60 protein-coding genes (2 of these 60 only partly in view) are annotated in these 55,697 nt (G+C 67.4%); 21 read left to right on the top strand and 39 right to left on the bottom strand.

What is annotated here, in order from left to right:
- From gap to WDU93_RS07970, 7 genes are all read right to left on the bottom strand, one after another.
- A protein-coding gene (gene gap / locus WDU93_RS08000; protein WP_337319348.1) for a type I glyceraldehyde-3-phosphate dehydrogenase crosses the window boundary here: on the bottom strand, positions 1–468 show its 5' portion. 537 nt of this gene lie to the left of the window's left edge; the window shows 468 of its 1,005 coding nt (coding positions 1–468); its start codon is at positions 466–468; its stop codon lies off the left edge, out of view.
- A 102-nt stretch (positions 469–570) separates the two neighbouring features.
- On the bottom strand, positions 571–1,197 hold the full coding sequence (locus tag WDU93_RS07995; protein ID WP_337319346.1) for a superoxide dismutase: 627 nt from the start codon (positions 1,195–1,197) through the stop codon (positions 571–573).
- Positions 1,198–1,347: 150 nt separating this feature from the next.
- Positions 1,348–2,340, bottom strand: a complete 993-nt coding sequence (gene whiA / locus WDU93_RS07990; protein WP_337319344.1) for a DNA-binding protein WhiA — start codon at positions 2,338–2,340, stop codon at positions 1,348–1,350.
- Positions 2,341–2,407: 67 nt separating this feature from the next.
- A complete protein-coding gene (gene rapZ / locus WDU93_RS07985) occupies positions 2,408–3,280 on the bottom strand; it encodes an RNase adapter RapZ (RefSeq protein ID WP_337319342.1) in 873 nt (290 codons plus the stop codon).
- A gap of 26 nt (positions 3,281–3,306) precedes the next feature.
- A complete protein-coding gene (gene uvrC / locus WDU93_RS07980) occupies positions 3,307–5,244 on the bottom strand; it encodes an excinuclease ABC subunit UvrC (protein WP_337319341.1) in 1,938 nt (645 codons plus the stop codon).
- Complete coding sequence (uvrA, locus tag WDU93_RS07975; protein WP_337319338.1) at positions 5,244–8,132, bottom strand: excinuclease ABC subunit UvrA; 2,889 nt, start codon at positions 8,130–8,132, stop codon at positions 5,244–5,246. Before uvrA ends, uvrC begins: the two co-directional genes overlap by 1 nt.
- A gap of 59 nt (positions 8,133–8,191) precedes the next feature.
- Complete coding sequence (locus WDU93_RS07970) at positions 8,192–8,638, bottom strand: MarR family winged helix-turn-helix transcriptional regulator (RefSeq protein ID WP_337319336.1); 447 nt, start codon at positions 8,636–8,638, stop codon at positions 8,192–8,194.
- A 44-nt stretch (positions 8,639–8,682) separates the two neighbouring features.
- Here WDU93_RS07970 and WDU93_RS07965 point away from each other — a divergent pair, with 44 nt between their 5' ends.
- Positions 8,683–8,925 (top strand): hypothetical protein, encoded by a 243-nt coding sequence (locus WDU93_RS07965; protein ID WP_337319334.1) that lies wholly within the window; start codon positions 8,683–8,685, stop codon positions 8,923–8,925.
- A gap of 5 nt (positions 8,926–8,930) precedes the next feature.
- On the opposite strand, the gene WDU93_RS07960 is transcribed toward WDU93_RS07965, so the two are convergent.
- The gene (locus WDU93_RS07960) at positions 8,931–9,266 is read right to left on the bottom strand and encodes a TfoX/Sxy family protein (RefSeq protein ID WP_337319332.1); all 336 of its coding nucleotides are present in this window, start codon (positions 9,264–9,266) and stop codon (positions 8,931–8,933) included.
- A 23-nt stretch (positions 9,267–9,289) separates the two neighbouring features.
- Positions 9,290–11,368, bottom strand: a complete 2,079-nt coding sequence (gene uvrB / locus WDU93_RS07955) for an excinuclease ABC subunit UvrB (protein WP_337319330.1) — start codon at positions 11,366–11,368, stop codon at positions 9,290–9,292.
- A gap of 66 nt (positions 11,369–11,434) precedes the next feature.
- Here uvrB and WDU93_RS07950 point away from each other — a divergent pair, with 66 nt between their 5' ends.
- Complete coding sequence (locus WDU93_RS07950) at positions 11,435–12,040, top strand: DUF4126 domain-containing protein (RefSeq protein WP_337319328.1); 606 nt, start codon at positions 11,435–11,437, stop codon at positions 12,038–12,040.
- Between the two features lie 6 nt (positions 12,041–12,046).
- Here WDU93_RS07950 and coaE read toward each other — a convergent pair whose 3' ends face one another.
- A complete protein-coding gene (gene coaE, locus WDU93_RS07945; RefSeq protein WP_337319326.1) occupies positions 12,047–12,649 on the bottom strand; it encodes a dephospho-CoA kinase in 603 nt (200 codons plus the stop codon).
- Between the two features lie 57 nt (positions 12,650–12,706).
- On the opposite strand from coaE, the gene WDU93_RS07940 reads away from it, so the two are divergent.
- The 4 genes from WDU93_RS07940 to moaA are packed head-to-tail and all read left to right on the top strand — an operon-like array spanning position 12,707 to position 15,311.
- Complete coding sequence (locus tag WDU93_RS07940; protein ID WP_337319325.1) at positions 12,707–13,378, top strand: helix-turn-helix domain-containing protein; 672 nt, start codon at positions 12,707–12,709, stop codon at positions 13,376–13,378.
- Positions 13,379–13,420: 42 nt separating this feature from the next.
- Positions 13,421–13,897 (top strand): MogA/MoaB family molybdenum cofactor biosynthesis protein, encoded by a 477-nt coding sequence (locus tag WDU93_RS07935; protein WP_337319323.1) that lies wholly within the window; start codon positions 13,421–13,423, stop codon positions 13,895–13,897.
- Positions 13,894–14,307: a molybdenum cofactor biosynthesis protein MoaE gene (locus WDU93_RS07930; protein WP_337319321.1), complete on the top strand. Its 414-nt coding sequence runs from the start codon at positions 13,894–13,896 to the stop codon at positions 14,305–14,307. Before WDU93_RS07935 ends, WDU93_RS07930 begins: the two co-directional genes overlap by 4 nt.
- Positions 14,304–15,311: a GTP 3',8-cyclase MoaA gene (gene moaA / locus WDU93_RS07925; RefSeq protein ID WP_337319319.1), complete on the top strand. Its 1,008-nt coding sequence runs from the start codon at positions 14,304–14,306 to the stop codon at positions 15,309–15,311. Before WDU93_RS07930 ends, moaA begins: the two co-directional genes overlap by 4 nt.
- A gap of 3 nt (positions 15,312–15,314) precedes the next feature.
- On the opposite strand, the gene WDU93_RS07920 is transcribed toward moaA, so the two are convergent.
- From WDU93_RS07920 to WDU93_RS07895, 6 genes are read right to left on the bottom strand one after another with little or no spacing between them, the layout of a single operon-like run.
- Entirely contained in the window at positions 15,315–15,551 is a 237-nt protein-coding gene (locus WDU93_RS07920) for a MoaD/ThiS family protein (RefSeq protein ID WP_337319317.1), read from the bottom strand.
- Complete coding sequence (locus tag WDU93_RS07915) at positions 15,548–15,784, bottom strand: DUF6457 domain-containing protein (RefSeq protein ID WP_337319315.1); 237 nt, start codon at positions 15,782–15,784, stop codon at positions 15,548–15,550. The genes WDU93_RS07920 and WDU93_RS07915 overlap by 4 nt, the downstream gene beginning before the upstream one ends.
- Positions 15,777–16,397, bottom strand: coding sequence for a molybdenum cofactor guanylyltransferase (mobA, locus tag WDU93_RS07910; protein WP_337319314.1), 621 nt, complete (start codon positions 16,395–16,397; stop codon positions 15,777–15,779). Before mobA ends, WDU93_RS07915 begins: the two co-directional genes overlap by 8 nt.
- The gene (moaC, locus tag WDU93_RS07905; RefSeq protein WP_337319312.1) at positions 16,394–16,858 is read right to left on the bottom strand and encodes a cyclic pyranopterin monophosphate synthase MoaC; all 465 of its coding nucleotides are present in this window, start codon (positions 16,856–16,858) and stop codon (positions 16,394–16,396) included. The genes mobA and moaC overlap by 4 nt, the downstream gene beginning before the upstream one ends.
- Entirely contained in the window at positions 16,855–18,087 is a 1,233-nt protein-coding gene (locus WDU93_RS07900) for a molybdopterin molybdotransferase MoeA (RefSeq protein WP_337319310.1), read from the bottom strand. Before WDU93_RS07900 ends, moaC begins: the two co-directional genes overlap by 4 nt.
- Positions 18,084–19,187, bottom strand: coding sequence for a ThiF family adenylyltransferase (locus WDU93_RS07895; RefSeq protein WP_337319308.1), 1,104 nt, complete (start codon positions 19,185–19,187; stop codon positions 18,084–18,086). The genes WDU93_RS07900 and WDU93_RS07895 overlap by 4 nt, the downstream gene beginning before the upstream one ends.
- Before the next feature lie 128 nt (positions 19,188–19,315).
- Between WDU93_RS07895 and WDU93_RS07890 the strand changes: the two genes are divergently transcribed.
- Genes WDU93_RS07890 through WDU93_RS07875 form a run of 4 tightly spaced genes read left to right on the top strand, consistent with a single transcriptional unit; the run spans position 19,316 to position 22,395 of the window.
- Positions 19,316–19,723 (top strand): TOBE domain-containing protein, encoded by a 408-nt coding sequence (locus tag WDU93_RS07890; protein WP_337319306.1) that lies wholly within the window; start codon positions 19,316–19,318, stop codon positions 19,721–19,723.
- Positions 19,724–19,748: 25 nt separating this feature from the next.
- Positions 19,749–20,537 carry a molybdate ABC transporter substrate-binding protein gene (modA, locus tag WDU93_RS07885; protein WP_337319304.1) on the top strand — a complete coding sequence of 263 codons (789 nt, stop codon included), beginning with the start codon at positions 19,749–19,751 and terminating at the stop codon, positions 20,535–20,537.
- Positions 20,534–21,322: an ABC transporter permease gene (locus WDU93_RS07880; RefSeq protein WP_337319303.1), complete on the top strand. Its 789-nt coding sequence runs from the start codon at positions 20,534–20,536 to the stop codon at positions 21,320–21,322. Before modA ends, WDU93_RS07880 begins: the two co-directional genes overlap by 4 nt.
- Positions 21,319–22,395, top strand: coding sequence for an ABC transporter ATP-binding protein (locus WDU93_RS07875; protein ID WP_337319301.1), 1,077 nt, complete (start codon positions 21,319–21,321; stop codon positions 22,393–22,395). The genes WDU93_RS07880 and WDU93_RS07875 overlap by 4 nt, the downstream gene beginning before the upstream one ends.
- A gap of 66 nt (positions 22,396–22,461) precedes the next feature.
- Here the strand turns inward: WDU93_RS07875 and rpsA are convergent, their stop codons facing one another.
- Complete coding sequence (rpsA, locus tag WDU93_RS07870) at positions 22,462–23,916, bottom strand: 30S ribosomal protein S1 (protein ID WP_337319299.1); 1,455 nt, start codon at positions 23,914–23,916, stop codon at positions 22,462–22,464.
- A 224-nt stretch (positions 23,917–24,140) separates the two neighbouring features.
- On the opposite strand from rpsA, the gene WDU93_RS07865 reads away from it, so the two are divergent.
- From WDU93_RS07865 to WDU93_RS07855, 3 genes are all read left to right on the top strand, one after another.
- Positions 24,141–24,686: a hypothetical protein gene (locus WDU93_RS07865; RefSeq protein WP_337319297.1), complete on the top strand. Its 546-nt coding sequence runs from the start codon at positions 24,141–24,143 to the stop codon at positions 24,684–24,686.
- 53 nt (positions 24,687–24,739) lie between these two features.
- Positions 24,740–25,531, top strand: coding sequence for a hypothetical protein (locus WDU93_RS07860; RefSeq protein ID WP_337319295.1), 792 nt, complete (start codon positions 24,740–24,742; stop codon positions 25,529–25,531).
- A 173-nt stretch (positions 25,532–25,704) separates the two neighbouring features.
- Complete coding sequence (locus tag WDU93_RS07855; RefSeq protein ID WP_337319293.1) at positions 25,705–26,628, top strand: 5'-3' exonuclease; 924 nt, start codon at positions 25,705–25,707, stop codon at positions 26,626–26,628.
- A gap of 6 nt (positions 26,629–26,634) precedes the next feature.
- On the opposite strand, the gene WDU93_RS07850 is transcribed toward WDU93_RS07855, so the two are convergent.
- Positions 26,635–27,624 (bottom strand): PHP domain-containing protein, encoded by a 990-nt coding sequence (locus WDU93_RS07850; RefSeq protein WP_337319291.1) that lies wholly within the window; start codon positions 27,622–27,624, stop codon positions 26,635–26,637.
- Between the two features lie 6 nt (positions 27,625–27,630).
- Positions 27,631–28,695, bottom strand: coding sequence for an anthranilate phosphoribosyltransferase (trpD, locus tag WDU93_RS07845; RefSeq protein ID WP_337319289.1), 1,065 nt, complete (start codon positions 28,693–28,695; stop codon positions 27,631–27,633).
- A gap of 210 nt (positions 28,696–28,905) precedes the next feature.
- Here trpD and ctaE point away from each other — a divergent pair, with 210 nt between their 5' ends.
- From ctaE to WDU93_RS07815, 6 genes are all read left to right on the top strand, one after another.
- The gene (ctaE, locus tag WDU93_RS07840) at positions 28,906–29,559 is read left to right on the top strand and encodes an aa3-type cytochrome oxidase subunit III (protein ID WP_474199793.1); all 654 of its coding nucleotides are present in this window, start codon (positions 28,906–28,908) and stop codon (positions 29,557–29,559) included.
- Positions 29,560–29,579: 20 nt separating this feature from the next.
- Positions 29,580–30,386, top strand: a complete 807-nt coding sequence (gene qcrC / locus WDU93_RS07835; RefSeq protein ID WP_337319287.1) for a cytochrome bc1 complex diheme cytochrome c subunit — start codon at positions 29,580–29,582, stop codon at positions 30,384–30,386.
- 36 nt (positions 30,387–30,422) lie between these two features.
- Positions 30,423–31,499 (top strand): cytochrome bc1 complex Rieske iron-sulfur subunit, encoded by a 1,077-nt coding sequence (qcrA, locus tag WDU93_RS07830; RefSeq protein ID WP_337319285.1) that lies wholly within the window; start codon positions 30,423–30,425, stop codon positions 31,497–31,499.
- Positions 31,496–33,304 carry a cytochrome bc1 complex cytochrome b subunit gene (qcrB, locus tag WDU93_RS07825; protein ID WP_337319283.1) on the top strand — a complete coding sequence of 603 codons (1,809 nt, stop codon included), beginning with the start codon at positions 31,496–31,498 and terminating at the stop codon, positions 33,302–33,304. Before qcrA ends, qcrB begins: the two co-directional genes overlap by 4 nt.
- A 75-nt stretch (positions 33,305–33,379) precedes the next feature.
- Complete coding sequence (locus tag WDU93_RS07820) at positions 33,380–33,787, top strand: Rid family hydrolase (protein ID WP_337319280.1); 408 nt, start codon at positions 33,380–33,382, stop codon at positions 33,785–33,787.
- Positions 33,788–33,869: 82 nt separating this feature from the next.
- Entirely contained in the window at positions 33,870–34,289 is a 420-nt protein-coding gene (locus WDU93_RS07815; protein WP_337319278.1) for a rhodanese-like domain-containing protein, read from the top strand.
- Between the two features lie 61 nt (positions 34,290–34,350).
- Here the strand turns inward: WDU93_RS07815 and WDU93_RS07810 are convergent, their stop codons facing one another.
- The 5 genes from WDU93_RS07810 to WDU93_RS07790 all read right to left on the bottom strand — a co-directional run bounded on the left by WDU93_RS07810 (position 34,351) and on the right by WDU93_RS07790 (position 39,382).
- Positions 34,351–34,785: a cytochrome c oxidase subunit 4 gene (locus tag WDU93_RS07810; RefSeq protein WP_337319276.1), complete on the bottom strand. Its 435-nt coding sequence runs from the start codon at positions 34,783–34,785 to the stop codon at positions 34,351–34,353.
- A 3-nt stretch (positions 34,786–34,788) separates the two neighbouring features.
- Positions 34,789–36,501: an aa3-type cytochrome oxidase subunit I gene (gene ctaD / locus WDU93_RS07805; protein ID WP_337319274.1), complete on the bottom strand. Its 1,713-nt coding sequence runs from the start codon at positions 36,499–36,501 to the stop codon at positions 34,789–34,791.
- 3 nt (positions 36,502–36,504) lie between these two features.
- On the bottom strand, positions 36,505–37,404 hold the full coding sequence (ctaC, locus tag WDU93_RS07800; protein WP_337319272.1) for an aa3-type cytochrome oxidase subunit II: 900 nt from the start codon (positions 37,402–37,404) through the stop codon (positions 36,505–36,507).
- A gap of 90 nt (positions 37,405–37,494) precedes the next feature.
- Positions 37,495–37,863, bottom strand: coding sequence for an iron-sulfur cluster insertion protein ErpA (gene erpA, locus WDU93_RS07795; RefSeq protein ID WP_337319271.1), 369 nt, complete (start codon positions 37,861–37,863; stop codon positions 37,495–37,497).
- 103 nt (positions 37,864–37,966) lie between these two features.
- Complete coding sequence (locus WDU93_RS07790) at positions 37,967–39,382, bottom strand: dipeptidase (RefSeq protein ID WP_337319269.1); 1,416 nt, start codon at positions 39,380–39,382, stop codon at positions 37,967–37,969.
- Positions 39,383–39,426: 44 nt separating this feature from the next.
- Between WDU93_RS07790 and WDU93_RS07785 the strand changes: the two genes are divergently transcribed.
- Positions 39,427–39,990, top strand: a complete 564-nt coding sequence (locus tag WDU93_RS07785; RefSeq protein WP_337319267.1) for a DUF3043 domain-containing protein — start codon at positions 39,427–39,429, stop codon at positions 39,988–39,990.
- Between the two features lie 27 nt (positions 39,991–40,017).
- On the opposite strand, the gene WDU93_RS07780 is transcribed toward WDU93_RS07785, so the two are convergent.
- From WDU93_RS07780 to dnaE, 5 genes are all read right to left on the bottom strand, one after another.
- Positions 40,018–41,046, bottom strand: coding sequence for a quinone-dependent dihydroorotate dehydrogenase (locus WDU93_RS07780; RefSeq protein ID WP_337319265.1), 1,029 nt, complete (start codon positions 41,044–41,046; stop codon positions 40,018–40,020).
- A gap of 10 nt (positions 41,047–41,056) precedes the next feature.
- A complete protein-coding gene (gene nrdR, locus WDU93_RS07775; protein ID WP_337319264.1) occupies positions 41,057–41,542 on the bottom strand; it encodes a transcriptional regulator NrdR in 486 nt (161 codons plus the stop codon).
- A gap of 6 nt (positions 41,543–41,548) precedes the next feature.
- Positions 41,549–42,886 (bottom strand): histidinol dehydrogenase, encoded by a 1,338-nt coding sequence (gene hisD / locus WDU93_RS07770; RefSeq protein ID WP_337319262.1) that lies wholly within the window; start codon positions 42,884–42,886, stop codon positions 41,549–41,551.
- A gap of 4 nt (positions 42,887–42,890) precedes the next feature.
- Entirely contained in the window at positions 42,891–44,222 is a 1,332-nt protein-coding gene (locus WDU93_RS07765; protein WP_337319259.1) for a hypothetical protein, read from the bottom strand.
- An 81-nt stretch (positions 44,223–44,303) separates the two neighbouring features.
- Entirely contained in the window at positions 44,304–47,822 is a 3,519-nt protein-coding gene (gene dnaE, locus WDU93_RS07760) for a DNA polymerase III subunit alpha (RefSeq protein ID WP_337319257.1), read from the bottom strand.
- Positions 47,823–47,875: 53 nt separating this feature from the next.
- On the opposite strand from dnaE, the gene WDU93_RS07755 reads away from it, so the two are divergent.
- The gene (locus WDU93_RS07755) at positions 47,876–48,358 is read left to right on the top strand and encodes an NUDIX hydrolase (RefSeq protein WP_337319255.1); all 483 of its coding nucleotides are present in this window, start codon (positions 47,876–47,878) and stop codon (positions 48,356–48,358) included.
- Between the two features lie 116 nt (positions 48,359–48,474).
- Here the strand turns inward: WDU93_RS07755 and WDU93_RS07750 are convergent, their stop codons facing one another.
- From WDU93_RS07750 to murC, 10 genes are all read right to left on the bottom strand, one after another.
- Entirely contained in the window at positions 48,475–49,056 is a 582-nt protein-coding gene (locus WDU93_RS07750; protein WP_337319253.1) for a GNAT family N-acetyltransferase, read from the bottom strand.
- Between the two features lie 144 nt (positions 49,057–49,200).
- Complete coding sequence (locus WDU93_RS07745; RefSeq protein ID WP_337319251.1) at positions 49,201–50,121, bottom strand: RluA family pseudouridine synthase; 921 nt, start codon at positions 50,119–50,121, stop codon at positions 49,201–49,203.
- A 2-nt stretch (positions 50,122–50,123) separates the two neighbouring features.
- The gene (locus WDU93_RS07740; RefSeq protein ID WP_420064049.1) at positions 50,124–50,627 is read right to left on the bottom strand and encodes a signal peptidase II; all 504 of its coding nucleotides are present in this window, start codon (positions 50,625–50,627) and stop codon (positions 50,124–50,126) included.
- Positions 50,628–50,723: 96 nt separating this feature from the next.
- The gene (locus WDU93_RS07735) at positions 50,724–51,293 is read right to left on the bottom strand and encodes a DivIVA domain-containing protein (protein ID WP_337319249.1); all 570 of its coding nucleotides are present in this window, start codon (positions 51,291–51,293) and stop codon (positions 50,724–50,726) included.
- A 142-nt stretch (positions 51,294–51,435) separates the two neighbouring features.
- Positions 51,436–51,735, bottom strand: coding sequence for a YggT family protein (locus WDU93_RS07730; protein ID WP_337319247.1), 300 nt, complete (start codon positions 51,733–51,735; stop codon positions 51,436–51,438).
- 5 nt (positions 51,736–51,740) lie between these two features.
- A complete protein-coding gene (locus tag WDU93_RS07725; protein ID WP_337319245.1) occupies positions 51,741–52,220 on the bottom strand; it encodes a cell division protein SepF in 480 nt (159 codons plus the stop codon).
- Positions 52,221–52,262: 42 nt separating this feature from the next.
- Positions 52,263–52,940: a YggS family pyridoxal phosphate-dependent enzyme gene (locus WDU93_RS07720; RefSeq protein ID WP_337319243.1), complete on the bottom strand. Its 678-nt coding sequence runs from the start codon at positions 52,938–52,940 to the stop codon at positions 52,263–52,265.
- Positions 52,937–54,073: a cell division protein FtsZ gene (ftsZ, locus tag WDU93_RS07715; RefSeq protein ID WP_337319241.1), complete on the bottom strand. Its 1,137-nt coding sequence runs from the start codon at positions 54,071–54,073 to the stop codon at positions 52,937–52,939. The genes WDU93_RS07720 and ftsZ overlap by 4 nt, the downstream gene beginning before the upstream one ends.
- Positions 54,074–54,258: 185 nt before the next feature.
- Entirely contained in the window at positions 54,259–55,188 is a 930-nt protein-coding gene (locus tag WDU93_RS07710) for a cell division protein FtsQ/DivIB (RefSeq protein WP_337319239.1), read from the bottom strand.
- 127 nt (positions 55,189–55,315) lie between these two features.
- On the bottom strand, positions 55,316–55,697 hold the 3' end of the coding sequence (gene murC / locus WDU93_RS07705) for a UDP-N-acetylmuramate--L-alanine ligase (RefSeq protein ID WP_337319237.1). The gene runs 1,019 nt beyond the window's last position; only the last 382 of its 1,401 coding nucleotides appear in the window; its start codon lies beyond the right edge, outside the window; it ends in the stop codon at positions 55,316–55,318.

Below are 55,697 nucleotides of genomic sequence, written 5' to 3'. Positions count from 1 at the left end.
GTTCGTGGTGCACGAGGCGTTCGAGATGATGTTGTCGGTCTCGGGGTTGTAGGTGTCCTCGTTCACGCCCATGACGATGGTGACGTCGTCACCGGTCGCGGGAGCCGAGATGAGAACCTTCTTGGCGCCGGCCTCGAGGTGCTTCTTGGCGAGCTCCGCCTTGGTGAAGAAGCCGGTCGACTCGATGACGATGTCGACACCCAGCTCGCCCCAGGGCAGGTTGGCGGGGTCGCGCTCGGCGAAGGCCGCGATGCGGTGGCCGTTGACCGTGATGCTCTCGTCGTCGTACGTCACGTCGGCGTCAAGACGGCCGGTGATCGAGTCGTACTTCAGCAGATGTGCCAGCGTCTTGTTGTCCGTGAGGTCGTTGACAGCGACGATGTCGATGTCTGCGCCCTGCGCGAGTGCCGCGCGGAAGTAGTTGCGTCCGATTCGGCCGAAGCCGTTGATACCGATCTTGACAGACACTCAGGTCTCCTGTTTCTCGTGCGCTATTGCGCTTTCTGTTCAGAGAAGGCGTGGACATCGGCGTCCCGACGGGCATTTCGCCCATCGGGACGCCCGTCTTGGTTACGAGAGTACCAGCAGGCCTGCCGTCTTCTCACGAGCCGCTTCGAAGCGCTGCGCGACGTTCTCCCAGTTGGCGATGTTCCACGCGGCCTTGACGTAATCGGCCTTCACGTTCAGGTAGTCGAGGTAGAACGCGTGCTCCCACATGTCGAGCTGGAACAGCGGCACCGTGCCCTGCGCGGTGTTGCCCTGCTGGTCGAACAGCTGCTGCGTGAGCAGGCGCTGACCGATCGGGTCCCAGCTGAGCACAGCCCAGCCGGAGCCCTGGATCCCCATGGCGACGGCGGCGAACTGTGCCTGGAACTTCTCGAAGGAGCCGAAGTACTCCTCGATCGCGGTCTTCAGCTCACCCTCGGGCTGGCCGCCGCCCTCGGGCGAGAGGTTGGTCCAGAAGATGGAGTGGTTGACGTGCCCGCCGAGGTTGAACGCGAGGTCCTTCTCGAGCTTGTTCACGTTGGCCAGGTTGCCGCTCTCCCGTGCCTCGGCGAGAGCCTCGACTGCGGCGTTGGCGCCGGCGACGTATGCCGCGTGGTGCTTGTCATGGTGCAGTTCCATGATCTTGCCACTGATGTGCGGTTCCAGAGCCGCGAAGTCGTAGGGGAGGTCGGGGAGCGTGTAAATCGCCATGTCGAATTCATCCAATCCGCGCCGCGCCGCGGCGCTTGCCGATCCTCTGCGTCGCCGTGGTGCGCCGCAGAGCGGACGTCTCTCATCCTAGTGAGGTGAACGTCGCCGGGCGGAGGAACCTTCCCGTGTGACAGAACCCGCGCGCGTCGCTCAGTCGTCGAGACCTGCAGGCACCGCGGCCTCGGTGCCGGGGATGCCGTCTTGCTGCGCGCGCTTGTCAGCCATAGCCAGCAGGCGGCGGATGCGGCCGGCGACAGCGTCCTTGGTCAGCGGCGGTTCGGCGTGGTGACCGAGCTCGTCCAGGCTGGCGTCGCGGTGCGCGAGACGCAGGTTGCCCGCCATACGCAGGTGATCGGGGACGTCATCACCGAGGATCTCGAGAGCACGTTCGACACGGGCGCACGCGGCGACGGCGGCTTGCGCTGACCGGCGGAGGTTCGCGTCATCGAAGTTCACCAGGCGGTTCACGCCGGCGCGCACTTCGCGGCGCTGACGCATCTCTTCCCAGGCGGCGGCGGTACGGCGCGCACCCATGATACCGAGGATCTGGCGGATCGACTCGCCCTCACGCACGACGACGCGCGGCATGCCGCGCACCTCGCGTGCCTTGGCGGTGACACCCAGACGGTGTGCGGCGCCGACGAGGGCCATTGCGGCCTCGCCCGAAGGGCAGGCGATCTCGAGCATGGCCGAGCGGCCGGGCTCGCTGAGCGATCCGGCGGCGAGGAAGGCGCCGCGCCAGATGCCGGCGAGCTCTTCCGGGTTGCCGGTGGTCAGGCGGTTGGGCAGACCGCGCACCGGGCGGCGGCGCGGGTCGAGCAGCCCGGTCTGGCGCGCAAGGGTCTCACCTGCGGCGATGACGCGGACGGCCCAGCGCGCTCCATCGTTCGGGCCGCCGGCGTGGGCGCTGCTGGCCTTCACCTGCGCGATCTCGGGGCGCACACCGTAGATCTCCGCGAGATCGCGGGCGACACGGCGGGCGAGGGTCTCTGCATCCACCTCCGCCTCGACGGCGACACGGCCGGCGATCGAGTGCAATCCGCCGGCGAACCGAAGAATCGTCGTCACCTCCGCGACACGCACCTGCGGCGGTGCATTTCGGATGCTGACGAGTTCGGCCTTGACGTCGGTGGTGAGTGCCACGAGTCTCCTTCACGCTTGCGCGCCGGATCGCGACGCAAGGGAATAGCCTACAAGGCTCAGCCGGTTTCTACTCGCGCCCGAGGTCGCGATGGCGCACGTTCACGGCCACGCCGGGCTCTGCCGACAGGCGCTTGGCGAGCTCGATCGCCGTGGCGACCGAGCGATGTTTGCCACCCGTGCAGCCGATCGCGACAGTGGAGTGGCTCTTGTTCTCGCGCTGGTAGCCGGCCAGGACCGGCCGCAGAGCTGCCGCGTAGGCGTCGAGGAACTCCTCCGCGCCGTCACGGGAGAGGACGTAATCGCTCACAGCCGCATCCTGACCGGTGAGGCTGCGCAGGTCTTCGTTCCAGAACGGGTTGGGCAGGAACCGCATATCAGCCACGAGGTCGACGTCGGTGGGCAGCCCGTACTTGAAGCCGAAGCTCATCAGCGTGAGCCGGTGCCTGGCGTCCCCTGCCTCGGTGAACAGATCGGTGACCTGGGTCACCAGCTGGTGGATGTTGAGATTCGAGGTGTCGATCACCAGGTCCGCGGACTCGCGGATGACCGCGAGTCGCGACCGCTCGGTACGGATACCGTCGAGCAGCGTGCCGTCGGCCTGCAGCGGGTGCGGCCTGCGCACCGACTCGAACCGTCGCACGAGCACGTCGTCGGAGGCATCGAGGAAGAGCACCTTGACCGAGCCTCGGCGGCGCAGCGCCTTGGCGACGCCGGGAAAGTCGTCGAACAGACCGCGACCACGCACGTCGACCACGGCGGCGACCTTGGGCAGGTTGCTGCCGCCCATGTCGGTGAGGTCGAGCAGAGGCGGCAGGATCTGCGGCGGAAGGTTGTCGACCACGTACCAGCCGAGGTCTTCCAGCGCGTTCGCGGCGGTGCTGCGCCCGGCCCCCGACATTCCCGTGACGATCAAGAACTCGCCCTTGTCGGCGGCGGCCATGGTGTCTCCCTCCGTGGATCTCCAGCCTAGCGAGTGCTGCCGTCCCCCGGCGTCGCCAGGTGCGCATGGATGGCAGTCGCGAGGGCGGGGCCGATGCCCGCGACCTCGGTGATCTGATCGGGCGTCGCTCCGCGCAGAGCCGCGACCGAACCGAAGTGCTTGAGCAGGGCCTTGATGCGGGATTCCCCGAGACCGGGCACCTCAGAGAGCACGGTCGTGATGTCACGCTTGCGGCGTCGCCGCTGGTGGGTGATGGCGAACCGGTGTGCCTCATCGCGCAGGCGCTGCACGAGGTACAGCGCCTCGCTGGTGCGCGGCAGGATGACCGGATAGGGGTCGCCCGGAACCCAGAGCTCTTCAAGACGCTTGGCGATGCCGCACAGCGCAATCTCGGGGTGACCGCTGTCGCGCAGCGCACGCGCCGCTGCCTCGACCTGCGGCTGGCCGCCGTCGACCACCAGCAGCTGCGGACGGTAGGCGAACCGGGGGCGGCGGCGCGGGGTGCTCACCTCACCGTCGTCCGTGGGATCCGAGTCCCCTTCGCCCTCAGCATCTGTCTCGCTGTCGCCGCCGGCGACGGGATCTGCGTCGAGGTATGCGAGGCGGCGCATGAGCACCTGATACATCGAGTCGGTGTCGTCGGTGGTCTCGGCGATGTTGAACGACCGGTACTGGTCTTTGCGCGGCAGCCCGTCTTCGAAGACGACCATGGAGGCGACGACGTTGGTGCCACCGAAATGCGAGATGTCGAAGCACTCGATGCGCAGCGGCGCCTCATCAAGCCCGAGGGCCTCCTGCAACTCGGTGAGCGCGAGGGTGCGGGCGGTGTAGTCGCTGGTGCGGCGGGTCTTGTGTCGCAGCAGCGCCTGCTGCGCGTTCAGCGTGGCCGTGCGCATGAGCTCTGCTCGCTGTCCGCGTTGCGCGACCGCGACCTCGACCTTGCGTCCGCGGCGCTCGCGGAGCCACACCTCGAGTTCGTCGGCGTCGTCGGGAAGGGTCGGCACCAGCACCCGACGCGGCACGTCGACGCCGTCACCGTAGGCGCGCTGGAGCACCTGGTCGACGAGTTCGGGCCCGGAGATGTCCAGTTCCTTGTCGATCGTCGTCGCGCGGACACCGCGCACCCGCCCACCGCGGATGACGAAGTGCTGCACCGCGGCGGCCAACTCGTCTTCGGCGATGCCGAACAGGTCGGCATCCTCATCGGAGGGCAGCACGAGCGCGCTCTTGCTGAGCACTGCGTCGATCGCCTGCAGTTTGTCGCGGAAGCGCGCGGCCGACTCGTAGTCCATCGCCGCCGAGGCGGACTTCATGCTCTGCGTCAGCTCGCGGCGGAAGCGCTCGTCGCCGCCCGCCATGAAGGCGATGAAATCGTCGACCATGGCCCGGTGCTCGGCGATGGTCACCTTCATCGAGCAGGGTCCGCCGCATTTGCCGATCTGACCGGGGAAGCAGGGCCGCCCGGTCGCCATGGCGCGCTTGTAACTGGCGTCGCTGCAGGTGCGGATGGGGAACGCCTTGACCATGAGATCGATGGTCTCGTGCACGGCCCACACCTTCGGGTAGGGGCCGAAGTAACGCGCACCCGGAATCTTGCGATTGCGCGTGACCATGACTCGCGGCGCCTCGTCGGCGAGGGTGATGGCCATGAACGGGTAGGACTTGTCGTCCTTGTAGCGGACGTTGAACGGCGGATCGAACTCCTTGATCCACATGTACTCGAGCTGCAGCGAATCGACGTCGGTCGGGACGACCGTCCATTCGACCGAGGCCGCCGTGGTGACCATGCGGCGGGTGCGCTCGTGCAGCGTTCGCAGGGGCGCGAAGTAGTTCGACAGCCGCTGCCGCAGGTTCTTTGCCTTGCCCACGTAGAGCACCCGGCCGTCGGCGTCGCGGAACCGGTAGACGCCGGGGTCGGTGGGAATCTCTCCGGTGCGCGGCTTATATGGCAGCACGTCGGCCATCAGCTGGCCTTGCGTGCGGCTCGGCCTCCGCCGAGGATCTCGGCAAGGAACTGCCCCGTGTGGCTGTCCTCGACCGCGGCGATCTGCTCCGGGGTGCCGGTGGCGATGATCTCGCCGCCCCCCGATCCGCCTTCGGGTCCGAGATCGATGACCCAATCGGCCGACTTGATCACGTCGAGGTTGTGCTCGATGACGATCACCGTGTTGCCCTTGTCGACCAGGCCGCCCAGCACCTCGAGCAGCTTGCGCACGTCTTCGAAGTGCAGACCCGTGGTCGGCTCGTCGAGGACGTAGATGCTGCGCCCGTTGCTGCGTCGCTGGAGTTCGGTGGCGAGTTTGACGCGCTGCGCCTCGCCGCCGGAGAGCGTGGTCGCCGACTGTCCGAGACGCACGTACCCCAGGCCCACGTCGACGAGCGTGCGGAGGTAGCGGTGAATGGCCTGGATCGGCTCGAAGAACTCCGCTGCCTCTTCGATCGGCATCTCGAGCACCTCGGCGATGTTCTTGCCCTTGTAGTGCACGGCGAGCGTGTCGCGGTTGTACCGCTTGCCGTGGCAGACCTCGCAGTCGACGTAGACGTCGGGCAGGAAGTTCATCTCGATCTTGATCGTGCCGTCGCCGGAGCACGCCTCGCAGCGGCCACCCTTGACGTTGAAGCTGAACCGCCCGGGCAGGTAGCCGCGCACCTTCGCCTCGGGGGTCTCGCTGAACAGGGTGCGGATGCGGTCGAACACGCCGGTGTAGGTGGCCGGGTTCGAGCGCGGCGTGCGACCGATCGGTGCCTGATCGACATGCACGACCTTGTCGAGGTTGTCGAGACCCGTGACCCTCGTGTGCTTGCCCGGCACCGTGCGGGCGCCGTTGAGCCTGGCGGCGAGCACCTGGTACAGGATGTCGTTCACGAGCGACGACTTGCCGGACCCACTCACACCGGTGACGGCCGTGAGGACCCCGAGCGGGAAGTCGGCCGTGACGTTCTTGAGGTTGTTCGCCCGTGCACCGACGACGCTGAGCATGCGCTTGCGGTCGATCTTGCGACGCTTCTTCGGTGTCGCGATCTCGCGGCGCCCGGAGAGGTATTCGCCGGTCATCGAGGCTTCGTCGGCGAGCAGCGCAGAGTAGGGCCCGGAGTGGACGACCTCTCCCCCGCCGACGCCAGCGCCCGGTCCGATGTCGACGACCCAGTCGGCCGCCTCAATGGTCTCTTCATCGTGTTCGACGACGATGAGGGTGTTGCCGAGGTCGCGCAGGGTGAGCAGCGTTTCGATCAGGCGCCGGTTGTCGCGCTGGTGCAGACCGATCGACGGCTCATCGAGCACGTAGAGCACGCCGGTGAGCCCGGAACCGATCTGCGTGGCCAGTCGGATGCGCTGGGCTTCGCCGCCCGAGAGCGAGCCGGCGGAACGGCTGAGGTTGAGATAGTTCAGGCCGACCTGCAGCAGGAAGTCCAGACGCAGGCGGATCTCTCGGAGCACCTGCGCGGCGATCTTCGCCTCGCGGTCGGTGAGCACGAGCTCCTCCATGAAGTCGCGGGCATCGGCGAGACTCAGGTGCGACACCTCGGCAATCGAGTGCCCGTGCACGAGCACCGCGAGCACCTCCGGCTTGAGCCGGTCACCGTTGCACACGGGGCAGGGCACCTCGCGCAGGTACTCTCCCCAGCGGTTGCGCTGGTTGTCGGATTCTGCCTGCAGGTACTGGCGCTCGATGTAGGGCACGACACCCTCGAAGCCCGAGGCGTACCGCATCTCACGGCCATAGCGGTTCTTCCACTTGACCGTGACCTTGTAGTTCTCGCCACGCAGCACGGCCTCGCGCACGTCGGAGTGCAGTTCACGCCACGGAGTGTCGAGCGAGAAGTCGAGGTCACGCGAGAGGCCCTCGAGCAGTCGCTCGTAGTACTGGAAGAGCCCCTTGCCCTGGGTCGTCCACGGCAGGATGACGCCCTCACGAATCGACAGGTCTTCATCACCGAGCATCAGGTCGACGTCGACCGACATGCGGGTGCCGAGCCCTGAACATGCGGGGCAGGCGCCGAACGGCGCGTTGAACGAGAAAGTGCGCGGCTCGACCTCGGTCAGCGTGATCGCGTGACCGTTCGGGCATGCGAGCTTCTCGGAGAAGGACTGCCATGCGGCATCCCCCTCTTCATCGACGAAGTTGACCTGCACGACGCCACCCGCGAGACCCAGCGCAGTCTCGACCGAGTCGGTGACCCGGCCGAGGATGTCGGGCGACGCCACCAGGCGGTCGACGACGACGGCGATGTCGTGCTTGTAGCTCTTCTTGAGCGCCGGCGGCTCGGAGAGCTGGATCAGCTCGCCGTCGACGATTGCCCGCGAGTATCCCTTTGCTCCGAGCTCTCGGAACAGGTCGACGAACTCGCCCTTCTTCTGTGTGACGACGGGAGCGACGATCTGATAGCGGGTGCGCTCGGGCAGTTCCATGAGCTGATCGGCGATCTGCTGCACCGTCTGACGCTGGATCTTGGCGCCACACACTGGACAATGCGGAACACCGATTCGCGCCCACAGCAGACGCATGTAGTCGTAGATCTCGGTGATCGTGCCCACCGTCGAGCGCGGATTGCGGTTGGTCGACTTCTGGTCGATCGAGACTGCCGGGCTGAGTCCCTCGATGAAGTCGACGTCAGGACGGTCGACCTGCCCGAGGAACTGTCGCGCGTAGGCGCTCAGCGACTCGACATACCGACGCTGCCCCTCGGCGAAGATCGTGTCGAACGCGAGGCTGGACTTGCCAGAGCCGGATAGCCCGGTGAAGACGACGAGCGAGTCGCGCGGGATGTCGATGTCGACGTTCTTGAGGTTGTGCACGCGGGCACCGCGAACACTGAGCTTGCCGGGCGTGGCGACGGGAACAATAGGCACCCGTCAAGTCTAAGAGGGGCCACCGACATCGGCTCTGTGAGGGCCGATGCCCGAGCGCCTTAGCGTGCCGCCGGAGCGCGACCCGCGAACGGAGCGAGCCCGTCACGCAGCGTCGCCACGGACTCGAGGTCCATGCCGACGGCGGCCATCACCTGGCGCGGCACGTCGAGCGCGCGGGCGCGAAGCGCAAGGCCGGCATCGGTGAGGTCGATGTCGAGTCGTCGCTCGTCCTCGGTGCTTCGGGTACGGCGTACGAGGCCTTCTTTCTCCAGGCGCTTGACCAGCGGCGAGGCGCTGGCCGGTTCGAGGGCGAGGTCGGTGGCCAGATCGTTCAGCGAGCGGGGCGCCCGCTCCCACAGCGCCAGCATCACCAGATACTGCGGGTGCGTGAGCCCCAGCGGTTCAAGGATCGGGCGGTAGATCGCCACCACGTTGCGTGCGGCCGTCACCATGGCGAAGCACAGCTGGTTCTCCAGGCGCAGCAGGTCATCGTCGTCGGAAGTCATGTTCAGACTATACACACGCACAAATAGTTAGTACACTAAGCATCATGACGAAGAACCCGGAACACGTCCCCCTCCGCACCCGCGTCCGTGAGGCGGGCGGTTGGTACGCGTATCTCAACTCGCGTCTGATCCGCTATGCCGGCCCCGCCTCCGTGGGCCCGTACGAGGCCACGCCTCCCCCGTCGGCCGCCGAACGCGCAGAGCGCGCCTGCCCGCTGTGCGGACACGCGATGAACGAGCATGAGATCGACCGCACGGGCCCGAAGACCCTGGTGCACTGCCCCTGAGGGGTTCAGCCCAGGCCGAGGTTCTCGCGCGCGGCATCCAGCCAGAACATCAGTTCGTCGTCGTCAGCGATCGCCGCCGGCGACACGTCGAGCCAGCTGTTGCCCATCACCTTCGCCCCCATCTGCGCCGGTGCGGCGCCGGGGCGGCCGACCAGCACGGCCCCTTGCTCGTCACCGACGCGGATCAGCAGCACGCCCCCGCCGCGTGACGCCGCGAGGATCTTGCCATCGACGAGAAATGCTCGACTGCCGAACATCCGCTTCTCTTCGAGGGCGAGCTCCGCCCCCACGAGCGCACGGATGCGGTCGGCGAGTTCCATCCCTGCGTCATCCATGCGCATGCCCACCCCTCCGCAGACACCCGTCAGGCGTGTCCGGCCTTCTCCATCGCACGAAGTTCCTTCTTGAGATCCTGCACCTCGTCACGCAGCCGGGCGGCGAGCTCGAACTTCAGCTCGGCCGCGGCGGCCAGCATCTGGTCGGACAGGTCGGCGATCGTCTCCTCGAGCTGCACCGCCCCCTCTGCCGCGATGCCGTCTCGCCGCAGGTTCGGGGTGGGCGACTTGCCCTTGCCGCTCTTGGTCGACCGTCCACGTCCCGCGCGCATGTCTGCCGTATCGGCAGCCTCACGGGCGAGCACCTCCGTGATGTCGGCGATTCGCTTGCGCAGCGGCTGTGGGTCGATCCCGTGCGCGGTGTTGTACGCGACCTGCTTCTCGCGTCGACGGTCGGTCTCTTCGATCGCCGTGCGCATCGAGTCGGTCATGTTGTCTGCGTACATGTGCACCTCGCCCGACACGTTGCGCGCCGCGCGACCGATCGTCTGGATGAGCGAGGTACCCGAGCGCAGAAAGCCCTCCTTGTCGGCGTCGAGGATCGCCACGAGCGACACCTCGGGCAGGTCGAGACCCTCACGCAGCAGGTTGATGCCGACGAGCACGTCGTAGACGCCCGCTCTCAGCTCGCTGAGCAGCTCCACCCGGCGCAGCGTGTCGACATCGGAGTGCAGATAGCGCACCCGTACCCCGTGCTCGCCGAGGAAGTCGGTCAGCTCCTCGGCCATCTTCTTGGTCAGCGTGGTGACCAGCACGCGTTCGTCGCGCTCGACGCGCAACCGGATCTCTTCGAGCAGATCGTCGATCTGCCCCTTCGACGGCTTGACCACGATCTCCGGGTCGACCAGACCGGTCGGACGGATGATCTGCTCGACAACGCCGTCAGCGATACCCATCTCGTACTTGCCCGGTGTCGCCGACAGATACACCGTCTGCCCGATCCGGTTCTTGAACTCGTCGAACCGCAGCGGGCGGTTGTCCATCGCACTCGGCAGCCGGAAGCCGTGCTCGACGAGCGTGCGCTTGCGCGAGGCGTCACCCTCGTACATCGCACCGATCTGCGGCACCGTCACGTGCGACTCGTCGATCACGAGCAGGAAGTCGTCGGGGAAGAAGTCCAGCAGCGTGTGCGGCGGCTCCCCCGCCTCGCGCCCGTCGAGGTGCCGGGAGTAGTTCTCGATGCCGGAGCAGAATCCGAGCTGCTGCAGCATCTCGAGATCGAAGGTCGTCCGCATGCGCAGCCGCTGTGCTTCGAGCAGCTTGCCCTGGCGCTCGAGCTCGGCGAGTCGCTCGGCGAGCTCGGTTTCGATCGTGCCGATCGCGCGCTGCACGACATCCGTTCCTGCCACGTAGTGCGAGGCAGGGAAGATCGGCACGGCGTCGAGCTTCGCGATCACCTCACCCGTGAGCGGATGCAGCGAATAGAGGGCCTCGATCTCGTCGCCGAAGAGTTCGATGCGGATCGCGTGCTCTTCGTAGACCGGGATGATCTCGATCGTGTCGCCGCGCACGCGGAAGTTGCCGCGCGAGAAATCGACGTCGTTGCGGTTGTACTGCATCGCGATGAACTGGCGAATGAGGGCATCACGGTCGTACCGCTCGCCCACCTGCAGAGCGACCATCGCGCGCAAATACTCTTCCGGAGCGCCGAGACCGTAGATGCACGAGACGGTGGACACGACGACGACGTCACGGCGTGAGAGCAGCGAGTTCGTCGTCGAATGGCGCAGCCGCTCGACCTCCGCGTTGATCGAGGAGTCCTTCTCGATGAAGGTGTCCGTCTGCGGGACGTATGCCTCGGGCTGGTAGTAGTCGTAGTACGAGACGAAGTACTCGACGGCGTTATGCGGCAGCAACTCGCGGAACTCGTTGGCCAGCTGCGCGGCGAGCGTCTTGTTATGCGCCATCACGAGGGTCGGGCGCTGCACCTGCTCGATCAGCCATGCCGTCGTCGCAGACTTGCCGGTACCGGTGGCACCCAGCAGGACGACGTCGGTCTCACCCGCGTTGATGCGTGCGGCGAGATCGGCGATGGCCTGCGGCTGATCGCCCGCCGGCATGTATTCGCTGACGACCTCGAACGGCCGGACACTTCGGGTGGGTTCCATACCCTCCAGCGTAGGCGGAGCCACGGACATCGGGACGGCGTCGGCAGCTCGGCCTAGAGTGGACGCGTGATCGAGTTCATCATCGGCACCAGCCTCGCCGCCTCCGCTGGCCTGAACGCATGGATGCCGCTGTTCCTGCTCGGTCTCTCCGATCGCCTGATCCCCGCGGTCGAGCTTCCGTCATCGTGGGCATGGATCTCCAGCGACCTCGCGCTCTGGATCATCGGGGCGCTCCTCGCCCTCGAGATCGTGGCGGACAAGATCCCCGCTCTGGACTCGATCAACGACGTGGTCCAGAGCATCATGCGCCCGGCTTCGGGCGGCATCGTCTTCGGCGCGGGCACGAGCGCGCAGACGGTGGCGGTCGACGACCCGGCGGGGTTCTTCAGCCAGAACACCTGGGTGCCGATCGTCGTCGGCATCGCGATCGCGCTGGTCGTGCACGCCGCGAAGTCGGCGACCAGGGTGGCGGCCAATGCCGTCACGGGTGGCCTGGCGGCCCCGGTGCTCAGCACCGCCGAGGACGCGGCGTCGTTCTCGCTCGCTGCCGCGGCGATCATCGTGCCCATCGTCGCCGGCCTGCTGCTGATCGGCCTGATCATCACGGTCATCGTGCTGATGCGGCGGTGGCGTCGCAGGCGTGAGGCGAAGGCCGCTGCGGCGCACGGCTGACCCCGGTCAGGCGCCGTTCCGAAGTCGTTCCCACAGCGCATCCACCTGCGCGTGCGTGTGCTCCAGCGAGCCGGTCGTGTCGATCAGCACATCCGCGACCGCCCGTCGCTGCTCGTCGCTGACCTGAGCGGCAATGCGGGCGCGTGCCTGCGCAGCATCCATCCCGCGCAGCTCGATGAGCCGCTGCTCCCGCAGCGCGGCGGGCGCGTCGGCGACGATGATGAGGTCCCACGGGTCGTCGACCCGCGCCTCCACGAGCAGCGGCACGTCGTAGACAACGACCGCGTCAGCATCCGCCGCAAACGCCTCGGCGAACCGCCGCGCGGACTCCGCTCGCACGGCAGGATGCACGATGGCGTTCAATCGGGCGAGTGCCTCCTCGTCCCCGAACACCCTGGCTCCCAGCGCCGCCCGATCAAGTGCGCCGTCGGCGGTGATCATGGCGGAACCGAAGTCCTGGGCGATACGCGCCAGCACGTCGGTGCCGGGCGCCTGCACATCGCGCACGATCTGATCCGCATCGACGATCACGGCACCGTGCTCAGCGAGGCGAGCGGCGATCGTCGACTTTCCCGACGCGATGCCGCCGGTGAGCGCGAGGAGAGGCATGGCTCCATCCTGACACGCGCCGAGCCCACCACGCCCGCGCCTGATTAGCATGGAGGCATGCCGCGGCGTGCACACGACTACCGGGGGCTCACTCAGCTGAGCCGCCTTCGTCTGCTCCGCGCCATCCAACGCACGCCGGGGCTGCTGCTCAGCGAACTGGCAGAGATCGCCGAGCTGCACACCAACACGGCGCGCGAACACCTGCGGGTGCTCGAAGACGAGGGTCTGGTGCGCAGTGAGACCCAGCCCACCGGAGGTCGGGGCCGGCCGCCGATCGTCTATCTCCCGGTGCGCGAGGCTGACAGTTCCCCCGCGGCCTCGCGACGGGTGGCCGCAGCGACCGCGAGCGGCGATGCCCTCCGGCGGATGTCTCCCGATCTCGACAGCAGCGCCGACCTCGGCACCGCGGCAACCCACCAGCTCGACGCGCTCTACGAGCATCTCGAAGATGCCGGGCTGCAGCCCGACCTCGATGAGCGCGAACTCACCATGACTCTCGCCCCCTGCCCATATCACCGGGCGGTGGAAGAGGATCGACCGCTGGTCTGCTCGGTACACGCGCGGCTCGTGCAGGATGTGCTCACGCAAGTACCGGGCCCGATCGAGCTGCGCCGAGTCGATCCGTTCGTCACCCCGCACAGCTGCGTGATCGCACTGGGGATGAAAGGCGAGGCGACCCGCGTGCCGCGCACGCGGCGCCCCGCGGCCGCACCCGACGAAGGTCACTGAGCGCCGCCTAGACTGGCGAGAGGCGATGTCGGAGGTGACCGCATGGGCGGGGTGGCGCGAGTGATCACGGTGTCCGATCGCGCCGCCGCCGGAGTCAGGGACGATCGGTCCGGCCCGCTCGCCGCCGAGCTGCTCCACGCGGCCGGCTGGGCGAGCACCGTCGTCGTCGTGCCCGACGAACGCGAACAGATCGCGGATGCCGTGCGCCACGCCGTCGCCGAGGGCGGGCGTCTGGTGATCACCACCGGCGGTACCGGTCTGAGCCCCCGTGATGTCACGCCCGAGGCGACCGCTCCCCTGCTCGATCGCGCCGTGCCTGGTATCGCCGAAGAGATCCGGCGGGTCGGGTCCGTGCACGTGCCGACGGCGCTGCTCTCCCGCGGTCTGGCCGGTGTGCATGGCGGTGCACTGGTGGTGAACCTCGCCGGCTCCCCCGGCGCCGTGCGGGACGGCATCCCCGTGGTGCTGTCGTTGGCCGACCATGTGATCGCCCAGCTCGACGGAGGGGATCACCCGTGATCACGATCGCCGAGATCGCATCGAACCCACTGGATGTCGCCGCCCACCTCACGGCGGTCGCCGATCCGCGCGCCGGCGCAACGGCCCTGTTCGTCGGCACCGTCCGTGATCACGACCCGGGAGCGGACGGCGAAGTGGTGCGGCTGGAGTACAGCTCGCATCCGGATGCCGCGCAGACCCTCGCAAACCTCGCGGCAGAGCTCGACGCCCCCGACCTGCGGATCGCGATCACCCACCGCATCGGCGATCTCGCCGTCGGCGATGTCGCCATCGTGTGCGCGGTCTCGAGCGCGCACCGCGCCGAGGCCTTCGACGTGAGCCGTGCGCTGGTGGAACGCGTAAAGGTGGCACTCCCGATCTGGAAGCGACAGGTCACCGCCGACGGCGAAGGATCGTGGGTGGGGCTGTGAGCGTCTTCGACGGACCCCTGGTCGACCGGTTCGGGCGCGTGCACCGCGACCTGCGCATCTCGCTCACCGACAAGTGCAATCTGCGCTGCACCTATTGCATGCCCGCCGAGGGTGTTCCCTGGCTGGCAAAGCAGAACCTGCTCACCACCGACGAGATCGAACGCGTTGCCCGCGTGCTCGCGCGCCTGGGCATCGTGGAGATCCGCCTGACCGGCGGTGAGCCCCTCTTGCGCCCCGACGTCGTCGACGTCGTGCGACGGCTCAGTCGGATCGACGGCGAGGACGGCCCGCTGCAGGTGTCGATGACGACCAACGGCATCCGACTCGACCGCGTGATCGACGAGCTCGTCGAGGCGGGTCTGGAACGCCTGAACATCAGCCTCGACACGGTGCGCCCCGAGCGGTTCGCCGAGCTGACCCGCCGCGACCGCCTGGAAGACGTGCTGCTGGGCATCCGCGCAGCGCAGGACTCCGGTCTGCGGCCGCTGAAGATCAACACGGTGGCGATGCGTGATGTCAACGACGATGAGTTCTGCGATCTCCTGCGCTTCGCTCAGGCGCATGACGCCCAGCTGCGATTCATTGAGCAGATGCCGTTGGATGCAGGGCACATCTGGACCCGGCAGCGGATGGTTCCCGGCGAGGAGATTCTCGCGAAGCTGTCGGCGGAGTTCGAGCTCAGCCCGGTCGGTGCGCGGGGCGCGAGCCCCGCTGAGGTGTTCCGCGTCGACGGCGGAATGACAACGGTCGGCGTCATCGCCTCGGTCACGGCCCCCTTCTGCGGATCGTGCGACCGGGTGCGGCTGACCGCGGACGGTCAGGTGCGCAACTGCCTGTTCGCTCGCGAGGAGTCCGACCTGATCGGTCTGCTGCGCGCCGGCGGCACCGACGAGGACGTGGCACGGATGCTGCGCCAGAACATCGAAGGAAAGCGGGCCGGGCACGGGATCGATGACCCCGGGTTCCTGCAGCCCGACCGCCCGATGTCGGCGATCGGCGGGTGAGGGTCAGCCGCCGGCGAACGGTGGCAAGACGTCGACCGTCGCCGTGTCTGGCACGCGCGCGTCATCGCCGAGCCGCTCACCGTCGACGAGCACAGCGCAGCGGGCCAGCACCCGGGTGAATTCGGCGCCGTGTTGTTCGGCCAGCCGCTGCCGGAGGATGCCGAGCGTCAGGGAATCGTCGATCTGCTGCTCTTCACGTCCGGCTGCTTCGGCCGCACCGGCGAAGTATCTGATCTTCATTCCTGCTCCGGAATGCGGGCCCGCACGGTGGCGGCGGCATCCTCGAAGGGCATTCCTCCGGCCACCGCGAGTCCCACGAGATAGGTCGTGATCGGCCCGGCGGGGCGCATGACGCCATGGGCGACGTCTCGGGTGAGGTCGAGCAGGGCTCCGACGGGGGCGTCACGCGCCACGCCGAGATCGCCGGCGAGGTCGGCCGCCCATCGCGCGAGGTGGTCCGGAGTGTCAGTCATGTGACCGGTCCCTTCTGTCTTCGTCCATCGTGCCGTGTTCCTGCGCGGCACGGTAGGCGGCGATGTCATCCCAGGTGTCGAGGTCGCTGGAGGCCCCTTCGGCATCCCTCACGCGCATGATCGTGAGCGGCGCGATCAGACGCCGCAGCGAGGCGTTCGTCGGCTCGCCCAGCGCCGCCAGCGCCCGGCGCAGTGCGCTGACGCGGTAGAGGCCCGCGAGGGGCTGATCGTGCCCATCGGCATCCTGCAGGATCACCGCATCCACCTCCTCCGGGAACCCCGCCCGCTCCACCTGCCGCACGATGTCGGCGGCGCGTGGAAGATCGCTGGCGAGCAGCCAGACGCGCTCGGCCCCGGCGACGAGTGGGAGCGCCGCCGCGAGCCCTGCGACCGGCCCTCCGAATGGAGGCTGCTCACGCACCGTGCGGATGCCGGGACCGCCGAGTGCATCCGGCCCGGCGATGACGATCGGGGCGCACCCGGCCACGGCCGCGCACACCGAGGCGATGAGCGGCATGCCGCCGATCTCGATCTGCGCCTTGTCGGCCCCGCCCAGACGCGACGCGCGCCCGCCGGCGAGGATGATCGCGGCAGGGGGTCCGGCGACAGTCACCGCACCCAATCCCCGCTCTTGCCACCGGTCTTGCGGATGAGCGCGATGTCGACGATCTCGACGCGCTTGTCGAGACCCTTGACCATGTCGACGATGGTGAGCGCGGCGACGCTCACCGCAGTCATCGCCTCCATCTCGACGCCCGTACGATCTGCCGTGCGCACGGTGGCGGTGACCTGCACGCCGTCCGCGACGAGCTCAAGGTCGACCGTCGCCCCATGCACACCGATTATGTGGGCGAGAGGGATGAGCTCGGCGGTGCGTTTCGCGCCCTGGATGCCGGCGATGCGTGCGACGGCGAACACATCACCCTTGGGCGTCGTGCCATCGCGGAGCGCCGCCAGCACGACCTCGGAGCATCGCACCTTCCCGGTGGCGGTGGCGCTGCGGATCGTCGGCTGCTTCTCGGTCACGTCGACCATGCGCGCGTGGCCCTGATCGTCGAGGTGGGTGAAGTTCATGCGAGCACCTGCGTCTCTGACACCATCAGTACGGTCACGGAGTCTCCTTCTTGCACCCGCTCGGTTTCGGCGGGGATCACGGCGAGATCGCTGGCGCGGGCGAGTGAGGCGACGAGATGCGACCCGCTCCCCCCGGCGCTGGCAGGCAGCACGACGCCAGCGTGAATGGTCACCGGCAGCACCTGGGTCCGCCCGGGCGGGCACCGCCACGACGTTCCAGCGGGCAGAACCACCTGTCGCCGCTCGAGGTCGCGATGGCCCGCGAGGCGTCGTACAGCGGGGCGGACGAAGATCTCGAACGACGCGGCCACGCTCACGGGGTTTCCCGGCAGGCAGAACACGAGCGCACCGCTCTCGGCGACACCGAAGCCCTGTGGTTTGCCGGGCTGCATCGCCACACTCTCGAAGCGCACCGGGGTCTCGTCCGATCCGGCGCCGTCGAGCACGGACTTCACCACGTCGAACGCGCCGACACTGGCACCACCGGACAGCACGATGAGGTCGGCATCGATGCGGTCGAGCTCTGCCCGCAGGGCAGCGTCATCATCGGCCACCGTGCTCACGTGCACGACCTGGGCGCCTGCGGCGGTGAGCGCGGCGGTGAGCAGGTGCGAGTTCGATTCGGGGATCTGCCCGCGCTGCGGCGTGTCGCCCGGCGCGATGAGCTCGGAACCGGTGGAGATCACGGCGGCGCGCGGTGCAGGGATCACGAGCACCTCATCGTGTCCGGCCGAGGCGATCGACGACAGCTGCCAGGGACCGAGCACCGTTCCCGCGGTGACGACGACGGTTCCGGCTGCGGCGTCCTCTCCGCGGCGACGGATGTGTACGCCGGCGACGGGTGCCTGGGTGATCACGATGTGCGATGGCGGTTCCGCGCCGAGGAACACCCCGTGATCGGTGTGTTCCACCGGAACGATCGCGGTGGCATCCGACGGCACGGGCGCACCCGTCATGATGCGGACGGCTTCGCCGGCGCGGACGGGCGGATCATCCGCCGAACCGGCCGGCACGTCGGCCACGACCCGCAGACGCGCGCCGACGACAGCATCCTCGGTACGGACGGCGTATCCGTCCATCGCCGAGTTGTCGAACAAGGGCACCGGCCACCGGTTGGTGACGTCTTCGGCGAGCACCAGGCCGAGGGCACGCTCGAGCGAGTGGCGCCGGGGCGTGAGCGGGTGGGCCGCGGCGAGGATGCGTCCGCGATGCGTTTCCAGCGGAATCATGCGTCGCTCCCCACCGTCGAGCGGTGGCGGCGCTGCCAGGCCGCGTAGCCGCCGTCGAGCAGCCGAATGTCGGCCGCCGGATGCTCCGTCTGCAGGGCATCGGCCGCGAGTCGCGCGCGCGGACCGAGCTGACAGTAGATGACGATGACCGCATCGGTCGGCACCGCACGAGGATCCGTGCGCAGCTGTCCCAACGGGAGCGAGACCGCGCCCGGGATGCTTCCGGCGGCGAACTCCTCGGGTTCGCGGACGTCGAGTAGAAGTGTGGGCCCCAGCCGATCCAGATCATCGAAGCTCACGCGGGTGTGTCCCCCCTCGGAGGCCGGTGGCTGCGGAGCAGGGCGGAGGGGAATCTCACGCGTCCGCGCGGAGAGCGCATCAATGACGAGCATCCGCCCGACGAGCGGCTCGCCGATCCCGACGATCAGCTTGACCGCCTCCGCGGCGAGGATGCCCCCGAGCTGGCCGCACAGGGCACCGAGTACCCCTGCTTCCGCACACGACGGAACCTCGTCGGGCGGTGGCGCGGTGGGGAAGACATCGCGAAGGCGCAGGGGCTGCCCGCTGGACGGCCGCGACCAGAACACCGTCGCTTGGGCATCGAAGCGCAGCACGGAGCCCCAGACCAGTGGCAGCCCGAGGCGATCCGCGGCATCCGCGACGTCGTACCGGGTCTCGAACGTGTCCGTGCCGTCGATGACGAGATCGTAGCCGCGCAGCAGCCGCTCCGCGTTGGCCGACGTCAGGCGCTCATCGTGCCGCACGACCTGCGTGTGCGGCGACAGGGACTGCACGCGCTCCGCGGCGACCTCGGCCTTCGGCCGCCCGATGTCCGTGGTCGCGAACAGCACCTGACGCTGGAGGTTGGACGCATCCACGACATCGTCATCGCCGATCCCGATCACCCCGACGCCCGCGGACGCGAGGTACTGCAGGACAGGTGAGCCCAGGCCGCCCGCGCCGATCACGATCACGCGTGCGGCACGCAATCGACGCTGCCCGAGGTCACCGATCTCGGGCAGACGCAGCTGCCGCGCCGCGCGTTCGCGCTCGTCAGCGGGGAGCGCGTCGGCGGGTGCCACCAGCGGTGCGAAGGCCATGTCTCCACGCTACCGGGCGGCCACGCCGCGCGGCTCGGCGACCGAGCCGACTCCTCAGGTCCGCTCAGTGCGCAGATGCGGCTTAGTTGCGATCGTTCGACCGCGCATGCGGGTCTAGCATGATCCTCATGACGAGTTTTCGGATTCGCGAAGCCGCCGCGCTGCTGTCTGTGAGCGACGACACAGTGCGCCGCTGGATCGACGCAGGCCAGCTGCCCGCCGATACGGATGCGTCCGGACGCCTGGTTGTGCAAGGCACCGACCTGGCGGCATACCTCACCCGCACAGCGACCGTCCCCGGCGACGCGGGTGAGCACGCGTCCAGCGCCAGGAACCGTTTCGTCGGCGTCGTGACCGACATCGTCTCCGACACGGTGATGTCACAGGTCGAACTGCGCAGCGGACCACACCGGGTCGTATCGCTCATGTCGACCGAGGCCGTGCGCGATCTCGGGCTCGAGGTCGGCAGCCTCGCCACCGCGATCGTCAAGGCGACGAACGTCATCGTCGAGACCCCGCGCACCGAACGCGGCTGACCAGGGCAGCCGATTGATCAAGAGCGTGAAGACACTCCCCCGGATGCTGGCGACCGCACTCGCCGTCGTGAGCCTCGCGCTCACCGGCTGTGCAGCGTCGTCGGCCGGCCCGTCGGACGGTCCCGCCTCTACCTCGCAGAACCAGCCGCTGATCATCTTCGCCGCGGCATCCCTTCAAGGCGCCTTCGACGAACTCGCGGTCGCGTTCACCGCGGCGCATCCGGAGTATCCCGAGCCGACGATCCAGTACGACGGCTCGCAAGCACTGGCGACCCAGATCATCGACGGTGCCGATGTGGACGTGATCGCCTTCGCCAGCGAGGAGAGCCTGGTGCCGGTCACCGCGGCCGGTCGCGCCGACGCCGGGGAGATCTTCGCCAGCAACACCCTGCAGATCGCGGTCGCGCCGGGCAATCCGCACGGCATCGAGGATCTGGCCGATCTCGCCGATCCTGCGCTCAGCGTCGTCCTGTGTGCACCTGAAGTTCCCTGCGGGGCCGCGTCGGCGACCCTGCTGCGCAACGCCGGGGTCGAAGTGACGCCGGTCAGTGAGGAGACCAACGTCACCTCCGTCGTCACCCGGGTCGCGAGCGGTGAAGCGGATGCCGGGCTCGTCTACGCCACCGATGTGGCGGCGGCGAGCGGGGCACTCGAGGGCATCACCCCCGCCGGCGCCGCGGATGTCGCCAACCGCTATCCGCTCGCGATCGCCACGGACGCCCCGTCGCCGCAGGCTGCGCGCGAATTCGCAACCTTCGTGCTGTCCTCCGAGGGCAGGAAGATCCTCGCTGCATTCGGTTTCGGTGCGCCATGACGCTTCCTCGCCTGGTGTACGTTCCGGCGTTGGTGGCCATCGCGCTGCTCGTGCTGCCGATCGTCGGTCTCCTGTCGCGAGTGCGCTGGGAGCGGCTCGGGGAGGATCTCCTCTCCCCCGCGGCTCTGAAAGCACTCGGCCTGTCGCTGGGCACAGCGAGCGCTGCGACGATCGTGTGCCTGCTGATCGGGGCACCGCTGGCGCTGGTGATCGCCCGAGCATCGCGCAGGACGGCAGCAGTGCTGCGCACGCTCGTCCTGGTGCCGCTGGTCCTTCCTCCCATGGTCGGTGGCCTGGCGCTGCTGTCCCTGCTCGGGCGTAGCGGTCTGATCGGCAGGCCCCTCTTCGAGTCGACCGGCGTCAGCATCCCCTATACGACGGCCGCGGTCGTCATCGCTCAGTCCTTCGTCGCTCTGCCGTTCCTCGTGATCGCACTCGAGGGGGCGCTGCGCACCTCGGGCATCAGCCACGAGCAGGTCGCGGCCACACTGGGCGCAGGTCGATGGCGGGTCCTCACCCGGATCACCCTTCCGTTGGTTCTGCCTGGGCTCGTCGCGGGCACGGTGCTGTGTTTCGCACGGGCGCTGGGCGAGTTCGGTGCCACGGCCCTGTTCGCCGGCAACGCCGAGGGCACCACGCGCACCATGCCACTGGCGATCTACACCGCGTTCAACGGCGTGGGGGTCAGCCAGGACTCGGCCATCGCGCTTTCCCTGCTGCTGCTCGTCTGCGCGGCCGTGATCGTCAGTGCACTGCGGTCGTGGCGTGAGGATGCGGTGCGATGAGCGCTCCGACCGCCGTGGGCGCGCTGGACGCAGACGTCGTCGTGCAGCGCGAGGGGTTCCGAATGCAGGCGACGCTGGATGTCGCCGCCGGCGGGCGTCTGGCCGTTCTGGGCCCGAACGGATCCGGCAAATCGACGCTCATCGGTGCTCTGGCAGGCCTCCTACCGCTCACCGCCGGGAAGGTGTGCCTCGACGGGCGTGTGCTCGAGCGGGCCGGCGGCCCGCGCACACGCCCAGAACACCGCCGCATTGCTTTGCTGGATCAAAAGCCACGGCTATTCCCCCATTTGTCGGTAGCGCAGAACATCGCCTTCGCTCCGCGGGCCCGAGGCATGGCGCGCGCGGACGCACTGCGGGCGGCAGAGAGCTGGCTCGACAGGTTGGGTCTGTCCGGACGCGGCGGGGACCGGCCGCACCGGTTATCCGGGGGGCAGCAGCAGCGAGTCGCGATCGCGCGAGCGCTGGCGGCGGAGCCGGAGTTGGTACTGCTCGACGAGCCGTTCGCGGCGCTGGATGCTGAAAGCGCGCCACTGGTGCGCCGGATGCTGGCCGAAGAACTGACTGAGCGCGGTGTTTCCAGCATCCTGGTCACGCACGATCTGGCGGATGCCTGGCAGCTTGCGGACCACTGCATCGTGCTCGGTCACGGGCGCGTCCTCCAGCACGCGACTCCGGCGGAGCTGGTCTCGGCCCCCCGGCATCCGTTCACCGCGCGCCTCGCCGGCTATTCCGTGGTGCGGGGCGTCTGGACAGGCGCGGCCCTGGCCCTGGCGGACGGTCCGGATCTGCCGGCAGTCGCGGAGGGCGAGCTTGCTACGGGAGAGGCCGCTTTCGCGGTGCTCGCGCCTCGCTCGGTCGTCGTCGCAGCGGACGGCGCGCACGCGATGCGGGTGGATACGGTGACCGCGCATGCCGGGGCGATCGGCGTGGAGCACCGGTCGGGTCTCGCGGCAGAGGTGCCGCACGAGGGCATCCAGTCGCCGGCAGCACTGCCTCGGGTGGGCGATGTGGTGCGTGTGCAGGTGCCGCTGCTGTCGGTGAGGCGTTCTGTGGACGCCTCGGCATCGGACTGAGCAGACGCGGAACGGGCCGCCACTCACCCGAGGGTGTGGTGACGGCCCGTTCGTGTCAAGCGGTGCTTACGCGTTGCCGCCCGAGAGCTTCTCGCGCAGAGCGGCGAGAGCCTCGTCGTCGGCAAGGGTGCCGGCGCCGGTCGAGTCGCTCGAGAACGAGGGGGCACCGAAGTCGGCGCCGGCCTCTGCCTCGGCCTCGGCGGCCTTCGCCACCTGAGCCTTGTGGGCTTCCCAGCGAGCCTGAGCAGCGGCGTACTCCTGCTCCCAAGCCTCGCGCTGGGCGTCGAAGCCTTCCTTCCAAGCACCGGTCTCGGCGTCGAAGCCCTCCGGGTACTTGTACTCGCCGTTCTCGTCGTACTCGGCGAGCATGCCGTACAGGGCCGGGTCGAACTCGGTGCCGTTGGGGTCGACCGACTCGTTGGCCTGCTTGAGCGACAGCGAGATGCGGCGACGCTCGAGGTCGATGTCGATGACCTTGACGAAGACCTCTTCGCCGACCGACACGACCTGCTCAGCCAGCTCGACGTGCTTGCTGGAGAGCTCGGAGATGTGGACGAGGCCCTCGATGCCGTCTGCGACGCGAACGAACGCACCGAACGGAACGAGCTTGGTGACCTTACCCGGGGTGACCTGGCCGATGGCGTGGGTGCGGGCGAAGACCTGCCACGGGTCCTCCTGGGTCGCCTTCAGCGACAGCGAGACGCGCTCGCGGTCGAGGTCGACCTCAAGGATCTCGACGGTGACCTCCTGGCCAACCTCGACGACCTCAGAGGCGTGCTCGATGTGCTTCCAGGACAGCTCGGAGACGTGCACGAGGCCGTCCACGCCGCCCAGGTCGACGAACGCACCGAAGTTGACGATCGACGACACGACACCCTTGCGGACCTGACCCTTGTGCAGGTTGTTCAGGAACGTGGTGCGCGACTCCGACTGCGTCTGCTCGAGCAGCGCACGGCGGCTCAGCACGACGTTGTTGCGGTTCTTGTCGAGCTCGAGGATCTTGGCCTCGATCTCCTGACCGAGGTACGGGGTGAGGTCGCGGACACGGCGCAGCTCGATGAGCGACGCGGGCAGGAAGCCACGCAGGCCGATGTCGACGATGAGGCCACCCTTGACGACCTCGATGACGGTGCCGGTGACGACGCCGTCGTTCTCCTTGATCTTCTCGACGTCGCCCCAGGCGCGCTCGTACTGCGCACGCTTCTTGGAGAGGATCAGACGGCCTTCCTTGTCCTCCTTCTGGAGAACGAGAGCCTCGACCTCGTCGCCGACCTTGACGACCTCGTTCGGGTCGACGTCGTGCTTGATGGAGAGTTCGCGGGAGGGGATGACGCCCTCGGTCTTGTAGCCGACGTCGAGCAGAACCTCATCGCGGTCGATCTTGACGATCGTGCCCTCGATGATGTCGCCGTCGTTGAAGAACTTGAGGGTCTTCTCGACCGCGGCCAGGAAGTCCTCAGCAGAGCCGATGTCGTTGATCGCGACCTGCTTGGTGGCCGGGGCGGTCGTTGCGCTAGTCATGTAGTGGGTTGTCCTTGTTGATGGATAGTCGGGCCCTGCGGCCTGGCACGAGGCCAGAATGGTGCCGTAGGGCGAATTGGGTGTGGATTGCGATGTCACGCAGGCATGCGGATGCTAGCCACGAGTGACACTTCAGATTATCAGACACAACCGGTGGCGCGAACCCTCTATTCCCTTGTGGATAACTCCTGCGGGGTTCGACGGGGCCGGGTTACCGTGGCCGGGTGACTCACGCAGCTGCCTCCCCCCGCTTCGTCGGCGCGCTCTGCGCGCTCACCCTGTCGATCGGCGTGCTCGCCGCCTGCACACCCGCACCCGAACCGACCCCGACAGCGACCGCCCTCTTCGCCTCAGATGAGGAGGCCTTCGCCGCGGCCGAGGAGACGTATCGGGCGTACACAGAAGCCCTGAACGAAGTTGACACGTCGAAGCCACAGACATTTGAAGCGGTGTACAAGTACACGACCGGCGACTTTCAGAATCGCGATCGCAAGAACTTCAGCACCTTGCACGCTGAACGGTTCGCGATGACGGGCGACTCTCAACTGGTGCGCTTTGAAGGGCTGAAGTTTGACAACGAATCAACGATCACAGCTGAGATCTGCGTCGACGTCAGCAAGACCGATGTGATCAATCAGGATGGAGTCTCGATGGTTCCGGACGACCGTCCCGATGTTTCTGGCGCAATCGTCAAGTTCGAGCTTGATGACGACGAGGTTCGAATCGCTCGAGCTGACCGACTGGAGCCGGACACATGCGTAGCGGGCTAGTGGTTGCTGCGACAGCCGCTGCCATCGGCTTCGTGATCTTGGTATCTAGCCCGGTGAGCGCGGAAGAAGTTCCGGACAAGGGTGATGGTGTCGGCGGCACTGACTTCGTGACGTCGAACGACGGAAACGCTGTGACGACGTCCGCCACTCGCACATCAGGCGGGGGCCGGGGCGACAACTCCGGCGGCAACAGCAACGATGATTACGGCACCGGTGGATCGAACAACACCGAGTACATTCCGGTGTTCGAGGAACAGACCTTCATGGAGAAGGTCTGCCTGACCTGGACCAGCTACGAAGAGTGCTTGCGAGAGGTCTTCCCTGATGCGACGCCGGAAGAGATCGAGGAGTTCGAGGCGATCCCCGCCATCACCATCACCGATCTCGCCCGCTTCGCTCCCGCCGGCACTCCCCTGTCCGGCGAACCCGACAACCTCGGCGTCGCCGGACTCCCCACGAACTTCGTCGCCTCGGCATCCGTCCAGACCCAAAACGGCGACCTCTTCGGCTTCCCGATCCGGGTCCGATTCACCCCCGCCACATACTCCTTTCACTACGGCGACGGTGCCACCGACTCGGGCAGCGAGGGCGGCACATCTTGGGCATCGCTCGGCCAGGCCCAGTTCACTCCCACCGACACGTCTCACACCTATGCGGAGCGCGGCACCTACGATGCCCGCGTCGACGTCGCCTACACCGCCGAGATCGACCTCGGTGGTGGATGGTTCTCCATCCCTGGCCAGCTCAACACCACCGGGCCCGCGCAGGAGATCCGCATCTTCGAGGCACACACGGCGCTGGTCGCGAACACCTGCTCCGAACGCCCGTCGGCCCCGGGCTGCTGAACTCGACCCTTCGACAAGCTCAGGGACCCAGGGAGGGCCCTTCGACAAGCTCAAGGACCCGGGGAGGGCCCTTCGACAAGCTCAGGGACCCAAGGGGGGCAAGCTCAGGGCCCTTCGACAAGCTCAGGGACCGAGGGCGACAAGCTGAGGGACCCGCACCGTAGGCTGTGACCGTGACCGATCGCCTCATGCTTCTCGACACCGCGTCCCTGTACTTCCGCGCGTTCTATGGGGTGCCGGACAAGGTCAAGGCACCGGACGGCATGTCGGTCAACGCCGTACGCGGACTGCTCGACATCGTCGCCAAGCTCGTCAGCACCTACAAGCCCACGCATGTGGTCGCCTGCTGGGACGACGACTGGCGCCCGCAGTGGCGGGTCGACCTCATCCCCAGCTACAAGGCGCACCGGGTAGTCGAGGTCATCGCCGCAGGTCCCGACGTCGAAGAGGTGCCCGACCCGCTCGAGCAGCAGATCCCCCTCATTCGTGAGACGCTCACGGCCCTCGGCATCCCGATCATCGGCGCGGCAGAGCACGAGGCCGACGACGTCATCGGCACTCTTGCGACCCGCTCAGCACTTCCCGTCGACATCGTGACCGGCGACCGCGACCTCTTCCAGCTCATCGACGACGCCCGCGACGTGCGCGTCGTCTACACCGCACGCGGCATGAGCAACCTCGACGTCCTCACCGACGCATCGGTCGTCGCCAAGTACGGCATCCTCCCGTCGCAGTACGCCGACTTCGCCACCATGCGCGGCGACGCCTCAGACGGGCTCCCCGGCGTGAAGGGCATCGGCGAGAAGACCGCCGCCACCCTGCTGCAGACCCACGGCGACCTCGACGCCATCCGCGCGGCCGCCGCCGCGGGCGATGGCATGAGCGCCTCGGCATCCGCACGCTTTGCCGATGCGGCCGCCTACCTCGACGTCGCTCCGACTGTCGTGCGCGTCGCGACCGACCTCGACATCGACGTCCCGTCCGCCCCGCTTCTGCCGCTGGAGCCGGCACAGGCGGACGCCGCACGTGCACTCGCCGAAGCATGGAACCTCGGCACGTCGATGGACCGCGCCATCAGCGCGATCGACGGACGCTGAACGGGTCTACCCGCGCGCCCAGGAGCGCAGGCGCTCCAGACCCCACGTGGTGACGATCCGCTCCGCCGGAACCCCGGCCTTCTCCGCACGCTCCGCCCCGTAGTCGAGCAGCGAGAGCTGTCCCGGGGCATGGGCATCGGAGTCGATCGAGAAGAGACATCCCTCATCCAGCGCGATCGCGATGAGGTCGTCCGGCGGATCCTGCCGCTCGGGCCGGGAGTTGATCTCGACAGCAACCCCGTTCTCGGCGCAGGCGGCGAACACCGCTCGTGCGTCGAACTGCGACGGCGGCCTCGTACCCCGCTCCCCCTGCACCAGGCGCCCGGTGCAGTGCCCGAGCACGTCGACGCGAGGGTCGGAGACCGCGGCGATCATCCGCGCGGTCATCGGTCCGGCATCCATCCGCAAGAGGGAATGCACCGAGGCGACGACGATGTCGAGTTCGTCGAGCAGCTCGTCCGCCTGGTCGAGCGCGCCGCGCTCAAGAATGTCGACCTCGATGCCGGCGAGCACGGTCAAACCGTCACCCGAAAGCGCCCGCACGAGCGGGATCTGTTCGCGCAACCGCTCGGCCGACAGTCCACGTGCCACACGCAGGCGAGGCGAATGGTCGGTGATGGCCAGGTATTCGTGACCAAGCGCACGCGCGGCGTCCGCCATCGACTCCAGCGACGTCGTCCCGTCTGACCAATCGCTGTGCGCATGCAGATCGCCGCGCAGTCTGGCGCGCAGTGCCGACACGCGCTGGGGCTCCACCGCGCCGCGCAGCTCTCTCAAGTACGCGGGTGTCTCCCCCGCCTGCGCCTGCCGGATCACCTCGAACGTTGACGCACCGATCCCCTTCGCCGCCCGCAGCCGCGTCGGATCCGACCGCACGTCCTCGGGCAGCGCCGCGAACGCTGCTGCCGCCTGCCGGAACGCTCGCGCCCGATACCGGGATGCCCGCTCGCGTTCGAGCAGCTCGGCGATCTCGATCAGGGCAGCGACAGGATCCATCGACGCTCAGTCCGTCAGCGGTTCCCTGGTCGCCTGCACCCAGGCATCCAGCTTCGCCGTCGCCCTCCCGTCATCGACTGCTCGCTCAGCGACCGCGTACGCGGTGCGCAGGCGCTGGACGATCGGCACCTGCGTGAGCGAGGCGTCGTGCGACAGCTCGTAGGCGACGATGCCGGCGGCGGCGTTCAGCAGCACGATGTCGCGCACCGGCCCCTGCTCTCCCGCGAGCGTGCGGCGCAAGACGTTGGCGTTGTGCTCCGGCGAGCCGCCGATGAGGTCAGAGAGATCTGCGAGCGGGATGCCGAGATCGCGAGGGTCGAGGTCATGCTCGTGGATGTCACCGCGCGCGACCTCCCAGATGCGGCTGTGCCCGGTGGTCGTCAGTTCATCCAGTCCGTCATCACCGCGGAACACCAGCGCCGTGGCGCCGCGCGTGCGGAAGACGCCGGTGATCAGCGGCACACGATCGAGCTGCGCCACGCCGACGGCGTTCGCTTCAGCTCGGGCTGGGTTGCACAGCGGACCGAGCATGTTGAACACCGTGGGCACTCCGAGTTCGGAGCGCACGATGCCGGCGTGCTTGAAGCCGGGGTGGAACGCTGCCGCCCACGCGAAGGTGATGCCCGTCGCGTCGAGCACCTTCGACACGCGCTCAGGGTCGAGGGAGATGTCGAGCCCGAGGGCGGAGAGCACATCCGACGACCCCGACGAGGAACTCGCTGCTCTGTTGCCGTGCTTGACCACGGGGATGCCACTCGCGCCGATGATGATCGCCGCGGTCGTCGACACGTTGACTGTGCCGACCCGATCGCCGCCCGTGCCGACGATGTCGAGCACGTCGCTCGAGACGGGAAGAGGCACGGCCGCCTCGAGGATCGCATCGCGGAAGCCGACGATCTCATCGATCGTCTCGCCCTTCGCCCGCAGCGCAACGAGGAAACCCGCCAGCTGCGCTTCGGACACCTTGCCCTGCATCACCTGACGCATCGCCCAGGTCGACTCCCAGACGCTGAGATCACGCCGCTGAAGCAGAGTGGTCAGGACATCGGGCCAGGTCAGGGTGTCAGCCATGCCCCGATCCTATCCGCGCCGATTTCGATGCGGATTCGAGATGACGGGCTCGAAAATCGGATGCAGAACACGGAGGATGCCTCTGACCCGCGATTCTGTGCGGAAGCACCGGACATTCGCAGGCATTTCTTAGGTTGGCCTAAGTGCTGAACCAGGGAATCAGGGTGAGCTGATGCAAGAATCGCCTCCCGTATCGGCCATAATGGAGGGGTGACGACCTCAGCGACGTATGCCCCGGCAGCCCGAACGATCAAGCGGCCCAATCCGGTAGCTGTCGGCACCATCGTGTGGCTCGGCAGTGAGGTGATGTTCTTCGCGGGACTGTTCGCGATCTACTTCACCCTCCGCAGCACCTCCCCCGAGTTGTGGGCCTCGCGTACCGACATGCTCAACGTGACCTTCGCGGCCGTGAACACCGCGATCCTGGTCGCGTCATCGTTCACCTGCCAGATGGGCGTGTTCGCGGCCGAAGACCTGCAGCCCTACCGCATCGGTCGCGGTCAGGTGAACGCAGCCGGCCGTCGTCGCCTGTTCGGCTGGGGCATGGTCGAGTGGTTCTGGGTCACGTTCGCGCTCGGGGCGATCTTCGTCTCCGGCCAGGTCTGGGAGTACGCCACCCTCGTCGCCGAGGGCATGCCCATCCAGGCCGACAGCTACGCATCCGCCTTCTACCTGACGACCGGCTTCCACGCCCTGCACGTCACCGGCGGCCTCATCGCCTTCCTGCTCGTCATCGGACGCGCATACGCCGTGAAGAACTTCGGGCACAAGGAAGCCACGTCCTCGATCGTCGTGTCCTACTACTGGCACTTCGTCGACGTGGTCTGGATCGTGCTGTTCTTCGTCATCTACTTCCTGAAATAAGAGCGGAGCGATTTTCCGAAATGGCACGAGAGAAGAAGCGCCGCTCGCGCGGCCGTCGCAGCCCCCTTGCCGCCGCAGCCCTCATCGGTGCTGGCCTGCTGCTCACCGGCGGCGCCTACGCCGGGGCGTCTGCCGCCATGGCCTCCACCGACACGCCGTCGGCCGCGGCCACGCAGCTGACCGTCGATGATGGCGAGAAGCTGTTCGCCGCGAACTGCGCCACCTGCCACGGTCTCGACCTGCAGGGCACCGACAACGGCCCGAGCCTGATCGGTGTCGGCGAGCTCGCCACCGAGTTCCAGCTGTCGACTGGTCGTATGCCGCTGCAGATGCAGGGACCGCAGGCTCCGCAGAAGCCCGTGCAGTTCACCGAAGACCAGATCAAGGCCATGGCCGCCTATGTGCAGTCCGTCGCGCCGGGCCCGACGTACCCCGAAGAGTGGGTGCTCTCCGGTGAAGACGCCGACATCGCGCACGGCGCAGAGCTGTTCCGCGTCAACTGCGCGATGTGCCACAACGTCGCCGCCGCCGGTGGAGCGCTCACCGAGGGCAAGTACGCCCCCGCCCTGACGTCGACCAGCGCGCTGCACATCTACGCAGCCATGGTTACCGGCCCGCAGAACATGCCCGTCTTCGGTGACATGAACCTCAGCGCCGAGGACAAGCGCGACATCATCGCGGCACTGGTCTACCAGCAGGATGCCGTGCAGGTCGGCGGGTTCACGCTGGGTTCGCTGGGCCCCGTCTCTGAGGGTCTGTTCATCTGGATCTTCGGTATCGGCGCACTGGTCGCCCTCACCGTGTGGATCACGGCGAAGTCCAACTGACGCATATTCATCGAAGAGGAACGTACGAGGAGCACCATGGCACACGACGACGACACGCAGGCTCTCGACAGGGCCTACCAGCCCTCGCCGGGGCTGGGCGTCGCAGTCAGCGATCCCGTGCAGAACCCGGGACTGCCGCCGCACCGTGAGCGGATGACTGACAAGGACCCGAAGGCCGAGAAGGCCGCGGTCCGCACCGTCTACACGCTGTTCTACCTCTCGCTTGCGGGCAGCATCTGGGCGGTCGCCGCCTACATGCTCTTCCCGATCGAGAGCGGCGCACTCATCGACGTGCGCTACAACAACCTCTTCATCGGACTGGGCATCGGTCTCGCGCTGCTGTCGCTGGGCCTCGGAGCGATCCACTGGTCGAAGGCCCTGATGTCCGACAAGGAGTTCGTCGAGGAGCGCCACCCCACCCGTGGACGCGACTCGGTGCGTGAGGCCTCCATCCAGGCTTTCGCCGACGCGAACGAAGAGTCGGGCTTCGGCCGCCGCACCATGATCCGCAACTCGCTGATCGCCGCCGTCGTCGCCTCGGTTGTTCCCGGCATCACGCTCTTCCGTGGCCTGGCACCGTTCAACTCCCCCGAGCATCCGGAGGCCGGCGAGCCGGTCTACCTGCTCGAGCACACCATGTGGGACACCGGTACGCGTCTGGTGCGCGACCCCGACGGCACCCCGATCCGCGCCGCGGACGTGACGCTCGGCTCGGCCGTGCACGTCATCCCCGACGGCCTGAAGGAACTCGGTCATGAGGGCGGCTATCTCGAAGAGAAGGCCAAGGCCATCGTGCTTCTGATGCGTCTGCGCCCCGAGCAGCTCATCGAGGCCGAGGACCGCAAGGACTGGTCGTACGACGGCATCGTCGCGTACTCCAAGGTCTGCACCCACGTCGGATGCCCCGTGGCCCTGTACGAGCAGCAGACGCATCACCTGCTCTGCCCCTGCCACCAGTCGCAGTTCGACGTGACCGACCACGCGAAGGTCATCTTCGGCCCGGCCGCGCGTCCGCTGCCCCAGCTGCCCATCGCCGTCGACGATGAGGGCTACCTCATCGCGCAGAGCGACTTCAAGGAACCCGTCGGCCCGAGCTTCTGGGAGCGCCATTGAGCACCGCAACCGTTAACGACGACACCAAGCAGAAGCCTCTGGGCGGACGCTTCATCGGCGCCACGGCGAACTACCTCGACGAGCGCACGAGTCTCTCCGGCTTCGTCAAGGAGCTCGGCCGCAAGATCTTCCCCGACCACTGGTCGTTCATGCTCGGCGAGATCGCTCTGTGGAGCTTCGTCGTGGTGTTCCTCTCCGGAACCTTCCTGACGTTCTTCTTCCAGGCGTCGATGGTCCCCACGCACTACAACGGAGCCTATGCGCCGATGGTGGGCATCGAGATGTCGGCGGCCCTCGAGTCGACTCTGCACATCTCGTTCGACCTGCGTGGTGGCCTGCTGGTCCGCCAGATCCACCACTGGGCCGCTCTGGTCTTCGTGGCCGGTATCGGTATCCACATGCTCCGTGTGTTCTTCACGGGAGCATTCCGCAAGCCCCGCGAGCTGAACTGGGTGATCGGTTTCATCCTCTTCATCCTCGCGATGGCAGAGGGCTTCACCGGCTACTCGCTTCCCGACGACCTGCTCTCGGGCAACGGTCTTCGGATCATTGACGGCATGATCAAGGGTCTGCCGCTGATCGGCACCTGGACCTCGTTCCTGCTCTTCGGTGGCGAGTTCCCGGGCACCGACATCGTCGGCCGCCTGTACGTGCTGCACATCCTGCTGCTTCCGCTCATCCTGATCGCACTGCTTGTGCTGCACCTCATGCTGATGGTGATCAACAAGCACACCCAGTTCGCAGGCCCCGGTCGATCCAACGGCAACGTCGTCGGTTACCCGATGATGCCGGTGTACATGTCGAAGATGGGCGGCTTCCTGTTCATCACCTTCGGCACGATCGTGCTCATCGCGTCGTTCTTCCAGATCAACCCGATCTGGAACTACGGCCCGTACGATCCCTCCCCCGTGTCCGCGGGTACCCAGCCCGACTGGTACATCGGCTTCGCCGACGGTGCCCTGCGTCTGGCCCCGTCGAACTGGGATGTCGTGTGGCTGAACCACACCTGGTCGTTCGGCATCCTCGTGCCGGTCGCTGTGCTGGGCCTGTTCATCGTGTTGGTCGCGATCTACCCCTTCATCGAGGCGTGGGTCACGGGCGACAAGCGCGAGCACCACATCGCGCAGCGTCCTCGCAACGCGGCAACGCGCACCGCGATCGGTGTCGCCGGCGTCATCTTCTACGCTGTCCTGTGGGCTGCGGCATCCTCCGACCTCATCGCCACGCACTTCATGCTGACGATGGAAGGCGTGATCCACACCCTCCAGGCCCTGCTGTTCCTCGGCCCGATCCTCGGATACTTCATCACCAAGCGCATCTGCATCGCGCTGCAGAAGAAGGACCGCGAGATCGTTCTGCACGGTTACGAGTCCGGTCGCATCGTGCGTCTGCCCGGCGGCGAGTTCATCGAGGTACACCAGCCCGTCGACGTGTACGACCGCTGGAAGCTCGTCGACTACGAGACCTATGAGCCTCTCGTGGTCCGTCCGAACGCGAAGGGTCGCATCCCGTGGACGCAGAACCTGCGTTCCGCGATCTCCCGCTGGTTCTTCGAGGACCGTCTGCAGCCGCTCACCCAGGCCGAGCTCGATGCGGCCGACGCGCACCAGCACCACACGCTGACGCACGATGACGAGGTCGTCGCGGGTGAGATCGCCGGAGCGCACGAGCGGGCGGGGGTCCGTGAGGACCAGATCGCAGCTCACGAGGTGCACGTCACGGAGACGGGGAACACCCCGAGCTCGGTGATCGCCACGGAGCCGGTCAAGAAGCCGCGCAAGAAGAAGTCGGAGGACGGCGAGTAACTCGCCCCTCCCCCGGCCCCGTCTGCTCTTCGGAGTAGACGGGGCCTTCTTCGTTGTGTTCGGTACGCTCAGGGGGTGACCTCACTCGTGGAGCTGCTGCGCGCACCAGACCTCGCGGATGCCCCGTACGCGTATGCGGCGACGGCACCGGCAGGCAGCCGTTTCATCTTCCTGGCGGGCGCCTGTCCCCTCGCCGATGACGGATCCACGGCGCACCCAGGAGACGTTGTCGCACAGGCCCAGCAGTGCGTGGAGACGCTACGAGGGGCGTTGGATGCTGCGGGCGCGCACCTGAGCGATGTCATCAGCACCCGTGTACTCGTCGCGTCGGCCGACCGCGCGGATCTTCACGCGGCGTGGAAGGTCGTCAGCGCCGCATTCGGCGACCATGATGCGCCCAGCACCCTGCTCGGAGTCACGGTGCTCGGTTACCCCGACCAACTGGTCGAGATCGAGGCCGTCGCTGCCGTCGCGGCCACCTGAGCGCTGTCCACCTGGCAGAAACTCACGCCAGGATGGCCGCCATCCACGCGCGACCGGGCACACGCTCCCCTAGGCTTCAGGCATGCTCGATCGCGCTGACTACTTTGCCGCAAAGCTCACCTACGAAACGGATGCCAGCGACCTGTATGCGTCTCAGCAGGCCGGCGAAGACATTGTTGTCGTCGACGTGCGTTCGCGCGAGGCATGGTCGCAGGGGCGCCTTCCTGGCGCCGTGCATCTGCCCTACCGGGAGATCGCGTCCCGCGCACCCGAGGAGATTCCCGCGGATGCCGACGTGGTCGTCTACTGCTGGAGCCCCGGATGCAACGCAGGCGCCAAGGCCGCGCTCGAATTCGCGCGCCTGGGGTACAGCGTGCGCGAAATGATCGGCGGATTCGAGTATTGGGTGCGCGAGGGATACCTGGTCGAGGATGCCGATGGCGCACACCACCGACCGGTTGATCCACTCACGGGGATCCCCCGCGTGCGCTCCACGGTCTGATCTCTCACACCGGCAACGAGAAAGGCCCCTGGACGAATCCAGGGGCCTTTCTGCTGAGTTCTCAGCGGGCGAAGTGACCGCGGTAGTACTCGTACACCCAGCCGACGATGGCGACGACGAAGATCGCCAGACCGATCGGAAGCAGGAAGTGTCCGACGGCGAGGCCGATGAGGAACACCGCAGCCGACGCGGCTAGAACGATCGGCCACCACGACCAGGGACTGAACTCACCGAGCTCGGGGTCACCGTCGTCGATGTCGGCCGTGAGGATGTCCTCCGGGAGTTCACCACCCTGCGCGCGGTGCGTGCGGTGCAGGTAGAACGCGATCATCGCGCTCATGAACGCGACGAACAGCAGGGCAACCGTGCCGACCCACTCGATCGCGGTGACGATCGGGCGGTCAGGGTGAGCGATGATGTTCCACGCCGTGTAGACGGCGGCGACGATCACGAAGAAGACGGTGAGGATCCACCACAGGATGACATTGTCGCGCATGGCTTACTTGGCCTCTCCAGCTGCGGCAACAGGGTGCTCGGCTGCTTCAGGGTGATTCAAGTCGAAGGCAGGACGCTCACTGCGGATGCGCGGGATCGACGTGAAGTTGTGACGCGGCGGCGGGCACGAGGTCGCCCACTCGAGCGAGCCACCGTAACCCCACGGGTCGTTGACGGTGACCTTGGGCGCCTTCCGCGCCGTGATCCACACGTTCAGGAAGAACGGCAGCATCGAGGCACCGAGGATGATCGAGCCGATGGTCGACACCTGGTTGCCCCAGACCCAGCCGTCAGCGGCCGAGTAGTCACCGTAGCGACGCACCATGCCGTCCACACCCAGCCAGTGCTGGATGAGGAAGGTCATGTGGAAGCCGATGAACAGCATCCAGAAGTGCACGTAGCCGAGTCGCTCGTTGAGCATGCGTCCGGTCCACTTCGGCCACCAGAAGTAGAAGCCGGCGAACATCGCGAACACGACGGTTCCGAAGACCACGTAGTGGAAGTGGGCGACGACGAAGTACGAGTCGCTCAGGTGGAAGTCCAGAGGCGGCGCGGCGAGGATGACACCGGTCAGACCACCGAAGACGAACGACACGAGGAAGCCGAGCGAGAACACCATCGGCGTCTCGAACGTCACCGAACCGCGCCACATGGTGCCGATCCAGTTGAAGATCTTCACACCGGTCGGAACGGCGATGAGCATCGTCATCAGCGCGAAGAACGGCAGCAGAACCGAGCCGGTCACGTACATGTGGTGAGCCCACACCGCGACCGAGAGGGCCGCGATCGCGATGGTCGCGTATACCAGGGTCTTGTAACCGAAGATCGGCTTGCGGCTGAACACCGGGAAGATCTCGGAGACGATGCCGAAGAACGGCAGCGCGATGATGTACACCTCGGGGTGTCCGAAGAACCAGAACAGGTGCTGCCACAGGAGCACACCGCCGTTGGCGACGTCGTAGATGTGCGCTCCGAGCACACGGTCGGCGCCTGCGGCGAAGATCGCGGCGGCGAGCACGGGGAACGCCATGAGGATGAGGAGGCTGGTGATCAGCGTGTTCCACGAGAAGATCGGCATGCGCCACATGGTCATACCAGGGGCACGCATCGTGATGATCGTGGTGATGAAGTTCACCGCACCAAGGATGGTGCCGAAACCGGACATACCCAGACCGAGCATCCACAGGTTTCCACCCGCACCGGGCGAGAAGGTCGCGTTGGCGAGCGGCTGGTAGGCGAACCATCCGAACGATGCCGCACCCTGCGGGGTGAGGAAGCCGGCGACCGCGATCGTCGATCCGAACAGGAACAGCCAGAAGGCGAAGGCGTTCAGACGCGGGAAGGCGACATCGGGTGCACCGATCTGCAGCGGCAGGATCGCGTTCGCGAAGCCCGCGAACAGCGGCGTCGCGAACATCAGCAGCATGATCGTGCCGTGCATCGTGAACAGCTGGTTGTACTGCTCCTTCGTCGGCACGATCTGCATGCCGGGCGCGAAGAGCTCTGCGCGGATGACGAGAGCCATCACGCCACCGAGCAGGAAGAAGAGCACCGAGGCGATCAGGTACATGTACCCGATGGTCTTGTGGTCGGTGGAGGTGATCCACTTGACGACGATGTTGCCCTTCTGCTCCACGCGGGAGGAGCTGAGCAGCGCCGCCTGGCGCGGCGGGATCGTCGTGGGACGAGGGGCCTGGGGTTCAGCGGTGGTCGTCATGTCTTACTCCTCGTGCTCGCCGCTCGTGGCAGCACCCGTGCCCGGGAAGTTGCCCAGACGGTCGTAGGCGTCGTTGATGTCGCCCGTGTTGCCCTCAGCCTCGAGCTCCTCGAGGTAGGCGTCGTACTCAGCCTGCTCGACGACCTTCACATTGAAGAGCATCATCGAGTGGTACTCACCGCACAGCTCGGCGCACTTTCCGTCGTACTCGCCGACGCGAGTCGGCGTGAAGGACCACGTGTTGTCCTTGCCGATGTACATGTCCTTCTTGTACAGGAAGTCGATGATCCAGAACGAGTGGATCACATCACGCGACTGCAGGTGGATGGTGACCTTCTGGTCGACCGGCAGCACCAGCGTGGGCAGCTGCTCCTTGTCGATGTTGCCATCCTTGTCGGGCTGGGCCTGGATGCCCATCGTCCACACGGCGTCAGAGTTGTCCTCTTCCTCGCCGTTGTACTGGAAGTCCCACGCCCACTGCTTCGCGATCGCGGTGATCTCGACGTCAGGGTTCTCCCACTGCGTCTCGATCTCGGTCTGGTCGCGCGCCGTGAAGAAGAACATGCCCAGCACGAGGATCAGCGGGATCACCGTGTAGAGGATCTCGATCGGCATGTTGTAGCGCAGCTGCACCGGCAGACCGGTCTGTCCCTTGCGGCGGCGGTAGGCGATCACTGCCCAACCCATCAGACCCCAGGTGATGAGGCCGACGGCAAGCAGGACGATCCAGGAGTTCACCCACAGATCCGAGACACGCTCGGTCTGGTTCGTGGCAGCCGGACCGCCCTCGACGAAGCCTGGGAGGAAGCCGTTCAGCTCGGTGGGAGTACATCCCGCCAAGACCACGGCTGCCGCGACTCCCACGGGGAGTGCGGCCCAACGAAGGCGGCGTTTCGAGGGCACGATGCACCTTTCAGATCACGAACAAGGGCAACCCAAGTCTAGGGCAACCTCACACCTGATTCATGCCAACCACGCAGGTTGGATGGTGTCTCAGTGGAAGCTGTCGCCGCACGCGCAGCTGCCGGCTGCGTTGGGGTTGTCGATGGTGAAGCCCTGCTCCGAGATCGTGTCCTTGAAATCAATGGCAGCGCCGTCGAGGTAGGGAACGCTCATGTTGTCGACGATGACCTCGACACCGTCGAAGTCGACGGTCTCGTCGCCCTCGAGGTAGCGCTCGTCGAAGTAGAGCTGGTAGATGAGGCCGGAGCACCCGCCCGGCTGCACAGCCACGCGCAGGCGCAGGTCGTCGCGGCCCTCCTGCTCCAGCAGGCTCTTCACCTTCTGGGCGGCGGCGTCGGTGAGGGAGACGCCGTGGGCACGAGTCTGCTCGGTCGAGGTGGTCGTTGCGGTGTCGCTCATGTCACTCCTTGAAACGGGCAGCACATGCTGCTGCCCCGATTCTACCGCCGTGGCGCCGTGCGGGGCCGAGGGCACTCCCCCGGCCCCGCATCGGTCTCCGCGATCAGGACGCCGCAGCTCGCGCATTCATGCGCGTCAGCAGCAGTGCCTCGGTGCGCACCGCGTTGCGGAACGTCTGCAGATGCAGCGACTCGTTGGGGCTGTGTGCGCGCGAGTGCGGGTCTTCGACACCGGTGACGAGGATCTGAGCGCCGGGGAACTCGCGCACCAGGTCGGCGATGAACGGGATCGATCCGCCCACACCGAGGTCCACGGGGTCGACGCCGTATCCGTCAGCCATCGCACCGCGCGTGAGCTCTACCGCCCAGCCGGACGTGTCGACGAGGAAACCGTCGCCGAGGTCGACGTCGGTGAAGGTCAGCTCGGCTCCGAACGGGGCGCGTGCCCGCAGGTGTCGCTCGATGGCGGCGTAGGCATCCTTGGCGTCCTGCCCCGGCGCCACACGCGCACTGATCACGACGCCGACCTCGGGCAGCAGCGTGTTCGAGGCCGCTTCGACACTCGTCGCGTCAATCCCGGTGATGGTGATCGACGGCGAGTTCCAGATGCGGCCGAGGATGCTGTCCCGCCCCACCGGGCTGACGCCGGGCAGCAGGCCCGTCTCCTCACGCAGGGTCTCTTCGCTGTAGGGCGGCGTGTCGGCGCTTCGTGAGGTCATCCCCTCGACCGCGACCGCGCCGTCAGCATCCCACAGGGTGGCGAGCAGGGTGACGGCGGCCATCATCGCGTCGGGCACCGCACCACCGAACATGCCAGAGTGCGACGCGTGCTCAAGGGTGCGGACCCGCAGCGTGAAGCGGGCGTTGCCGCGCAGCGAGACCGTCAGGCCCGGCGTCTTGTCGTCGAGGTTGCCGGAGTCGGCGACGACGATGGCGTCCGCCCGCAGGGCATCCGCGTTGTCGCTGAGGAAACGGGCGAACGATCGCGACCCGTATTCTTCCTCTCCCTCGATGAAGAGGGCGATGCCGAGGTCGAGGTCGTCGCCGAGCGTCTCCCCCACGGCACGCAGGGCGGCGATATGCGCCATGATGCCCGCCTTGTCGTCCGCCGCGCCGCGGCCGTAGAGGCGGCCGTCACGCACGGTGGGCTCGAACGGAGGCGTCTCCCAGAGCGCATCGTCTCCGGGCGGCTGCACGTCATGGTGCGCGTAGAGCAGGATCGTGGGGCGGCCGTTGCGGGCGGCGCGGGTGGCGAGCACGGCGGGCTGTCCGAATTCTTCGGTGTCATCGACGTGTGCGCGCAGCACCTTCACGTCGTCGAAGACGCCGGTACCGCGGGCGAGATCGGCGACAGCATCGGCGCTGCGCTCCAGCTGCGTCTGGTCGAAGGCGGGCCACGCGATGCCGGGGATGCGGACGAGCGCACCCAAGTCGGACAGCGCGGCGGGGATGCCGAGTTCGACGGCTTCGCTGACGGCGGATTCGGTGGTGGCTGTTGCCGGAGATTCTGACGAGGTCATGCGAGTAATCTTAAGGCGACCCCCAACAGCGAACTGAGGTTGCCGTGCCCACTCCCACTCCTTCGACGAACGACGACGCCCCCGAGACCCAGGGTCCCGGCAAGGGCCGAGCCACGCCGACGCGTGCGGAGCAGGAGGCCGCCCGCCGGCGCCCGCTGGTGGCCAACACCAAGGAGGCGCGCGCGGCCGCGAAGGCCGACCTGCAGGCGCGCCGCGAGCGCGCCCGCATCGGCATGGAGCAGGGCGAGGACAAGTACCTGCCCGCCCGCGACAAGGGCCCGCAGCGCCGTTGGGTGCGCGACTATGTCGATGCCGGTTGGCACCTCTCCGAGTGGGTGATGGCCGCGATGCTCGTGGTTATCCTGCTCGCGCTCGTGCCGATCGCCAGCCTGTCGCTGTGGTCGATGGTCGCCCTGTGGGCCTACATTCTGCTCGCCGTGGCCGACATGGTCATCCTCAGCATCCGGGTGAAGCGGAAGGCGGCCGAGAAGTTCGGCGCCGAGCGTCGCGAGAAGGGTCTGGGCTGGTACGCAGCCATGCGCTCCCTGCAGATGCGCTTCATGCGCCTGCCGAAGCCGCAGGTCAAGCGCGGTCAGTACCCGGCCTGAACGCCACCCGCGCGGCGGGCTCCGTGATCAGCGCCCGAGCGCGCGCAGCCCGCGGTTGATCTGACGCGCCCACAGCGGGCCGCGGTAGAGGAACGCGGTGTACCCCTGCACGAGGGTCGCGCCGGCATCCAGTCGGGCTCGTACGTCTCCTGCCGTCTCTACCCCGCCTACGGCGATCACACAGAAGTCGGCGGGAACGGCCGCCCGCACGACCTCGAGCACTTCCAGCGAACGCGCCTTCAACGGGGCTCCGGAGAGGCCACCGGCACCGGCCGCCTCGATGATGGCGGGATCCGTGCGCAGCCCGTCGCGAGAGATCGTCGTGTTGTGCGCGATGATGCCCGCGAGCCCCTCGGCGACCGCGAGCTGGGCGATCGCCGTGATCTCGTCATCGGGCAGATCGGGGGCGATCTTCACCAACAGGGGGGTCTTTCCCGCAGCCGCCTTGACCGCGCGCAACAGCGGCGCGAGCGTCTCGACCGCCTGCAGGCCACGAAGCCCCGGGGTGTTCGGCGACGACACGTTCACGGCGAGGTAGTCGGCCAGCGGAGCAAGCCGCGTGGCGGATGCCACATAGTCGGCAACAGCGTCCTCGACCTCGACCACCCGACTCTTGCCGATGTTCACGCCGATCACGGCCCGCGGCGCACGACGACGGAGCTTCGTCAGACGTTCGGCGGCAGCATCCGCTCCGGCGTTGTTGAACCCCATCCGGTTCACGACAGCGCGGTCGGGGATCAGGCGGAACAGTCGCGGCTTCGGATTGCCGTCCTGCGGGATCGCGGTCACCGTGCCGACCTCGATGTGCCCGAAGCCGAGCGCGTCGAGGCCGCGCACGCCGACGGCGTTCTTGTCGAAGCCCGCGGCGACCCCGAACGCGGAGGGGAACGTCAGACCCAGCGCACGCACCTGCTGCCCCGGCGTCGGCCTGGTGAGGGCGCGCGTGACCCAGGAGAACGGACGGGCGCCGAGCACACGGACGACGGCCATGCCGGCATGGTGAGCGAACTCGGCGTCGAGGCGCGACAGGACAGTGCGGAAGAAGATGGGATACATCCCCGCCAGGTTACCGCGCGGGCGCGTCGCTCTCTGACGCCTCGGCCTTGGCATGGTCGGATCGCAGTTCACCGATGGCGCTTTCGAAGTCCTCGAGCGAGTCGAACTCCTGGTACACGCTCGCGAAGCGCAGGTACGCGACCTCGTCGAGTTCCCGAAGCGGACCGAGAATGGCGAGTCCGATCTCGTTGGTGTCGAGCTGCGAGACACCCGTCTGGCGGACGGCCTCCTCGACGCGCTGGGCGAGCACCGCGAGGTCTGCCTCTGTGACGGGGCGTCCCTGACACGCCTTGCGCACGCCGGAGATCACCTTGTCACGGCTGAAGGACTCCATGACACCCGAACGCTTGATGACCATGAGACTTGCGGTCTCGGTGGTCGAGAACCGACCGCCGCATTCGGGGCACTGGCGCCGGCGGCGGATGGACAGGCCGTCGTCGCTGGTACGCGAATCGATCACGCGGGAGTCCGGATGCCGGCAGAAGGGGCAGTGCATGATCCCCTAGCGTACGCGGTCGCCGGTCGACGAGGCCGTATCCTCGCTGAATCGCGCCTCGACGGCGTCACCGTGGGCAGGCAGGACCTCAGCATTGGCGAGCGTGACGACGCGCTCGCGCACCTGCGCAAGTGCGTCGCGGTCGTATTCGATCACCTGCTGCGGGCGCAGGAACGTGTACGCGCCAAGTCCCGACGCGTAGCGTGCCTGTCCCCCCGTGGGCAGCACGTGATTGCTGCCAGCCATGTAATCGCCGAGGCTCACGGGAGTGTGTGCCCCGACGAAGACCGCGCCCGCGCTCGTGAAACGCTCGGCCACTGCGGCAGCATCCGCCAGGTGCAGCTCGAGGTGTTCGGGAGCGTAGGCGTTGCTGAAGGCCACCGCGGTGTCAGCGTCGTCGACGAGCACAATCGCCGACTGCGGTCCGTCGAGCGCGGCCGCGACACGCTCACGGTGGTGCGTGCGCGCTGCCAGGTCGGTGACCGCGACTGTGACACGCTCGGCGAGGGCAGGCGAGTCGGTGACGAGCACGGCGGATGCCTGCTCATCGTGCTCGGCCTGGCTGATCAGGTCGGCTGCGATGAGCCGTGCGTCGGCGTCCGCATCCGCGACGATGAGGATCTCGGTCGCGCCGGCCTCAGAATCGGTCCCGACGACGCCGGCGACGGCACGCTTCGCCGAGGCGACGTAGTTGTTGCCGGGGCCGGAGACGACGTCGACGGGGTCAAGACCGAGTTCATCGACGCCGTGGGCCAGGGCACCGATCGCTCCTGCTCCCCCGATCGCGTAGACCTCGTCGATGCCCAGGAGGGATGCCGCGGCAAGGATGGTCGGGTGCACTCGTCCGTCGAAGGCGGCCTGCGGCGGCGACGCCAAGGCGATCGCCTGCACGCCGGCGACCTGGGCGGGAACGACGTTCATCACGACGCTTGACGGGTAGACCGCCTTTCCGCCCGGGATGTACACGCCCGCCCTGTTCACGGGCTGCCAACGCTGCACGATACGTGCGCCGGGGCCGATCTGCGTCGTCTGCGCGGCGGGGACCTGCGCGGTGGACGCCTGCCGCACGCGAACGATCGCTTCTTCGAGTGCGGCTCGCACGGCTGGGTCGACGGATGCCGCAGCCTCGGCGATCTGCTCGTCCGGCACACGCAGGGCGTGGTCTTCGACCCGATCGAACTGGGCGGCCTGTTCACGCAGCGCTTCGACGCCGCGCGCACGTACGTCCTCGACGATTCGGGCGGCCGCCTCGAGCGCCTCTGCCCGCGCCTGCGTTGCGCGGGGGACGGCGGCAAGCATGCCGGCGGGAGAGAGCTTCTGCCCTCGGAGATCGATGGTGCGCACGCACTCAGCCCTTCGTGATGTCAGTGATGTCGTGGAGGTATCCGATGCGACCGTCGTCGTGGCGCACGACGTAGGCACCGTCGCGGTCTTCGATCACCAGCGTCCACGCGGTCGGGCCGATGCGGAACAGTGGCTCGCCGTTCTCGTCGTGCACATCGCGCTCGCTGCCGGCCAGAATCCAGAATGGCTGGCCGACGTTACGACTGTCGTCGAGGTCGCTTTCGTCGGTCTGATCCCAGGAACGGTCATCCGCGCCGTCGCTGTCGTCGCGAATCACGAGCGTCTCCGACAGCGCGCCGAACAGCGGGCTCTCATCGAACCCGTCGTCACGCTGGTCCCCCCGCGTCTGCTCACCGGCGGCGGCGTCGTGGGCATCATCGGCACGGGCTTCGTCAGTGGTGTCTTCGTCAGCGGTGGCTCCGTCAGTGGTGGCCCCGTCAGCGGTGGCCCCGTCAGCGCGGGCATCGTCAGCCGCGGATTCGCCGGCGGTGTCGTCCGCAGGCTCATCGTCATCACGCCGGCGCGAGCGTCGGGCGTAGCCGGGCACATAGTCGCTCTCACTGATCGAGACCGACGTACCCATGTCACCACCGGAGGCGTGAGAGGCGCTGCCAACTTGCGGAGTCAGCAGGGGTGCACCGAAGACGTGGGTAGCATCGGTGTCCCGATCGATCGCGTCCACCTGCTCCGCGTCATCCGGCTCATCAACCGCGGCGGGCGCGTCGACCGTGGCCGGCGCTGTCGCGGTCGCCTCCGTGGGTGCGGGCACAGGGTGCGGACGAGCGATCACAGGACGGACGGGGTTGGCGTTGCGGTGCGCCAGCGTCTCCATCCGACCCTGGAAATCTTCCCGAAGCCCAGGAACGAGAGGTGCGAACACGGTGAAGACGACAAGCGCGAGCGACAGCAGCAGCTGCAGGATCGGCACCCAGCCGAGCAGGTACAGGCCGGAGGCGATCGTGGCCGCGGTACCGCTCCAGACCTGCTGCGCCCAGTAGACCGCCGAGACCGAGAAGGCGACGGAGGCGAACTGGTCGATGCCGAGAGAGCCCACCCGGCGGATCCCCTCAGGCGAGAAGCGTCGCAGCACGATCAGGAAGACAGCGGCGGTGGGCACACCGATCGGCAGCACCCATTCGAGCCCGAGACCCCAGATCGAGGGGCCGGTCAAGAAGACGGGGAAGAACGACAGGATGAAGGCCAGCAGCCATGCCGAGACGATGAGCAGTTCACGCAACGTGAGCCCGAGGATGCCATACTCCGGTGCGACCTGATCTTCGTAGAGGACGCCATCCTCGGCAGGATCGGGTTCGCTCGTCTGCTGTGCGGTGCTCATACTGAGCTCCTTTCTGTCGCCGACGCGACCCGATCCTACCGAGGTCGGTTGCACGTCACCTGCAGATGTCTCTGTACGGCGTCAGCCCAGGCAGGTCGGGCCGAGCAGCGACTTCAGGTCGCCGAACAGGTCGGCGGACACCGAGACGGGCATCGGAACCTCGAACACCTTCGCCGTGCCGCCCCGGTGCACCCGCAGCACGACCTCGGTGTCACCCGCGTGGCGACGAAGCACCTCAGCGAGGTCGGTCATCACCCGCTCGGTGGCACGCTGCTCGGCGACGAGAAGCGAAAGCGGGCCGGCGGCGTCAAAGGATCCGATATCGGGCGCGAAGGCGGACTGCGCATGCAGATTGAGCCCGTCGTCGCGTCGTGACACCCGCCCGCGGACGGCGAGGATGGCATCCTGCTGCAGCACGTGCTGGAACTCGGTGTAGGTCTTGCCCATGAACATGACCGTCACCTCACCGTTGAAGTCCTCGATCGTGATCATGCCGTAGGGGTTGCCGCTCGCTTTTGCCACGCGGTGCTGCACACTCGTGACCAGGCCGGCGACGGTCACCTGGTCGCCGTCCTGTAGGTCTTCGGAGTTGTTCAGGTCATGGATTGAGATCGACGCGTGCTTGGCGAGCGGAACCTCCAGCCCCGCAAGCGGGTGGTCGGAGACGTAAAGGCCGAGCATCTCGCGTTCGAACGCCAGCTTGTCCTTCTTGGTCCACTCGGGCCGGTCGGGCACCTTCGCCGGCGGCGCCTCTTCCATCTCGTCGTACAGGCTGTCGAAATCGAAGCCGATCGCGCCCTGCGCTTCGTTTCGCTTGCGGTCGACGGCCGCTTCGACGGCATCCTCGTGCACTTCCATCAGGGCGCGGCGGGTATCACCCATCGAGTCGAAGGCACCCGACTTGATCAGCGACTCGACCGTGCGCTTGTTCGACACGTGCATCGGCACGGTGTCGAGGAAGTGGTGGAACGAGGTGAACTTGTCGTCCTTGCGCGCGGCGATGATGCCCTCGACGACGTTGCTTCCCACGTTGCGCACGGCGCCGAGGCCGAAGCGGATGTCTTCCCCGACGGCGGCGAAGTAGTTGATGGACTCCGAGACATCCGGCGGCAGCACCTTGATGCCCATGCGGCGGCACTCGTTGAGGTACAGCGCCATCTTGTCTTTCGAGTCGCCGACGCTGGTCAGCAGCGCGGCCATGTACTCGGCCGGATAGTGCGCCTTGAGATAGGCGGTCCAGTACGAGACGAGACCGTAGGCGGCAGAATGCGCTTTATTGAAGGCGTAATCGGAGAAGGGCAGCAGGATGTCCCACAGCGCCTTGACGGCGTCTTCGCCGTAGCCGCGCTCCTTCATGCCGCCCGAGAAACCCTCGTACTGCTTGTCGAGCTCGGACTTCTTCTTCTTGCCCATCGCGCGGCGCAGAATGTCGGCCTGTCCGAGGCTGAACCCCGCGACCTTCTGGGCGATCGCCATCACCTGCTCCTGGTAGATGATCAGGCCGTAGGACTCCTCGAGGATCTCCTTCAGCGGCTCTTCCAGTTCGGCGTGAATCGGCGTAATGGGCTGCTGGTTGTTCTTGCGCAGCGCGTAGTTCGTGTGCGAGTTGGCACCCATGGGCCCCGGACGGTATAGGGCGATGAGAGCCGAGATGTCGCCGAAGTTGTCGGGCTTCATCAACCGCATGAGCGAGCGCAGCGGCGGGCTGTCGAGCTGGAAGACGCCCAGCGTGTCGCCTCGGGCCAACAGGTCGTAGACGGCGCGGTCATCGAGGCCGAGATGCTCGAGGTCGAGTTCTTCACCTCGGTTGAGGCGGATGTTGTCGAGCGCGTCGGAGATGATGGTGAGGTTGCGCAACCCCAGGAAGTCCATCTTGATCAGGCCGAGGGTCTCGCACGACGGATAGTCGAACTGCGTGACGATCTGACCATCCTGCTCCCGACGCATGATCGGGATGATGTCGAGCAGCGGCTCAGACGACATGATCACACCGGCGGCATGCACGCCCCACTGGCGCTTCAGCCCCTCCAGCCCGAGCGCGCGATCGAAGACCGTCTTCGCCTCCGGATCAGTCTCGATGAGCGCGCGGAACTCGCTGGCCTCTTTGTAGCGAGGATGCTTCGCGTCGAACATGCCGCCGAGTTCCATGTCCTTGCCCATCACGGCCGGCGGCATGGCCTTGGTCAGCCGCTCCCCCATGCTGAACGGGAACCCGAGCACCCGGCCGGCATCCTTCAGAGCCTGCTTGGACTTGATCGTGCCGTAGGTGACGATCTGGGCGACACGCTCCGAGCCATACTTCTCGGTGACGTACTCGATGACCTCGCCGCGGCGGCGGTCGTCGAAGTCGACGTCGAAGTCGGGCATCGAGACGCGGTCCGGGTTGAGGAAGCGCTCGAAGATGAGGCCGTGCTCGAGCGGGTCGAGGTCGGTGATCTTCATCGCATAGGCGACCATGGATCCGGCACCGGAGCCACGGCCCGGACCGACGCGGATTCCGTGGTCCTTGGCCCAGTTGATGAAGTCGGCGACGACGAGGAAGTACCCCGGGAAGCCCATCTGCAGGATGATCCCGGTCTCGTACTCGGCCTGCTTGCGCACCTTGTCGGGGATGCCGTTCGGGTAACGGTAGTGCAGGCCGGCCTCGACCTCTTTGATCAGCCAGCTGTCCTCGGTCTCGCCGTCCGGGACCGGGAAACGTGGCATGTAGTTGGCCGAGGTGTTGAATTCGACCTCACACCGCTCGGCGATGAGCAAGGTGTTGTCGCACGCCTCGGGGTGGTCACGGAAGAGCTGCCGCATCTCCTGCGCGGTCTTGATGTAGTAGCCGTCACCGTCGAACTTGAACCGGTTGGGGTCGTCCATCGTCGATCCGGACTGGACGCACAGCAGCGCCGCGTGCGCATCGGCCTCGTGCTGGTGCGTGTAGTGCGAGTCGTTGGTCGCCACCAGCGGGATGTTGAGGTCTTTGGAGAGCCGCAGCAGGTCGGTCATCACCCGGCGCTCGATGGAGAGCCCGTGATCCATGATCTCGGCGAAGTAGTTCTCTTTGCCGAAGATGTCCTGGAACTCGGCGGCGGCTGCCCGTGCCGCGTCGTACTGGCCGAGCCGCAGGCGCGTCTGCACCTCGCCGGAGGGGCAGCCGGTGGTCGCGATGAGTCCCTTGCCGTAGGTCTGCAGCAGTTCCCGGTCCATGCGGGGCTTGAAGTAGTAGCCCTCCATGCTCGACAGGGAGCTCAGCCGGAACAGGTTATGCATGCCCTCGGTGCTCTGGCTCCACATCGTCATGTGGGTGTAGGCGCCCGAGCCCGAGACGTCGTCGCTCTTCTGATCGGGCGAGCCCCACTGCACACGCGATTTGTCGCTGCGGTGGGTGCCCGGGGTGACGTATGCCTCAAGACCGATGATGGGCTTGACCCCGGCCGCCTGCGCGGCGCGGTAGAACTCGAAGGCCGCAAAAGTGTTGCCGTGATCGGTGACGGCGATCGCCGGCATCCCGTAATCGGCGGCCGCCTGGGTCATCGCACCGATCTTCGCCGCACCGTCCAGCATCGAGTACTCGCTGTGGACATGAAGGTGCACGAAGGAGTCGGATGCCATGTGTCGATTCTACTTTCGACCGCCGACACCGAGGGCGCGGATAGGGTCGAGGAATGGCCACTCCTGACTTCGTGCTGTCGCTCCGTGAGCGCATCGGGCACGACCCGCTTCCCCTGATCGGCACGACGGCGATCGTGTTCCGCGATGAGAAGGTGCTGCTCGGCAAACGCGCCGACAACGGTTCCTGGCAGGCGATCGCCGGCATCGTCGAGCCCGGAGAGGAGCCGGCGGATGCCGCGGCACGCGAGTGCCTCGAGGAGGCGGGCATCGTCGTCTCGGTCGACCGTCTCGCCCTGGTGCAGCAGCTGCCACGCATCACGTACGCCAACGGTGACCAGGTCGACTACCTCGACCTCGTGTTCCGCTGCACCTGGGTCTCGGGCGATCCGCATCCTGCCGATGGCGAGCTGACCGAGGTCGGCTTCTACGATCTCGCGGCGATGGGCGACGTCGACCAGACCCACGTGCGCAAGATCGCCCTCGCCATGGCTGAGGACGACCCCGCGCACTTCCGTGGCGGCCGCGTCAAGCGGTGAGCCTCACGGGATCTCGTCGACGACGATCCCGGGAGGAGTTCGCAGCGTCGGGAGGAGACTCCCCTGCAGAGGAACCTCCCTACCCGGCGATCTCCTCCGCACGCGGCGGTCGGCGCTCACGACGAGTCACGCAGATCCCGGCGCATGAGCACACGGGGGAACCCGTCGAGGACCGAACCCGTATCCGCGGCCTTGACGAAGCTGGCCGCCTCGAACAGCGCCCTGGTTCCGACATAGGCCATGGTCTGGTTCACCTTCTCGCCCCGGTTGTCGAGCGGATAGGCCTCGACGGCCGGTGCTCCCTGCGACCGAGCGTGCGCGACGGCGCCCTCGACCAGGGCATGCGACAGTCCCTGCTTCCGGTGCCCTGGGCGTACGCGGATGCACCACAGTGACCACACGTCGAGGTCGTCCACCTGTGGGATCAACCTGTTCCGGGCGAAACTCGTGTCGCGGCGCGGATGCAACGCAGCCCATGCCACCGGCTCGCCGTCGAGGTAGGCAATGACCCCCGGCGCCGGATCGTGCTCGCACAGCTCACGCACGCGGTCTGCGCGGGCCTGGCCCCTCAGCGCGACGTTCTCCTTGTTGCCGATGCGGTAGCTCAGGCAGAAACAGACGTTGGATGCCGGGTTCTTCGGCCCCACGAGCGCGGCGACGTCTTCGAACACGGTGGCTGGACGCACCTCAATGGACATGTCGCCAGTCTGCCCGACCGGCCGCCGGGCCACGCGGATCGCAACCCCTGCGCGCGTCGTCGGGAGGACTTCGCCGCGTGGGGAGGAGGATCAGCGCCGAAAGCTCCTCCCGACCAAGAGATCTCCTCCCGAAGGAACGGCGGCTCACTCCCCGCGCAGAATCCCCAGTGCGTGCTGGAAGTCGTCGGGATAGGGCGAGGTGAACTGCACCCACTCCCCCGTCGCCGGATGCGTGAAAGCCAGCTGATGCGCGTGCAGCCACTGACGGGTGAGCCCCAGCCGGGCGGCCATCGTCGGGTCGGCTCCGTAGAGCGGATCGCCGACGCACGGATGCCGATGCGCGGCCATGTGCACGCGGATCTGGTGGGTGCGTCCGGTCTCGAGATGGATCTCCAGCAGCGAGGCACCGGGGAACGCCTCGAGCGTCTCGTAGTGCGTCACCGACGGCTTGCCCTCCGGTGTGACGGCGAACTTCCACTGGTGGTTCGGATGCCGTCCGATGGGCGCATCGATCGTGCCCACCAAGGGATCAGGATGCCCCTGCACCACGGCGTGGTAGATCTTCTCGACCGTGCGTTCCTTGAACGCCCGCTTCAGGGCGGTGTAGGCCTGCTCGGTCTTGGCCACCACCATGAGGCCACTCGTACCGACGTCGAGTCGGTGCACCACGCCCTGCCGCTCCGGAGCGCCGCTGGTCGCTACCCGGAATCCGGCCGCGGCGAGAGCTCCGACGACCGTCGGTCCCTCCCAGCCGAGCGACGGATGGGCGGCGACACCGGTGGGCTTGTCGACCACGACGATGTCGTCGTCGTCGTACACGATGCCGAGTTCCGGCACGGCGATCGGCACGATCTTTGGCTCTTCCTTGGGCTGCCAGCTCACCTCGAGCCAGCCGCCGGCGCGCAGCTTGTCGGACTTGCCGAGCACGACGCCGTCCAGCTCGACCCCTCCGGCTTCGGCGACCTCGGCGGCAAAGGTGCGTGAGAACCCGAGCATCTTCGCCAGCGCGGCGTCGACGCGCGTGCCGTCAAGACCGTCGGGCACCGGGAGCGAACGGGATTCCACGCTCAGCGCTCCTCCGCGCCCGTCGCCGGCGCCGCGTCGGCGGCGCCCTCGGCATCGGCATCCGTCGCGGACGCCTCGCGGTCCTTCTCGCGCACACCGTCGAAACCGACACCGCTGACGACCAGCAGCGCGACGGAGATCATGCCGGTGACGATAAAGATGTCGGCGACGTTGAACACGGCGGGCATCATCCACGGCATCGAGATCATGTCGACGACATGACCCACCGGGAATCCCGGCTCACGGAAGAGCCGGTCGGTGAGGTTGCCCAGGACACCGCCGAGCAGCAGGCCGAGCACGATCGCCCAGAGACGCGAGTTCAGCCCGAAGGCCTTCCACACGATCAGGCTCGCCACCACGGCGAGGGCGATGGTGAAGATCCACGTGACCTCGGAGCCGAGCGAGAACGCAGCACCGGGGTTGAGCACGTAGTACAGCTGAAGGAACTCACCGAGGACGGGAACCGGCTCCTGGTAGGGCAGGTTCTCGATCGTGAGCTGCTTCACAAACTGATCGGCGGTTAGCACGACCGCTGCGAGGATCGCAACGATCGCACCGGCCGCCGACCGACGAAGGGGACGACGTCCTGGCAACAGGAGTCCTTACAGGCCGATGGCCGAGACGGGGGTCGAGTCCGACGCGCCTGCCTTCTGGTCCAGGTCGCGCAGCTGGCCCTCGATGAGGTTGCGCAGCTTGCTGCGGTAGTCGCGCTCGAACTCGCGCAGCTCCGTGATACGACCCTCGAGCGTGTTGCGCTCACGGTCAAGACGCGCGGTCTCTTCGCGCTGCTTGGCCTCGGCCTCGGTGCGGATGCGAGCGACCTCGGCCTCAGCCTCGGAGATGAGCTGCTGACGCTTGGCCTCACCCTCGGCGATGTGCTCGTCGTGCAGGCGCTGCGCCAACTCGATGATGCCGGCCGTGGCGTTGGTGGCGAGGCCCTCGCTGGGAGCCGGAGCCGGCGTTGCGACCGGCGCGGCAGCCGCGGCGGGCTGCGCGTCACCAGACTCGAACGCGGCGAGCTTCGACTTCAGCTCGTTGTTCTCCTCGATGGTCTTGCGCCACTCGACGACGATCTCGTCGAGGTAGTCGTCGACCTCTTCCGGGTCGAAGCCATCCTTGAATCGGACGTGCTGGAACTCCTTGTGGACGACGTCATCCGGGGTCAGTGCCATGGTGGCTCCTCTTTCGATGAGTTCGGTGGCCGACCGGCGAGCGGCGGCACGATCTTTCATGCGGCGCGAACCCGGGGCGCGCACCTGGGAGCCAAGCATAGCCCCCCACCCTGAGTGGTGCGACGTCGCGCGCCGTTCAGGTTCAGGTCAGGGTGCGCACGATCGTCATCACGATCAGCACGACGAGCATGGTGAGCGCAAAGCCAAAATCCAGCGAGATCGTGCCGATCCGCAGGGGCGGCACGAGGCGCCGGAAGAAGCGGATCGGCGGGTCGGTTACGGTGTACACGGCCTCCGCGGCGACCAGCCCGAATCCCTTCGGACGCCACTCACGATTGAACATCGGAATGTAGTCCAGGATCAGGCGCGCGAAGAGCACCAGAATGTACAACGTCAGCACCAGTTCGACGATGCCGCCGACGATGCGGAGTACCTCGGCCACCCCGATCAGGAGTGGTCGAAGGCGGCCGAGTCGGCCTGCGCGATGCCACCCTGGCCCGAGACGGCGATGTTCTCGGGCGAGAGCAGGAAGACCTTGCTGGTGACCCGTTCGATGCGGCCATAGAGGCCCAGCGACAGGCCGCTGGCGAAGTCGATCAGTCGGCGCGCGTCGGCGTCGCTCATCTGCGACAGGTTGATGATCACCGGCACGCCCTCGCGGAAGTTCTCGGCGATCACCTGGGCGTCACGGTACTGCTTGGGATGCACCGTGAGAATCTCGTTGACCGCGCCGGCGGTGGGCTGGCGGACGGCCGTCGGACGGCGCAGCGGGGTCACGGGAGCCGGTGCGTTCTCCTCGTGGGTGATCTCGCGCTCACGCTCGCGCTGCGCGCGGCCGGGCGTCTGAGCCTGGGGCTGCTCCTCGTAGACCTCTTCCTCGTCGGCGAGGCCGAGATACACCATGGTCTTCTTCAGCGGGTTACCCATCGTGTCCTCCGGTTCGAACGTGTCGGGCTGGTCGGGTTCAGGTTAACCCCGGTCGGGCCGGGGTCCGGTGATTGCGGAGCCGATCCGCAGGTGTGTCGCGCCGGCATCGATCGCCGCCTCGAAGTCGCCGGTCATACCGGCCGAGATCCACGAGGCGTCCGGCTCGAGGGCGCGAACGCGAGCAGCCACCTCGTGCAAGCGGGCGAAGGCCGAGGCAGGCTCCTCATCCAGGGGCGCGACGGCCATGACGCCGCGCAGGCGCAGGGTGTCGAGACCCAGGACGTGCTCTGCGAGCGCGTCGACCTCCGTGACAGTGGCGCCTCCGCGGCCCGGGTCGTCGGTGAGGTTCACCTGCAACAGCACATCGAGCAGCCGATCGTCGACGGCCGCGCGATGCAGCGAGTCGGCGATCTTGACGCGATCGACCGAGTGCACCACGTCTGCGGCACGGCGGATAGCACCTGCTTTGTTGCTTTGCGCCTGCCCGATGAAGTGCCAGGTGAGGTCGAGCTCGTCGAGTTCCTCACGTTTGGCGGTGAGCTCCTGCTGACGGTTCTCCCCGACCTGGGTGACACCCAGCGTGTGCAGCTCGCGTACGAGCGACGCCGGGTGGAACTTCGTCACGACGATGCGGGTGATGCCCTCCGGGCGCCGCCCGGCCCGCCGCGCGGCATCGGCGATCCGTGTGTCGATCGCCGACAGCCGCGCCGCAAGGGTCACTTGAGGAACTCGGGGATGTCGATGTCGTCGTCGCTGAACGCCGGCTCGATGCTCGTGGCGACCGGGGCGGGCTTCGCGGCCACCGGAGCGGTCTCCTCGCGCTGCTCGGTCTCCTCGATCTGCACCTCGGGAAGCGTGGTCGCGGCCGGACGCTCGACGACCATCGGCTCCAGGCGTGGCGCCGGGGTGCCACCGTCGAAGCCGGCGGCGATCACGGTCACGCGCACCTCGTCGCCCAGAGTGTCGTCGATGACGGTTCCGAAGATGATGTTCGCCTCGGGGTGCGCGGCCTCCTTGACGAGGTCGGCAGCGTCGTGGATCTCGAAGATGCCGAGGTTCGAGCCACCCTGGATCGAGAGCAGAACGCCGTGGGCGCCTTCGATCGACGCCTCGAGCAGCGGCGACTCGACCGCGAGCTCGGCGGCCTTGATCGCCCGGTCGGCCCCACGAGCCGAGCCGATGCCCATGAGAGCCGAGCCGGCCCCCTGCATGACCGACTTGACGTCGGCGAAGTCGAGGTTGATCAGTCCAGGCGTCGTGATGAGGTCGGTGATGCCCTGCACACCGGCGAGGAGCACCTGGTCGGCCGTGGCGAATGCCTCGATCATCGAGATGCCGCGATCGCTGATCTCCAGGAGACGGTCGTTGGGCACGACGATGAGCGTGTCGACCTCTTCCTTCAGCTTGGCGACGCCGGCCTCGGCCTGGCTCTGGCGACGACGACCTTCAAAGGAGAACGGCTTGGTGACGACGCCGATGGTCAGAGCGCCGATCGACTTGGCGATTCGGGCGACGACCGGCGCGCCGCCGGTACCGGTGCCGCCGCCTTCTCCCGCGGTGACGAAGACCATGTCGGCGCCGGTGAGGGCCTGCTCGATCTCTTCGGCGTGATCCTCAGCGGCGCGGCGACCCACCTCGGGGTCCGCTCCGGCACCGAGCCCACGGGTGAGCTCACGCCCGACGTCGAGCTTGACGTCGGCGTCGCTCATCAGCAGCGCTTGAGCATCGGTGTTCACGGCGATGAACTCGACCCCGCGAAGGCCGAGGTCGATCATGCGGTTGACGGCGTTGACGCCGCCACCGCCGACGCCGACGACCTTGATCACGGCGAGGTAGTTCTGGTTCTGGCTCATGGCCGGCCTCCGTTTTTCGAGCCTGACGAGGGTTGAACCTTAAACCTCAACTAGAGGTATAAAGTATTTCCCGGTATTGCGTTCTCTCGAATCGAAGGTAAGCGCCGCGCCGACGCCTGCCCGGAGCGACACGGCGTGTCGGAGCGATCACTCACCCGATCCGCCCTCAGCAGGCTCGGACGGGCTCAGCCGACGACCGCGACGTCGGGTGAGGAGACGTCATAGCTGGTCGCGTCAGGGCGTGCGGCGATGAGCTTGTCGAGGGTGTACGCCTTGCGCGACGACTGCTCGGCGTTGCCCCACACGACCGTGCGGTCCCCCTCGAGCGTGAGCGTCACATCATCGACCGACGATGCCGCGACATCGGTGACGGTCTTGCGCAGCTCCGCCGGGAGCGATCGCATGACCAGCCCGGCGGACGCGAAGGCATCCGACTCGGGACCGCCGGTGATCTCGAGCAATGCGGCACCTTCCGGCCGCTCGGGTGTGGTCGACAGCACGACGCCGGCGGCATCCAGCAGCGAGTAGCCGGCATCCGTCTTCACCACACCGATCGGGGTGCGCTCGACGACCCGCACCAGCAGCTCGTGCGGCGGACGCAGCTCGAGGGAGTACGTCTCGATCATCGGGAACTCCAGCAGCGCGGACCTGACCTCACTGCGGTCGACCAGCGCAAGAGGCGTGCCGATCTGCCCGGCCAGCGCCGCCTCGACAGCATCCGCGTCGAGCGTCCCGGCGCCGGCGACGGTCACCTTCTCCACCGCGAACAACGGACTGTATGCCGCGATGAGCGTGCCCAGGACGAGAGCAGCCACGGCACCGATCGATCCCCACCACACCATGCGACGTCGGCGAGAGCGTTGCGTGAATCGGCGGATCTCGGCGCGCAGCGCCTTGCGTCGAGCGCGCGCGGCACGCCAGACGTCAGCGCTCGTCAGCGGGCGCCCCAGGGTTTCATCAGGGTCTGCGGCAGGAGGCACGGGCTCCGCGACGGACGGCGCCGGGCCAGACGGCACAGCTGATCCCGTCGTCTTGACGACCGGCGCCACCACGTCCGACAACTCGACCGTCTCGACCGTGTCCGCCGCCACCGGATCCGGCGCAGACTCGGCCACGGGCGCTGCGTGGACGGTCGGGCGCGCGCGGCGGCCGAGAGGCATCCGGAAGGCACCGGAGCTCGCCTCGTCTGCGGTCTCCTCGGGCTCGTCCGCTGGAGCCGGAAGAGGCGGGGGCCGACGCACGTCAGGCCTCGGGGATGCGCCGGAGGGAGTCGAGCACCTGCGGGATGATCTGATACACGTTGCCGCAGCCGAGGGTCACGACCACGTCGCCATCGCGGGCGACCTGTGCGGTGTAGTCGGCGGCGTCCTGCCAGTCGGCGACGAAGTGCACGTGCGTCGGGTCGGCGAAGGCTCCGCTGACCAACTCACCGGTGACGCCGGGCACCGGGTCTTCCCGGGCGCCGTAGACGTCGAGCATCACGGTGTGATCGGCCAGCTCTTCGAGCACCTCGGCGAACTCACGGTACATGTGCTGCGTGCGCGAGTACGTGTGCGGCTGCTGGATCGCGATGAGGCGTCCCGAACCAGCGATGCCGCGCATCGCCTCAAGAGCGGCGCGCACC

Source organism: Microbacterium istanbulense (assembly GCF_037204145.1).
Lineage (GTDB): Bacteria > Actinomycetota > Actinomycetes > Actinomycetales > Microbacteriaceae > Microbacterium > Microbacterium istanbulense.
Note: the sequence above shows the minus strand (reverse complement) of the source record. Positions and strands in the feature narration are given on the sequence as shown.

Excerpts from the sequence above, each read along its gene's own strand:
- WDU93_RS07995 (WP_337319346.1), bottom strand. The coding sequence starts at position 1,197 with ATGGCGATTTACACGCTCCCCGACCTCCCCTACGACTTCGCGGCTCTG.
- rapZ (WP_337319342.1), bottom strand. The coding sequence starts at position 3,280 with ATGGCCGCCGCCGACAAGGGCGAGTTCTTGATCGTCACGGGAATGTCG.
- uvrC (WP_337319341.1), bottom strand. The coding sequence starts at position 5,244 with ATGGCCGACGTGCTGCCATATAAGCCGCGCACCGGAGAGATTCCCACC.
- WDU93_RS07970 (WP_337319336.1), bottom strand. The coding sequence starts at position 8,638 with ATGACTTCCGACGACGATGACCTGCTGCGCCTGGAGAACCAGCTGTGC.
- WDU93_RS07965 (WP_337319334.1), top strand. The coding sequence starts at position 8,683 with ATGACGAAGAACCCGGAACACGTCCCCCTCCGCACCCGCGTCCGTGAG.
- WDU93_RS07960 (WP_337319332.1), bottom strand. The coding sequence starts at position 9,266 with ATGCGCATGGATGACGCAGGGATGGAACTCGCCGACCGCATCCGTGCG.
- uvrB (WP_337319330.1), bottom strand. The coding sequence starts at position 11,368 with ATGGAACCCACCCGAAGTGTCCGGCCGTTCGAGGTCGTCAGCGAATAC.
- coaE (WP_337319326.1), bottom strand. The coding sequence starts at position 12,649 with ATGCCTCTCCTCGCGCTCACCGGCGGCATCGCGTCGGGAAAGTCGACG.
- WDU93_RS07940 (WP_337319325.1), top strand. The coding sequence starts at position 12,707 with ATGCCGCGGCGTGCACACGACTACCGGGGGCTCACTCAGCTGAGCCGC.
- WDU93_RS07935 (WP_337319323.1), top strand. The coding sequence starts at position 13,421 with ATGGGCGGGGTGGCGCGAGTGATCACGGTGTCCGATCGCGCCGCCGCC.
- WDU93_RS07920 (WP_337319317.1), bottom strand. The coding sequence starts at position 15,551 with ATGAAGATCAGATACTTCGCCGGTGCGGCCGAAGCAGCCGGACGTGAA.
- WDU93_RS07915 (WP_337319315.1), bottom strand. The coding sequence starts at position 15,784 with ATGACTGACACTCCGGACCACCTCGCGCGATGGGCGGCCGACCTCGCC.
- moaC (WP_337319312.1), bottom strand. The coding sequence starts at position 16,858 with ATGAACTTCACCCACCTCGACGATCAGGGCCACGCGCGCATGGTCGAC.
- WDU93_RS07900 (WP_337319310.1), bottom strand. The coding sequence starts at position 18,087 with ATGATTCCGCTGGAAACGCATCGCGGACGCATCCTCGCCGCGGCCCAC.
- WDU93_RS07895 (WP_337319308.1), bottom strand. The coding sequence starts at position 19,187 with ATGGCCTTCGCACCGCTGGTGGCACCCGCCGACGCGCTCCCCGCTGAC.
- WDU93_RS07890 (WP_337319306.1), top strand. The coding sequence starts at position 19,316 with ATGACGAGTTTTCGGATTCGCGAAGCCGCCGCGCTGCTGTCTGTGAGC.
- WDU93_RS07880 (WP_337319303.1), top strand. The coding sequence starts at position 20,534 with ATGACGCTTCCTCGCCTGGTGTACGTTCCGGCGTTGGTGGCCATCGCG.
- WDU93_RS07875 (WP_337319301.1), top strand. The coding sequence starts at position 21,319 with ATGAGCGCTCCGACCGCCGTGGGCGCGCTGGACGCAGACGTCGTCGTG.
- rpsA (WP_337319299.1), bottom strand. The coding sequence starts at position 23,916 with ATGACTAGCGCAACGACCGCCCCGGCCACCAAGCAGGTCGCGATCAAC.
- WDU93_RS07850 (WP_337319291.1), bottom strand. The coding sequence starts at position 27,624 with ATGGATCCTGTCGCTGCCCTGATCGAGATCGCCGAGCTGCTCGAACGC.
- trpD (WP_337319289.1), bottom strand. The coding sequence starts at position 28,695 with ATGGCTGACACCCTGACCTGGCCCGATGTCCTGACCACTCTGCTTCAG.
- qcrC (WP_337319287.1), top strand. The coding sequence starts at position 29,580 with ATGGCACGAGAGAAGAAGCGCCGCTCGCGCGGCCGTCGCAGCCCCCTT.
- qcrA (WP_337319285.1), top strand. The coding sequence starts at position 30,423 with ATGGCACACGACGACGACACGCAGGCTCTCGACAGGGCCTACCAGCCC.
- WDU93_RS07815 (WP_337319278.1), top strand. The coding sequence starts at position 33,870 with ATGCTCGATCGCGCTGACTACTTTGCCGCAAAGCTCACCTACGAAACG.
- WDU93_RS07810 (WP_337319276.1), bottom strand. The coding sequence starts at position 34,785 with ATGCGCGACAATGTCATCCTGTGGTGGATCCTCACCGTCTTCTTCGTG.
- ctaD (WP_337319274.1), bottom strand. The coding sequence starts at position 36,501 with ATGACGACCACCGCTGAACCCCAGGCCCCTCGTCCCACGACGATCCCG.
- erpA (WP_337319271.1), bottom strand. The coding sequence starts at position 37,863 with ATGAGCGACACCGCAACGACCACCTCGACCGAGCAGACTCGTGCCCAC.
- WDU93_RS07790 (WP_337319269.1), bottom strand. The coding sequence starts at position 39,382 with ATGACCTCGTCAGAATCTCCGGCAACAGCCACCACCGAATCCGCCGTC.
- WDU93_RS07780 (WP_337319265.1), bottom strand. The coding sequence starts at position 41,046 with ATGTATCCCATCTTCTTCCGCACTGTCCTGTCGCGCCTCGACGCCGAG.
- nrdR (WP_337319264.1), bottom strand. The coding sequence starts at position 41,542 with ATGCACTGCCCCTTCTGCCGGCATCCGGACTCCCGCGTGATCGATTCG.
- WDU93_RS07765 (WP_337319259.1), bottom strand. The coding sequence starts at position 44,222 with ATGAGCACCGCACAGCAGACGAGCGAACCCGATCCTGCCGAGGATGGC.
- dnaE (WP_337319257.1), bottom strand. The coding sequence starts at position 47,822 with ATGGCATCCGACTCCTTCGTGCACCTTCATGTCCACAGCGAGTACTCG.
- WDU93_RS07755 (WP_337319255.1), top strand. The coding sequence starts at position 47,876 with ATGGCCACTCCTGACTTCGTGCTGTCGCTCCGTGAGCGCATCGGGCAC.
- WDU93_RS07750 (WP_337319253.1), bottom strand. The coding sequence starts at position 49,056 with ATGTCCATTGAGGTGCGTCCAGCCACCGTGTTCGAAGACGTCGCCGCG.
- WDU93_RS07735 (WP_337319249.1), bottom strand. The coding sequence starts at position 51,293 with ATGGCACTGACCCCGGATGACGTCGTCCACAAGGAGTTCCAGCACGTC.
- WDU93_RS07725 (WP_337319245.1), bottom strand. The coding sequence starts at position 52,220 with ATGGGTAACCCGCTGAAGAAGACCATGGTGTATCTCGGCCTCGCCGAC.
- ftsZ (WP_337319241.1), bottom strand. The coding sequence starts at position 54,073 with ATGAGCCAGAACCAGAACTACCTCGCCGTGATCAAGGTCGTCGGCGTC.